This is a genomic window from Xenorhabdus aichiensis (assembly GCF_028598775.1).
GTDB classification, from domain to species: domain Bacteria; phylum Pseudomonadota; class Gammaproteobacteria; order Enterobacterales; family Enterobacteriaceae; genus Xenorhabdus; species Xenorhabdus bovienii.
The window spans coordinates 57,672-100,806 of sequence record NZ_JAQRFO010000013.1 but is presented as its reverse complement, the minus strand read 5'-3'; the positions used below and the strand labels follow the sequence as shown (position 1 = coordinate 100,806).

At 43.5% G+C, this 43,135-nt stretch carries 37 protein-coding genes (1 of these 37 running past the window's edge); 15 read left to right on the top strand and 22 right to left on the bottom strand.

The window, feature by feature from the left end; translation table 11 throughout:
- Window positions 1–31: 31 nt before the first annotated feature.
- The 4 genes from PSI22_RS08315 to PSI22_RS08300 form a co-directional block, all read right to left on the bottom strand.
- The gene (locus PSI22_RS08315; protein WP_273579343.1) at window positions 32–385 is read right to left on the bottom strand and encodes a YfiM family lipoprotein; all 354 of its coding nucleotides are present in this window, start codon (window positions 383–385) and stop codon (window positions 32–34) included.
- A gap of 119 nt (window positions 386–504) precedes the next feature.
- Window positions 505–1,860, bottom strand: a complete 1,356-nt coding sequence (gene pssA, locus PSI22_RS08310; RefSeq protein WP_273579342.1) for a CDP-diacylglycerol--serine O-phosphatidyltransferase — start codon at window positions 1,858–1,860, stop codon at window positions 505–507.
- A gap of 165 nt (window positions 1,861–2,025) precedes the next feature.
- The gene (locus PSI22_RS08305) at window positions 2,026–4,668 is read right to left on the bottom strand and encodes a bifunctional acetate--CoA ligase family protein/GNAT family N-acetyltransferase (protein WP_273579341.1); all 2,643 of its coding nucleotides are present in this window, start codon (window positions 4,666–4,668) and stop codon (window positions 2,026–2,028) included.
- Between the two features lie 90 nt (window positions 4,669–4,758).
- Window positions 4,759–5,466: a tRNA-uridine aminocarboxypropyltransferase gene (locus tag PSI22_RS08300; protein ID WP_038225786.1), complete on the bottom strand. Its 708-nt coding sequence runs from the start codon at window positions 5,464–5,466 to the stop codon at window positions 4,759–4,761.
- Window positions 5,467–5,600: 134 nt separating this feature from the next.
- Here PSI22_RS08300 and PSI22_RS08295 point away from each other — a divergent pair, with 134 nt between their 5' ends.
- From PSI22_RS08295 to PSI22_RS08245, 11 genes are all read left to right on the top strand, one after another.
- Window positions 5,601–6,623 carry a tRNA/rRNA methyltransferase gene (locus PSI22_RS08295; RefSeq protein ID WP_273579340.1) on the top strand — a complete coding sequence of 341 codons (1,023 nt, stop codon included), beginning with the start codon at window positions 5,601–5,603 and terminating at the stop codon, window positions 6,621–6,623.
- 488 nt (window positions 6,624–7,111) lie between these two features.
- The gene (locus PSI22_RS08290; protein WP_273579339.1) at window positions 7,112–8,932 is read left to right on the top strand and encodes an IucA/IucC family protein; all 1,821 of its coding nucleotides are present in this window, start codon (window positions 7,112–7,114) and stop codon (window positions 8,930–8,932) included.
- A gap of 112 nt (window positions 8,933–9,044) precedes the next feature.
- On the top strand, window positions 9,045–11,228 hold the full coding sequence (locus tag PSI22_RS08285; RefSeq protein WP_370689012.1) for a TonB-dependent siderophore receptor: 2,184 nt from the start codon (window positions 9,045–9,047) through the stop codon (window positions 11,226–11,228).
- Between the two features lie 70 nt (window positions 11,229–11,298).
- Window positions 11,299–12,327, top strand: coding sequence for an iron-siderophore ABC transporter substrate-binding protein (locus PSI22_RS08280; RefSeq protein WP_273579338.1), 1,029 nt, complete (start codon window positions 11,299–11,301; stop codon window positions 12,325–12,327).
- Complete coding sequence (locus tag PSI22_RS08275) at window positions 12,317–13,324, top strand: FecCD family ABC transporter permease (protein WP_273579337.1); 1,008 nt, start codon at window positions 12,317–12,319, stop codon at window positions 13,322–13,324. Before PSI22_RS08280 ends, PSI22_RS08275 begins: the two co-directional genes overlap by 11 nt.
- A 3-nt stretch (window positions 13,325–13,327) precedes the next feature.
- Window positions 13,328–14,374, top strand: coding sequence for a FecCD family ABC transporter permease (locus PSI22_RS08270; protein ID WP_273579336.1), 1,047 nt, complete (start codon window positions 13,328–13,330; stop codon window positions 14,372–14,374).
- Entirely contained in the window at window positions 14,374–15,189 is an 816-nt protein-coding gene (locus PSI22_RS08265) for an ABC transporter ATP-binding protein (protein ID WP_273579335.1), read from the top strand. Before PSI22_RS08270 ends, PSI22_RS08265 begins: the two co-directional genes overlap by 1 nt.
- 68 nt (window positions 15,190–15,257) lie before the next feature.
- Entirely contained in the window at window positions 15,258–16,025 is a 768-nt protein-coding gene (gene fhuF / locus PSI22_RS08260) for a siderophore-iron reductase FhuF (RefSeq protein WP_273579334.1), read from the top strand.
- A 469-nt stretch (window positions 16,026–16,494) separates the two neighbouring features.
- Entirely contained in the window at window positions 16,495–17,814 is a 1,320-nt protein-coding gene (locus tag PSI22_RS08255; RefSeq protein WP_273579333.1) for a lysine N(6)-hydroxylase/L-ornithine N(5)-oxygenase family protein, read from the top strand.
- Window positions 17,814–20,222 (top strand): GNAT family N-acetyltransferase, encoded by a 2,409-nt coding sequence (locus PSI22_RS08250; protein WP_273579332.1) that lies wholly within the window; start codon window positions 17,814–17,816, stop codon window positions 20,220–20,222. The genes PSI22_RS08255 and PSI22_RS08250 overlap by 1 nt, the downstream gene beginning before the upstream one ends.
- Window positions 20,223–20,621: 399 nt before the next feature.
- Window positions 20,622–21,269: a Qnr family pentapeptide repeat protein gene (locus PSI22_RS08245; protein ID WP_273579331.1), complete on the top strand. Its 648-nt coding sequence runs from the start codon at window positions 20,622–20,624 to the stop codon at window positions 21,267–21,269.
- A 110-nt stretch (window positions 21,270–21,379) separates the two neighbouring features.
- Here PSI22_RS08245 and emrB read toward each other — a convergent pair whose 3' ends face one another.
- From emrB to proV, 8 genes are all read right to left on the bottom strand, one after another.
- The gene (emrB, locus tag PSI22_RS08240; protein WP_273579330.1) at window positions 21,380–22,921 is read right to left on the bottom strand and encodes a multidrug efflux MFS transporter permease subunit EmrB; all 1,542 of its coding nucleotides are present in this window, start codon (window positions 22,919–22,921) and stop codon (window positions 21,380–21,382) included.
- A gap of 15 nt (window positions 22,922–22,936) precedes the next feature.
- Entirely contained in the window at window positions 22,937–24,115 is a 1,179-nt protein-coding gene (gene emrA, locus PSI22_RS08235; RefSeq protein WP_273579329.1) for a multidrug efflux MFS transporter periplasmic adaptor subunit EmrA, read from the bottom strand.
- Window positions 24,116–24,357: 242 nt separating this feature from the next.
- On the bottom strand, window positions 24,358–24,885 hold the full coding sequence (mprA, locus tag PSI22_RS08230; protein ID WP_038201261.1) for a transcriptional repressor MprA: 528 nt from the start codon (window positions 24,883–24,885) through the stop codon (window positions 24,358–24,360).
- Window positions 24,886–25,014: 129 nt separating this feature from the next.
- On the bottom strand, window positions 25,015–25,347 hold the full coding sequence (gene ygaH / locus PSI22_RS08225; protein WP_273579346.1) for an L-valine transporter subunit YgaH: 333 nt from the start codon (window positions 25,345–25,347) through the stop codon (window positions 25,015–25,017).
- Window positions 25,343–26,134 carry an AzlC family ABC transporter permease gene (locus PSI22_RS08220; protein WP_273579328.1) on the bottom strand — a complete coding sequence of 264 codons (792 nt, stop codon included), beginning with the start codon at window positions 26,132–26,134 and terminating at the stop codon, window positions 25,343–25,345. Before PSI22_RS08220 ends, ygaH begins: the two co-directional genes overlap by 5 nt.
- A 192-nt stretch (window positions 26,135–26,326) precedes the next feature.
- On the bottom strand, window positions 26,327–27,331 hold the full coding sequence (proX, locus tag PSI22_RS08215; protein ID WP_273579327.1) for a glycine betaine/L-proline ABC transporter substrate-binding protein ProX: 1,005 nt from the start codon (window positions 27,329–27,331) through the stop codon (window positions 26,327–26,329).
- 44 nt (window positions 27,332–27,375) lie between these two features.
- Window positions 27,376–28,473: a glycine betaine/L-proline ABC transporter permease ProW gene (gene proW, locus PSI22_RS08210; RefSeq protein ID WP_273579326.1), complete on the bottom strand. Its 1,098-nt coding sequence runs from the start codon at window positions 28,471–28,473 to the stop codon at window positions 27,376–27,378.
- Window positions 28,463–29,665, bottom strand: a complete 1,203-nt coding sequence (gene proV / locus PSI22_RS08205; protein ID WP_273579325.1) for a glycine betaine/L-proline ABC transporter ATP-binding protein ProV — start codon at window positions 29,663–29,665, stop codon at window positions 28,463–28,465. Before proV ends, proW begins: the two co-directional genes overlap by 11 nt.
- Window positions 29,666–30,668: 1,003 nt before the next feature.
- Here proV and PSI22_RS08200 point away from each other — a divergent pair.
- Both PSI22_RS08200 and cspE read left to right on the top strand, forming a co-directional pair.
- A complete protein-coding gene (locus tag PSI22_RS08200) occupies window positions 30,669–31,154 on the top strand; it encodes a methylated-DNA--[protein]-cysteine S-methyltransferase (protein WP_038192339.1) in 486 nt (161 codons plus the stop codon).
- 185 nt (window positions 31,155–31,339) lie between these two features.
- A complete protein-coding gene (cspE, locus tag PSI22_RS08195) occupies window positions 31,340–31,549 on the top strand; it encodes a transcription antiterminator/RNA stability regulator CspE (RefSeq protein WP_012989594.1) in 210 nt (69 codons plus the stop codon).
- Window positions 31,550–31,618: 69 nt separating this feature from the next.
- Here the strand turns inward: cspE and crcB are convergent, their stop codons facing one another.
- The 3 genes from crcB to lipB all read right to left on the bottom strand — a co-directional run bounded on the left by crcB (window position 31,619) and on the right by lipB (window position 33,739).
- Complete coding sequence (gene crcB / locus PSI22_RS08190) at window positions 31,619–31,993, bottom strand: fluoride efflux transporter CrcB (RefSeq protein WP_273579324.1); 375 nt, start codon at window positions 31,991–31,993, stop codon at window positions 31,619–31,621.
- A 15-nt stretch (window positions 31,994–32,008) separates the two neighbouring features.
- On the bottom strand, window positions 32,009–32,974 hold the full coding sequence (gene lipA / locus PSI22_RS08185; RefSeq protein WP_038180165.1) for a lipoyl synthase: 966 nt from the start codon (window positions 32,972–32,974) through the stop codon (window positions 32,009–32,011).
- Window positions 32,975–33,091: 117 nt separating this feature from the next.
- Window positions 33,092–33,739 (bottom strand): lipoyl(octanoyl) transferase LipB, encoded by a 648-nt coding sequence (lipB, locus tag PSI22_RS08180; protein ID WP_273579345.1) that lies wholly within the window; start codon window positions 33,737–33,739, stop codon window positions 33,092–33,094.
- 170 nt (window positions 33,740–33,909) lie between these two features.
- Between lipB and PSI22_RS08175 the strand changes: the two genes are divergently transcribed.
- Complete coding sequence (locus PSI22_RS08175) at window positions 33,910–35,370, top strand: TrkH family potassium uptake protein (RefSeq protein ID WP_273579323.1); 1,461 nt, start codon at window positions 33,910–33,912, stop codon at window positions 35,368–35,370.
- A gap of 154 nt (window positions 35,371–35,524) precedes the next feature.
- Window positions 35,525–36,451 (top strand): siderophore-interacting protein, encoded by a 927-nt coding sequence (locus tag PSI22_RS08170; RefSeq protein ID WP_273579322.1) that lies wholly within the window; start codon window positions 35,525–35,527, stop codon window positions 36,449–36,451.
- Between the two features lie 87 nt (window positions 36,452–36,538).
- Here PSI22_RS08170 and ybeD read toward each other — a convergent pair whose 3' ends face one another.
- From ybeD to rsfS, 7 genes are all read right to left on the bottom strand, one after another.
- A complete protein-coding gene (gene ybeD / locus PSI22_RS08165) occupies window positions 36,539–36,802 on the bottom strand; it encodes a DUF493 family protein YbeD (RefSeq protein ID WP_012989589.1) in 264 nt (87 codons plus the stop codon).
- Window positions 36,803–36,911: 109 nt separating this feature from the next.
- Window positions 36,912–38,120, bottom strand: coding sequence for a D-alanyl-D-alanine carboxypeptidase DacA (gene dacA / locus PSI22_RS08160; RefSeq protein WP_273579321.1), 1,209 nt, complete (start codon window positions 38,118–38,120; stop codon window positions 36,912–36,914).
- Window positions 38,121–38,301: 181 nt separating this feature from the next.
- Window positions 38,302–39,348 (bottom strand): endolytic peptidoglycan transglycosylase RlpA, encoded by a 1,047-nt coding sequence (gene rlpA / locus PSI22_RS08155; RefSeq protein ID WP_273579320.1) that lies wholly within the window; start codon window positions 39,346–39,348, stop codon window positions 38,302–38,304.
- A 12-nt stretch (window positions 39,349–39,360) separates the two neighbouring features.
- Window positions 39,361–40,473: a peptidoglycan glycosyltransferase MrdB gene (mrdB, locus tag PSI22_RS08150; protein ID WP_273579319.1), complete on the bottom strand. Its 1,113-nt coding sequence runs from the start codon at window positions 40,471–40,473 to the stop codon at window positions 39,361–39,363.
- 8 nt (window positions 40,474–40,481) lie between these two features.
- The gene (gene mrdA / locus PSI22_RS08145) at window positions 40,482–42,377 is read right to left on the bottom strand and encodes a peptidoglycan DD-transpeptidase MrdA (RefSeq protein ID WP_273579318.1); all 1,896 of its coding nucleotides are present in this window, start codon (window positions 42,375–42,377) and stop codon (window positions 40,482–40,484) included.
- A gap of 36 nt (window positions 42,378–42,413) precedes the next feature.
- Window positions 42,414–42,884 carry a 23S rRNA (pseudouridine(1915)-N(3))-methyltransferase RlmH gene (gene rlmH, locus PSI22_RS08140; RefSeq protein ID WP_273579317.1) on the bottom strand — a complete coding sequence of 157 codons (471 nt, stop codon included), beginning with the start codon at window positions 42,882–42,884 and terminating at the stop codon, window positions 42,414–42,416.
- Window positions 42,885–42,886: 2 nt separating this feature from the next.
- On the bottom strand, window positions 42,887–43,135 hold the 3' portion of the coding sequence (gene rsfS / locus PSI22_RS08135) for a ribosome silencing factor (RefSeq protein WP_080516005.1). Its footprint extends 78 nt past the window's final position; 249 of the gene's 327 nt are visible here — the last part of the coding sequence; the start codon falls outside the window, past its right edge — the gene reads right to left on this strand; it ends in the stop codon at window positions 42,887–42,889.

Sequence of the window (43,135 nt, the reverse complement as noted above, 5' to 3'; positions counted from 1 at the left end):
GGGTGGCTTTTTTGCGTTTGGAGTATAAAAATTACTTCAAAGACTGATACAAACTATAGCCAGCCATTGCTCCGGCGACATCATAAACAAAATCCTGCCAACTCCAGCCTGTTCCTGGTGGACGACTATCATAAAATTCTTTCGCTGCACCAAAGCTAATAGACAGGAGTAGGCCAAACTGTGCACTTTCCCGATGTGTCCAATTTTGACGTTCCCCATAAGCATTACCTGCAGCCGCCATAGCCGCAGAAAATAGAAAATGTTGAGCTTTATCTTTACCTATCCAGTTATCGTTAGCTTGATACATATTGGAACACGCGGTTGTAAATAGGAGAGGAGAGATTACCAATACATTTTTTATTATATTTATGACAGGTTTTATCATTGTGATTTACGCCATGATTTATATTTCTGTAAATCATAGCTTGTTGATAAATAAGATACAAAAAATCCCCTCTTGCGATAGCGAGAGGGGATTGATGAGCCGATAATTATTTATCTATTTTACAGTATGCGGCTAATTAATCGGTCGACTCGGATGCGGCGTAAACGGCGTATCAGTTTGCGAACCTTGACCGGATAGAGCTGTATACTTTCCAGCTCCTGATAATCATTGATAATTTTTGTATGAGTACGAATATAGTCTAGCTCTAACGTGCGTTGTTCTTGCATTTCTTGATGAGGATCGTGAATGAGGATAGCATTCTCTAGATCTAGTCCCCATGCTCGTGGATTGAGATTATTGCCGGTAATTAATTGCCATTTGTTATCAACCCAGATCCCTTTTAAGTGATAAGTATTATCTGCATCTTTCCATAGCCGAATGGTTAATTGCTGGTTATCGATAAAGTATTGCAGCCGGCTAGTAAAACGACGCAGATTAATTTCATACAGATAAGGTAATGCCCCGATGATCCTAAATGGTTCTTCCGGTGGAATGTAAAAATCATTGGCCGTTTTGTCTCCAATGATAATCTCAACTTGTTTTCCTTGTCGGAGTAATCGTGATATTGCGCGCACCAGAACCGCGGGTAAATTGAAATAAGGTGTGCAGATGACCAATTTATCTTCAGCACTGGAGATCAGATGGCATATCGTTTTATTCAGCAGGTTTTTCTTACCTAATCCGACAAGAGGTGTGACTGCCAATTCCTCATTTGAAGCCTGATTCTCAATGCTGTATTCAACACTGCGTAATGAAGCACGGAACTGTCGAATCAAATTTTTAATTTCAAGATTACGAGGGCGACTGTGGCTGGCTAAATTTTTTACGGCACCGGCGGTAAGAATATTATCATCAATAAACTGCTTCATAATAGCGGCGAGTTTTGCATTATGCAGCAAATGGTAACGGTCATAACGATATTTTTCATGGCGATGCAGATAGACATCATTAATACTGGCACCGCTATAAATTACCGTATCATCAAAGATAAAGCCTTTTAGATGCAAAACCCCCAGTGCTTCGCGGGTATTCACCGGAACGCCTAGAACAGAAATGTTGGCATCAGGGTAGCTTTCGGCCATGGAACAATACCAATCTGCATTTGTTGCCGCTGCTTCTACGCCGATACGGCCACGTTGAGCACGATGCCAGTCAACGAGAATTTTGATATCCAGCTCAGGGCGTTTTTGTTTGGCAACATACAGAGCATCCATAATATCTCGCCCTGCGTCGTCATTTTCTAAATATAAGGCGGCGATATAAATATATTTTTCAGCGTTTGCAATGTGTTCCAGTAAGGTGCTGCGGAACACTTTTGATTGATAAAGTGTCTTAATGTCAGCAACTGACTGCGGTAATTTAGGCAGTTGTGCAAGGTGTTGTTGGTGTTTTGCTCGTTTAAATTTAGACAACATCACAGTGCGTTTTTTCTCTTAGTTTGGATGGTTGGAGTCCCATCATCAGGTGTATGAATCAAAATGATCTGGCGATAATACCATTAGTTTGGCTAATTGTGAGTATGAATTAACTCTCAAGTGTTGATTGCTTTAAGTCTGTGCGATCTATCACGAAAGCGAGGATTAAAGTTTTAGTACAAGATTGACAACGCCGTCTTCTAACTGAATATCAATAGTAAATCCCAGTTTCTTCGCAAGTTGAATCATATTACGGTTTTCTGGCATGGTAATGGCGGTCAGTATCTGGATACCATGGCCTCTGGTATAATGGATCAATTTAGTCATGAGCTGATAGCCTAACGTAATACCCTTCAAATCTGATCGAACTAATACAGCAAATTCTGCTTCGATATTATCGGGATCGGCCATCGCTCGGGCGACACCAATGATTTCTGGTGTCGTTGCTGGATGACGAATTGCGACGAATGCCATTTCACGGTCATAATCAATTTGGGTCATATTGGCGAGATCATCATGGGTGAATTCGCTGATCTCACTGAAATAGCGGTAATAGAGATCTTCTTTTGTTACTTGACTAATAAATGCTTTTAATAGGGGTTCGTCTTCCGGCAGGATTGGGCGTAGTAGACATTCAAAATCTTTTTGGAGATAAATGGTTTCTTCCAATTCATTGGGATAAGGTCGAATCGCGAGTTTATTGTGGGGATCACCTGTTACTGGCGTTAATTCCATTGCGACATCCAATAAAGTGAATTCATTACCTGATGCCAGCAGTGGATGAATGTTCATACGAGAGATCTGTGGGCAGTCAATCAGAAGATTGGATACTCTGACCAATAATTGACTGAGTGCAGGGATATCCAGTGGCAGTAGCGAGCCACCGGATTTTATTTTGCCGCCCTTAATCGCTTGAATCACCAAATAACGGGCCAACGCCATATTCAGGGGAGGCAGAGCGACAGCAGTCTGCGTTTCATTAATCCAATCGATACCCCCTTCTCCAAGCATGATTAAGGGGCCGAATACCTCATCTTGCTCAATGGCTACCCTCAGTTCTTGAGCGCCAGCACGGTTAGCCATGCTCTGCACCAATAAGCCATGAATTCTGGCCTGGGGGAAGTTCTGTTTAACGCGGTCAATAATCGCTTGTGCTGAGGTTTTTACCTCATCAGAATTGCGCAGATAGAGCATTACCCCCTGAACTTCTGATTTATGGGAAATATCGGGGGAACGTAGTTTCAATGCGACCGGATAGCCAATCTTTTCGGCGATATTGACTGCATCATCGCTGGTATATGCGATCCATGTCGGTAAGGTATTTAAGCCGTAGGCTTCAAGAATAGGTTGCACTTCGTGGGTATCTAACAGCGTATTTCCGTTATCAAGGGCTTGCTGGATACACTCATGAGCGCGTGCAGTATTTGATGTAATGCCAATTGGCATAGCGGGAGTTTCTTTGAGTTGCTTTTGGTTGCGTTGATATTCCACCATATGCATGAAAGCCGTGATCGCACCTTCTGGTGTGCGGTAGGTGGGGATACCCGCTTCACTGAATAAACGCCTCGCTTCCAGAGAAGAATACTCCCCGCACCAATTGGTGAAAATTGTTAGCCACTTTCCGCGTGGATGTTCCTTAATAGCCTGAATGACTTTGATTGCAGTATTCATGCTATGGGAGATGGCGCAAGGTGAATGGATTAACAATAAAGCATCATAATCATGGCCATCCAGCAGTAGTTTAAGTGCGGCAACATATTGTTCGGACGAAGAATCATCACCAAGATCCAGAGGATTACGCAGGATAAGGGTATCGGGGAGAATAGCAGACAATTTATTGCTAGTTTCGTCTCCTAACATTGCAAGTTTGCCGGTTCTCCTGAGTAACTCATCCAGCGCCATAGCCGCAGGTGCTGAACCGTTACTGACGATCAATAGGCGTTCCCCGCGCAGTGGCCGCATAAAACTTAATGTTTCTACCGCAGAAAACATTTCATGCGTATCCTGTACCCGCAACAATCCGGCACGTTGAATCGCAGCGTCATAAGCCGCATCGAAATTCTGTTGTTCTCCCAATAATTCCTGAGCTTTGCGGGTGCGGCTGCTTTTTACAACCAGAATGGGTTTATTGCGCGAAGCGCTGCGTGAAGCTGACAGAAAACGACGGGCATCACTGATATGTTCAAGGTGTAGCAAAATCGCACTGGTTTTGCTGTCTCGCGCCAGAAAATCAAGGAGATCATCGATATCGATATCAACACTGTCTCCCAATGCAATAAAATAGGAAAAACCAATATTACGGTGGTTGGCCCAATCCAGAATGGTATTGGATATTGCTGCTGACTGTGAGATGAAAGCCAGTTTGCCCTTGAGGATAGGAATAGGGGAAAAACTGGCATTCAGCCCGATCCAGGGAGCCAGAATACCGAGGCTGTTAGGTCCCAGCATGCGGATGTGATGTTTTTGGCTGAACTGTTTCAATTCGGCAAACTGTGAAGACGGTGAGGAGAGAATAATAACCGTTTTGCATCCTCGTTGCGCCAATTGTTCCAGCAAAGATAGGTTACGGCTGTGATGAGTGCATATCACGGCTAAATCCGGCGTCAGTGGTAATTTATCAATAGAGGGATAAGCCAGTACTCCGAGAATAGCTGTTTTATTCGGCGTTACAGGAAGAATTGGGCCAGTAAAATGCCCCATTAGCAGATTCCGCATCAACATGGAGCTAGCTTTCTCTGGTTTTTCAGAAGCACCAATCACTGCGATGGATTTTGGGTGTAATAATGCTTCCAGTCCGCGCTGACTCATTTCTGGGATTCCTCATTAGTTATCACATCAATAAACAATCACCCTTGATTAAACAATTACTATGAATAACTTTAGCCACCATCAGACACTTTAGCGGGGATTGTCAAGAATTACTGTGATTGACTCCTCTTGACGATGAGGTTTCCCAGCCAGATATTGTTCACGAAAATGATTGAAATGGCTGAGTAGTGTTTGTGATGCCTCAAGGTCATTAGCCAGCTCAAGTGCAGCTGCTGCGACTTCGGCAGTACAATGCTGTTCTTTTCTGGATGGTATCCGCAGTAAATAATCCATTTTGGCGCAATTATTGATAGATAATAGGGGGATATCGTCCAAATATGGGCTTTTTCGAAACATTTTCCTTGCTTCTGGCCAAGTGCCATCCAATATAATGAATAGCGGCGCTTTCTGGTTATCAGGGAGTTGCTGATATACAGTACGGGGAGGTGTGGCATAACTCTCAGGGAAGATCAAATAGGGCTGTCGAGTTGGGTCGCGCAGCGCTTCAAGCATTCGTTGATCAGGCTCGGTTCTTGACCAGAGAAAAGCGTGTGTATCGGGCAGAATATCGGCAATCAACTTTCCCGTATTGCTGGGCTTCATTGGCTCAGTATCAAACATGATGAGACAGAAGCGGCTAGTTGCGTTTACTGGTGAAATTGTTTCACACAGGCAGCTTTTTTGGGGTAATAAACAATGCAGGCAACGCTGCACTCGGCAGCCCCTTGCCTGAAAGGGACGGGTAGAGCGGGCTAGACGCTGTTGGCGAAGTTGATAAACGGTGTTGTTATTTCTCATTTAGGAACTCAAACATGTTTGTGAATAAAGCCGATAAAAAATTAGCGGGTATTTTAATGGATTGTCGTTGCCAGAGGTAGCTTCGGGCGCGTACATCGGGTAATCTGCGCGCCATAACGCAGTTGGAGAAATGAATGAACGATTCCTATAGTGGTAAAAATGGCAAAGTCAAAGTGATGTATGTCCGTAGTGAGGACAACAATGACCGCCGCAGCAACAATGACAGTCGTAATAACAATAAACGCCCGTCGTCTGGTAAGGGACGCGATCAGGGGGGGCGCCGTCGTGATAATGAACGTCCAGCGTATTCAGGTGATCGTTCTCCTTGGAAAACAGTCTCCCGCCCGGTAGAAGAATCCTTGACGCCTGATCATGGCGGTATCAGCGGTAAAAGCCAGATTGATCCTGAACAGCTTCGCCGTCAGCGTCTGGAAGAGACACGGATCTATGGTGAAAATGCCTGTCAGGCGATGTTCCAGAACCGTCCAGAAGCCATTGTCCGAGCTTGGTTTGTCCAATCAGTGACACCTCGTTTTCGTGATGCCTTGAAATGGATGGCGGCAAATCGCAAGGCTTACCATGTGGTTGATGATGAAGAGTTAGTCAAGGCATCAGGCACAGAGCATCATGGCGGCGTATGCTTCCTGATTAAAAAGCGTAATGGGCTGGATGTAGAAACTTATTTGCAGCAAGCACCAGCAAAAGACTGTGTTCTGGCATTGGAAAATGTGGGCAATCCGCACAACCTTGGGGCAATTATGCGCAGTTGCGCTCATTTTGGCGTGCAGGGCGTGATATTACAGGATGTGGCGATGCTGGAATCGGGTGCGGCCGTTCGTACTGCTGAAGGTGGAGCGGAGCACATCAAAGGCATTGATGCTGATGGTTTCACAACGACGTTGAACCAATTCCGCTGTGCAGGTTATACCATTGTGACCACCTCAAGCCATAAGGGAAGCACAACGCTGGCCAAAGCGGATCTTCCAGAAAAAATGGTTTTGGTATTGGGTCAGGAAAGTGATGGTTTGAGTGACAGTACCTGGGAAGATGGTGATATCCGACTTTCGATTGGTGGCACGGGTCGAGTAGAAAGCCTGAACGTTTCTGTCGCAACAGGTATTATGCTGGCGGAATGGTGGCGCCAGAATAAAGCCTGATACAGAGATTAAAGTACATTAATAAGGCTCTGGTTGAATAACCAGAGCCTTTATTTTATCACTAATTCATTAAAATTATTTCTATTAAAAATTTTATTAAATATTTTATTAATGTTATTAAAAATAAAATTTATAATATCATTCTTTAATTATAAAGATATTGCGTTTTATAACTGCAAAATTTTAAACAATATATCTAAAAAACCATGCTATTTACGTGGCTAATCCGGTCATTACTTACTCTTCTGCTCCATTCTTTAGTAAAATTTCATTTAAAGTCTTTACATTTTATGGTTGTTAATAGTAATGATTTTAATTATCATCCATGCAAGAAAAAATAGGAAGATCGTAATTTTAGTGAGCTAGAATTAATCCCCCCAGAGCTGGATAGCAATATCCAAAGTTTATATATAGGTGTATCTACCCTGTCAGTCATGTTTATGCATGGAAACGGGATGATGTTGGATATGAATGAAGGGTTTTATTAAATGAGTCCGTTGTACACTAAATTGAGTCCTCAAACCTCGCATTTAACTAGAGAAAGCTGGTTACATGCCAATAAGCATCTTGTAGCAAAAATATTGCGTGAGCTTTTGCATGAGAAATTAATTTTTCCGGTAAATCAGAGCGAGGAGAAATCTTATTCCATCGAAATTGATAAATTTCAATACCATTTCAAGGCACAATCCTACCAACTTGACCATCTGGATATTGATGTTGCGTCAATAACGAAATTCAGTCATAACCAACCGCAGCCTCTTGATGCCATCCAACTGATTATTGAGTTGCACCCACTGTTGGATATTTCCGAGAAGATGCTGCCTATTTATCTTGATGAAATATCCAGCACGCTTTATGGCTACGCTTTTAAATATCAAAATAATCGGTTGACCGCACAGGACTTGGCTCAAGCTGATTATCAGGCTGTGGAAACAGCGATGACTGAAGGGCATCCTGTTTTTATTGCTAATAACGGTCGTATTGGTTTTGATGCTGATGATTATTTACACTATGCACCAGAAAGCGCAAATCCAGTGACATTAATTTGGATTGCCGTACATCGGAATAAAACCGTTTTTTCTGCATTATCTTCGCTCTCTTATTCACAGCTGGTGGCAGAAGAACTGGAAAAATATTTGCCAGCCCGCTTTGAACAACACATGCAGACATTGGGATTAAATCTGTCAGATTATTACCTGATGCCTGTGCATCCTTGGCAATGGCTGCACCGTATTGCCATCAGTTTTGCGGCAGATATTGCCAACCAAGAAATTGTTTATCTTGGTGAAGGCCATGATCGCTACCTTGCCCAGCAATCTATTCGCACATTTTTCAATATCAGCCAGCCCAAGAAAAATTATGTGAAAACGGCACTGTCAGTCCTCAATATGGGGTTTATGCGTGGGTTAGACCCGCATAGCATGGTGACGACACCGCAAGTTAATGAATGGCTCAATCATTTAGTAGAATCCGATGTTTTCTTTCAGGAAAAAGGGTTCACCATATTGCGGGAACGTGCAGCAATAGGCTATTTCAATCATTACTTTGAAGCAGCAATTAAAAAAGATAATCCGCATAAAAAAATGTTGTCAGCGTTATGGCGTGAAAGCCCAATGACGATTCTGAAAGAAACTCAGCGTCTGATGACTATGGCTTCATTGTTACATGTTGATAGAGAAGGTGATGCGGTCGTTGCTGCCTTGGTTAAGGATTCGGGTTTATCGGCGGAAGCGTGGGTAACTCGTTATCTTGATGCCTATTTTTCTCCACTGCTACATTCTTTCTTCACTTATGATCTGGTCTTTATGCCACATGGCGAAAACCTGATGCTGGTATTGGAAAATAATGTACCGGTAAAAATGTTAATGAAAGATATTGGTGAAGAAATTGCAATTTTGAATGGGGATATCCAACTCCCTGAAGAGATTGATTTCCTGCATGTCACCATCAAAGATGAAATGAAAATTAACTATATCTTCCTTGATATCTTTGACTGTTTCTTCCGCTATCTGACCCCTCTGTTGCAAAAACATCTTGCATTGCCAGAAGCGCGTTTTTGGGAGTTAGTGGCTGAGTGTGTTTACAACTACCAGTCACAACATCTGAATCAGATAGAAAAATTCCGCAAATTTGATTTGTTTAAGCATGATTTTGTGCGTACTTGCTTGAATCGCCTGCAAATGGCGAATAACCAGCAGATGATTGATCTCGATGATCGTGAAAAGAACCTGAAATTTGCCGGAACTTTAGTTAATCCACTTCACGCCCTACGCGAAAAATACGCTGTCACTGTTGAGACAGATAACTGATGGGTACGTCAAAGTAAAAATAATAACAAATCAATTTGGTAATGGGATGAGTAGAGTGATAAATCCAATTTTGCAACCGAATCATTTGACCAAGAAAAAAGTGCTTTCTCTCATGATCCCGCTGATTTTGGCGGGAAATAGCACGGCTATGGCAGAAGAAGCACAGAGTAAAAACGATAAAATTATCGTAACGGCAGGAGCGCCAGGGCATGAAGGTGTAACGGAAGACACTGGAATGTACAACACCTCCTCAATGGTGACAGCGACAGGTTTGAATATGTCTGCCCGTGAAACACCGCAAAGTGTTAGCGTGATGACCAAGCAGCGGATGGTGGATGAAAATCTGAACAGCGTTGAGAGCGCTATTGGTAGTATTACGGGTATGACTGTCCGCCAGGCTGACAGTGATCGTTTCACTTTCACTTCAAGAGGTATGACGGTCAAAAACATGCTACGTGATGGCGTGCCGACTTTTTATGATATCCGTTTTAATTATGGTGATAATCTGATGGATACCACCATTTTTGATCGCCTCGAAGTGGTGCGTGGAGCGGCTGGCCTAATGGTGGGGCCAGGCACACCTTCAGCAGCGGTTAACGTGATCCGTAAACGTCCAACCCAAGATTTCCGAGGTGAAATGACGCTGGGCGGTGGTTCTTGGGATAAATGGCGGACTGGCCTTGATCTGTCTGGTCCATTAAATGAAGACGGGACAGTCAGAGGGCGTTTTGTCACCGCTTATCAACGTTCCAATTCTTTTATTGATCGTGACAAACATGAGAAGTATCCCTTCTATGGCATTCTTGAAGCGGATCTGACAGAAAATACTTTGCTGACTGTCGGGGCGGATTATCAGATTAACCATACCCGTGGCGGTATGTTTGGTGGTTTGCCTATTTATTTTAAAGATGGCAGTAAAACCGATTACAAACGCAGTGACAGTTATGCGCCTGATTGGGCATTTTCTAAAGTCCGCTCATTCTCTACCTTTACCAGTTTGCAACACCAATTTGATAATGGCTGGAGTGTGAAAGGAACCTTTACTTATGATCACGGTACTCTTGACCAAAAAGTATTGTGGGCAACGGGTTTTCCTGATCGGGTGACTAATGAGGGAATGTATCCGGGCAACATGACGTTGATTGATGGAACTCGTCGCCAGCGTAATTTCGATTTGCAGGTAAACGGTGACTATAGATTGCTTGGGCGTACCCATCATGCCAGTTTTGGTCTGAATTATCAGAAACAGAATTTCCAGAATGATTATTATTACGCCACCTGTATGCGTGAGGAAAATTCTGATAAAAAAGATCAAGAAAGAACAGGAAAAAGAAATAATTGTAATTACCTAGGGGATTTTACTCAATCTTCATGGGGTTATGCTGAACCAACGTGGGGTAAAAACAGAACAACTGGCTCTGATGGTTATAACGAACAAACTGCGGGCTATGCCGTCACTCAAATCTCACTCGCTGATCCTGTAACATTGATTCTTGGTGGGCGAGTCACCAGTTGGAATACTCGTGGTGATAATTTCGGTATGCCACAAAACGCCAGCTACAGTGATGAATTTGTACCGTATGGTGGGTTGGTTTATAACATTACGCCAGACTTCTCCGTTTATGGCAGTTATACCAAAATCTTTGATCCAGAAAGTCGAATTAACCGTAATGGCCAACTCCTTAAGCCAGTCACAGGTGAAAACTATGAACTGGGTCTGAAGGGTGTTGCTCTGGATAACGGTCTTGATTACTCATTGGCAATTTTTGATATCCGTCAGGATAATTTTACGGAATGGGATAGTACTGCTCCACGACGTCCAGATAACATCAGAACTTATTATGTGATCAATGGGGTAAAAACCCGTGGTTTCGAAGCTGAAGTTAGTGGTCAAATTACCGATGATTGGCGGATTTATGCGGGTTACACCCAATTCCGAGCGACTGATCCAAAGGGTAAACGTATCAATACGGATAACCCAAGTCGGTTATTCAAACTGTTCACAACTTATACTTTACCGGGTGTTATGAGCGATTTAACGCTTGGTGGTGGTGTCAACTGGCAGGACAAAACGTGGTTGGAGCTTGATACACCTACTGGTAAACGCCAAGATGAGCAAGGTAGCTTTGCCACGGTTAACCTGATGGGACGTTATCAATTTACACCGGATCTCTCCCTGAGCGTGAACTTGAAGAACCTTTTTGACAAGAAGTACTACACCTCGTTCGGTGGCTATACACAGTACTACTACGGCGCACCACGTAATGTCGAAGCAACATTGAGTTATAAATTTTAAGAAAATCACGGACGGCGACGATGTATTTTTATTCATCTGAACAACAACGGGCTGTAAAGGGTTACTGGTAATGGTATTAACACGTTGCAAAATGCTGGTCGTCGTGCCGTTGATATTGCTGGTAAGTTTGCTGGTAGGCTGTGATAAGCCAGCGGTCTCAAAAAATTTACCGACGGATGCCGTTGGCTATCCTAAAACGATCGCCACCGCGCTGGGAACGGCGGTAATAAACCAACCGCCGCAAAGGATTGTGGCGTTGGGAACTGGCAGCGAAGATATCTTGCTGGATCTGGGAATCATTCCGATTGGGATTGAATCTCATCGCTGGGGCGGGGACGCTGAAGGCTATTTGCCATGGTTTAGGGACGAGATAGAACGGCGTGGCGAAAAACTGCCAGCCATTATTGAGATGTACCCTGAACTGGATATCGAAAAAATTATCAGTCTGAAGCCGGATTTAATTTTGGCAACGCAATCGGGCATCACGCAGGAACAGTACGATCATCTGTCCCACTTCGTCCCCGTGATTGCTTATCCGGAAAAACCGTGGCAGACGACACCACAGCAGCAGATGGCGCTGGTAGCTCATGCATTGGATAAAATGCAACTGGGAGAAAAACTCAGTGCCGAACTGGATACAATGCTGTCACAGGCAGGCAGCACTGTTCCCAATGTAGGGCGTTATCGCTTTGCTTATATTAAGGCGGGAACGACAGGGAACATTTTGTCGATCTATGTCAAAAATGATCCACGCGTTGATACGATGGTACATCTTGGCCTGTCTTTGCTCCCATTAGCTGACACCTTAACTGCGCCTTTTGGTAGTTTTTCAGCCGATATCGGTTTGGAAAATGCCGACTTGCTCAATGGTGCGGATATTCTGGTGACTTGGTATTCCAGTGAAAAAGAGCGCCAGGATACGGAAGCACAGCCTCTGTTTAGCTCTATCCGCGCTGTTCGCCAAGGGGGATATATTCCGTTGACCGATCAGTCAATTGTAATGTCCATGTCCTATGGCTCACCACTCAGTCTGCGTTGGGGGTTGTCAAGGTTTATGCCGTTGCTGAAGCAGGAGATAGCAAAACATAATGAACGCTAAACGGCGAACTGCCCTCATATTGGGTTTGGTATTAATGGCATTGCTAACCTGTCTTTGCATTGCTGCCAGCTTGAGTTTGGGTTCAAAATCATTGCCGCTGTCAGCGATCTGGCAGCATTATTGGTTGGGAGATCAAGGCAGTTATTACGATTTGGTCATTAATGCCCGTGAACCTCGCACACTGATTGGTTTAATGGCGGGAGCGGCACTGGCGCTTGCGGGAACAGTAACCCAAGGGCTGCTACGCAATCCGCTGGGTGATCCCGGTCTGCTCGGTATCAATGCAGGTGCGGCAGCTGCCGTAGTCTGCTTCTCTTTTATTCCTGCTCTGGACATACTGCCGCGTTTTTGGACCGCTTTTATTGGCGCAAGTCTGTCAACATTGTTGTTCTATTTGTTGAGTGGAGGGCCTCGCAATACAAACCCTGTACGTTTGGTTTTGACGGGAGCGTCTATCAATATCTGCCTGTTTGCGTTGGTGCAAGGTATCGTTCTGATAAATGCACAGGCCATGGACAACTATCGTTTCTGGACAATTGGTTCTTTAAGTGCAATGTCGTTGAACGAAGCCAGTTTGTTGATCCCTTATTTGCTGGTGGCTGTGGTCGTGACACTTTCGCTCAGTGCTTCTCTGAATGTGATGGTCTTTGGTGAAGGGATTGCCAGTTCCCTGGGGGCGAATGTTGCCCGTACCCGCATATTATCGCTGGTGATGGTTACCATGCTGGCAGCCACAGCGACGGCAATGGCCGGCCCCATCGCATTTATTGGTCTGGCCGCACCGCACTTAATGCGTGCACTGGTAGGCAGTGATTTTCGTTGGTTGTTACCTTACTGCCTGTTCGCTGGCCCCTGTCTGCTGCTTATCTCAGATGTCGTGGCCCGGTTGCTGATTGCGCCACAAGAGATCATGGTGGGTATTATTACGGCTGGCATGGGTGCTCCGTTGCTTTATCTGGTCGCTAAAAATCGTTCACAGAAAATAATGGCAGAGTAGAGCATGGCGCAGATAAATTTCACGGCAGGGCAGCCAAAAATCAAAACCTTCACGTTGGGCAATGCCGTCTTTATTGCACCTTCATCGCATACGAGCAGAGTGACTCTGTCAATACTGCTGCTGCTTGTGGCGCTCTTTTATCTGGCTTTGTCGTTAGGCCGAGAAGGCATGGATAATCCTTTTCTGGCGATGGAGACGCCTTATCAGGAATTTATCCTGTTGCAGATCCGCTTACCCAGAGCGCTGGTGGCAATAGGTGCAGGTATGACGCTGGCACTGTCCGGTTCCCTTTTTCAGTTGACGACTCGCAATGTACTTGGCAGCCCGGATATCATTGGCATTAATGCAGGAGCGGCTGTCGGTATCATGGTTGCATTGCTTTTCTGGCCAAGTATATTGCCGGTTCCCTTGGGGGCGTTATTGGGTGCCTGTCTTGCTGTATTGCTGGTTTATATCGGCAATGGTTCGGGTGTTGGCAACATGCAGGCTAACAAAATAGTGATTTCGGGGATTGCCGTTGCCGCATTTTGCATGGCATTTGTCGATTTTGCTATCTCGAATATTCGTATTGAGCAGGCTCAACAGATCAGCTCGCTATTGAGAGGCAGCCTTGCCAGCCGACGCTGGCAGGATGTCGGGCTTATTAGTGGCATGGTGATTTTCATTCCCTTTTTGTGTTGGCTGGGCAGGCAATTGAACTATACCCATTTTGGTGATGATATTGCTAATACCCTTGGTGTACCTGTCCGTTTCATCCGGATTGTCAGCATACTACTGGCCGTAACCTTTGCCACAATGTCGGTATTAGTCGTAGGGCCTGTCGCTTTTATTGCGCTGTCTGCACCACAAATTGCCCGACGGTTGGTACGGGCGAAAGGAGCAGCATTGTTTTGCTCTGCCTTGGTGGGGGCTTTGTTGATGCTGGCTTCTGATTTAATTACCCTGATATTACCAACGGTAGCTCGCTTGCCTGTAGGAGTGATTACTGCGGTGGTTGGTGGTATCTATTTGATGTATTTACTGTATGCCGAATTAAGGAGAACGCGATAATGTCATCGGATGCTAATTCCCCAGTGGTTACTTCACGGCTGAAAGCCCATGATCTTTCACTGGCATACGGTAAAAGAACCATTATTGAAGGTGTGAATCTCGCGATTCACGATAGTGAATTCAGTGTCATTATTGGCTCTAACGGATGTGGAAAATCAACACTGTTGCGCGCTATCAGTCGAAATATGCAGCCACAGCGAGGTGAAGTTCAGCTTGATGGAATCAATATCCATCGTTATAAGCCAAAGGCGGCGGCGCGCGAGCTATCACTGCTGACGCAGGGCGCCACCGTGGCAGAAGCATTGACAATCTATGATTTAGTTTCCCGTGGGCGTTATGCCTATCAATCTTTCCTGCGGCAATGGTCAGCAGAAGATGAGCGCGTGGTTAATGAAGCATTGCAGGCGGTGGATTTAGATGAGATGTCGCAGAAATTGGTCAGTGAACTTTCAGGCGGTCAGCGCCAGCGAGCTTGGTTTGCCATGACACTGGCACAGCAAACTCCGATCATTCTGTTGGATGAGCCGACCACTTATCTGGATATTACGCACCAAATTGAGTTACTCGATTTATGTCAGCGTCTGCACAGACAAGGAAAAACGCTGGTGTTGGTATTGCATGATATCAATTTGGCGCTGCGTTATGCGTCACGTTTGATTATGATGAAAAATGGTCAAATTTATGCCGAAGGCGTACCTGAAGAGATTGTCACTGCACAAAGTATTGCAGATGTTTTTGGTTTGGAATGCAGAATTATCCGTGATCCTGAATCTGACAAGCCATTGATTATTCCTAAATACAAAATGAATAAATAATCAACAATACTATTTTTATATAGCGCGTGTTTTGGTTAGGATATAAATATATAATAGGAGAATTTTTAATGATAAATAAAAATAATGAAATCTCCAATGAATGGGCATCTAAAATAGAGATTGAAGATATTATTAGACTATTTGATGGCGCATTCAGTCACTTTAATTCATCAATGAAAGTGAATGCGGAGAATATTCCTTCAGATAGTATGGGATTTCATCAATGGTCGAGTGAAAAAGAATTCTCATTATTGATGCAACGCTATCAAGATGCATATTATGGTAATAATGAACAAAAACCAAATCAGAAAGGGCTTTATTCTTTATGGGCACAATGGTATTTTGGTTTAACTATTCCTCCTATGATGTTAATGTTGTTGGAATATCCCCAACCTATAGATACAGATTACACTCTTTTTCAGATTGAATTTCATGAAAGTGGCAGGCCTGATATTGTGTATTATCAGTTAACGTGGTTGAACGAATCTTTATCACTATTGGAACGTTATCATTCTTTGCTTGATCGCCATATTATTCCTGTGTGTGAGAAAATTGAATCTTATCGGGGAATAAATGGGCGCTTATTATGGAACAATATTGGTTATGTGATTCACTGGTACTTGGATAATTTCAAGGGAAGAATGAGCACTGAACAATATGAATCGTTGATACAGAATCTTTTCTTCGAACAGACGCTGCCAGATGGCAGGGATAATCCGCTTTATCGTACGATGATCTTGAAAAATAATATCATACAGCGTCGCAGTTGCTGCCAAAGAAACAAATTACCGGGTGTGGGGAATTGTCACGATTGTCCTCTTGAATCTACAGCATAAATAGAATCAGCTAAATTCATTTTTTTACAAAAATAAAAAATTATCATTTATTGATAATTACGTACTTTATTAATTTTTTGGTTGATGAAGGTATTTATTTTTATTAAAAATAATGTCGAGAAATTATCTAAGATAATTTATATAAACAATAAGGATATATAATGTCTTAAGAGGCTCAAATAACCACCAATTCGTTGGTGAAAAATGCCTCATTAATGGGATTTTAATTATTTTAAAGATGGTTATTTTTATCAATTTTTATTGAATATAGATAATCAATAGCGTTATTTTGAAAACACCAGTGATGTTATTGTCAAGATAAAAAGAATATTAAATAAGATAAATTTTCCTTTTATTTTTAGCATCATAAATATGTTAACTACATTAATTTTCCGCTTATATTGCCAGCGGTGATTGCTGAAATGGTAATCGAAATTATAAATTCATCTTATATTTATTAGGAGTGGTTATGACAACTAAAACTTATGATTTTATCGCGATTGGAATCGGCCCATTTAATCTGGGATTGGCTTGTCTGGTGCAACCGATAAAAGAGATTACCAGCCTGTTTATTGATCAGAAAGCCGGTTTTAACTGGCATCCCGGCATGATGCTTGAGAGTTCCACCATGCAAACGCCGTTCATGGCGGATTTAGTGACATTGGCATCTCCTACCCATCCTTTGAGCTTTCTCAATTATATTAAACAGAAAGGCCGTATTTATTCGTTCTATATTCGGGAAAGTTTTTTCCTGATGCGCAAAGAGTATAACCAATATTGTCAGTGGGCGGCGGAACAACTATCTAATCTGCGTTTTAATACGCGGGTTGAGAATATCAGTTATGACGCTTCTACTTCACTTTATACCTTGCATTGCGCTGATACTCTGACTGGGCAAAAACACCAATTTTCCTGCAAAAAATTGGTATTGGGAACCGGGCCTTCTTCCTATATTCCAAAATGTTGCAGGCCGTTTGCTGATCATATGGTGACATCGGGAGATTATTTAGAAAATAAGGCCGCCTTACAGCAGAAGAAATCGATTACTGTTCTGGGGAGCGGCCAAAGTGCAGCGGAGATTTTCTACGATCTGCTTGAGGATATTGATGTCCATGGTTATCAACTTAATTGGGTAACTCGTTCCCCACGTTTTTTCCCTCTCGAATATACCAAGCTAACGTTGGAAATGACTTCCCCAGAATATGTGGATTACTTCTATAGCTTGCCAGAGAACAAACGTGAAGCATTGAATCGTTCACAACAGTCACTTTATAAAGGAATTAACAGTTCGCTTATCAATGAAATTTTCGATTTGATGTATACCAAGCGATTGAGTGGGGAATTAGATATCTCGTTGTATACTAACAGCGAATTGCGACAAGTACATTTCATAGCGGAAAGACAAGGCGTCGTTGAAGAACAGAAACTGATACTGGATTTATTCCAGCATGAACAGGAAGCGGCATTTTCTTTGGAAACAGAAGGGTTGGTGCTCGCCACGGGTTATCAATATCAGATCCCAAGTTTTATGGAGGGTATCCAGCATCTGATCCGTTGGGATAAACAGGGGCGTTATGATGTTCAGCGCAATTACAGCATCGATTGCAGAAACGAAATTTTTGTACAGAACGTCGAGCTTCATACGCATGGTTTTGTGACGCCGGATTTGGGCATGGCCAGTTACCGTAACTCCTGCCTGATTCAGGAAATTACTGGAACGGCACATTATGAGATAGAGAAAAGTATTGCGTTTCAACAGTTTGGTGTTGCTAGTGAAGGAGTATTCTGATGTCTGCCGTTGCTGCTGTTTCATTTGAAAAAACGTTGCCTGATTTGGGCACCTTTTCATTGCGTCCACTGGATCTGACAGAAGATATTGCTGCTATTACCGATTGGGTTAATCAGGATTATGCCTATTATTGGGGCATGCAAAGTCATACCGAACAACAGGTAAAAACCTTTTATCAAGATTTGTTGAATCGCCAGCCTGATTCTGTCTTTATCGGGATTTACCAAGAGCAGCCAGTATTTTTGCTGGAGTGTTATTGGGCGCAGGATGATCAAATAGGAAAATACTACCCAGCCCGTCCGGGTGACATGGGAATGCATATTCTGGTTGCGCCATCTGAAAAGAAAATCAGTCAATTTACATGGGGAATTTTCCAGACAATTATCGCGTTTATTTTTAAAAATCCTGCTGTGAACAGAATTGTCGTCGAGCCGGATATACGAAATGAAAAAATCCATCGGCTCAACTTGCGGGCTGGCTTTGTTTACGACAAAACTGTGCAGCTATCCCACAAAACCGCAGGGTTGGCATTTTGTACTCGGGAGCAACATCAAATGGCATTACAATCAGCAAAATTAACAGTACCTTCTAACCAGACTCATTCTCTTGTCAGCCATTTACATCCTGCCATTTGGCAGAAGGTTAATCGGCTGCATTTGAGGAAAGCCATTTCTGAATTTTCCCATGAATGTTTACTGTTCCCTGAACAATTGACAGAAAAAGCAGATCAAGACGGTTATCACCACTATCGTTTGGATAATCCTGAATACTCAGTTCATTATCATTTCAGAGCGCGCCGATTGGCTTTAGATCACTGGTTGATTGATGCTGATTCGTTGCGAAAAATGCAGGCAGGTGACTGGTGCGAGCTGGACTTTATCAGCTTTATCATTGAATTCAAACAACAGCTTGGTATCAGTGATACCGTGATGCCGACTTACCTGGAAGAACTGACGAGCACACTACATAGCAGTGCATTCAAATATCACCGAAACGGTATCGATGTAGAAGAGCTGGTCAATGCCGATTTTCAGACAATCGAAGCTGAAATGATGGAAGGGCATCCGATCTTCGTCGCTAACAATGGGCGTATCGGCTTTGATGCGGAAGATTTCCAGAAATTTAGTCCTGAGTCAGCTTCTGACATGCGTTTGGTATGGTTGGCGGCGCATAAAAGTAAAGCTCACTTTGCCTGCATTGAACAACTCAGTTACCAACAATTGATGGAGCAGGAACTGGGGGAAGCGGAAATAGCCAAGTTCAACCATCAACTGATCCTTCTTGGGCTTAATCCAGAAGAATATCTGCTGATGCCATTCCATCCGTGGCAGTGGCAAAATAAACTGCCATCCGTATTTGCGCACGATCTTGCTAACCGAAAACTGGTCTATTTGGGGCAAGGAACGGACGTATATCAGGCTCAGCAATCGATACGAACTTTGTTCAATCGCAGCCATCCACAGCGGTATTACGTAAAAGTAGCATTATCCATCCTCAACATGGGATTTATGCGTGGGTTGTCACCTTATTATATGGCAACAACGCCAGGCATTAATGACTGGCTGTTTGATTTGGTACAAAAGGACGCTGTTTTACAGGGCTACGGTTTTCGGTTGTTGAGGGAAGTTGCGAGCATCGGTTTTAGAAACAGTTATTATGAGCAGGCCATTCATGGTGATACGCCTTATAAGAAAATGATGGCGATGCTGTGGAGGGAAAATCCTCTGCCATTGATTGAACCAAATCAGAAGTTGATGACGATGGCTGCATTATTACATCATGATCAGCAGGGGAAAGCTTTCCTGCCAGCCTTGATATCTGCATCAGGTCTGCCGACTCAGGAATGGATACGTCGTTATCTGGATTGCTATCTGTCACCATTACTGCACTGTTTGTATGCTTACGATTTGATGTTTATGCCACATGGTGAAAATATCATTATGGTGCTGGAGAATCATATTCCGCAATACATCTTCATGAAAGATCTGGCAGAAGAAATTCTGGTCGTAAACCCCGATGCGGATTTGCCAGAAAAAGCTAGCCGAGTGAAAGTCAGTATGCCGGAAGAGATGAAAACATTGACCATTTTATCTGATGTGTTCGATGGTGTGTTCCGCTATTTATCGGCAATTCTTGATGAGCAGGGCGGATATTCGCAAGAACGATTCTGGCAGGCTGTGGCGGATTGTATTCTGGATTACCAATCTCATCATCCAGAATTTAGTGAACAATTTGTGCGTTATGAACTGTTTACACCAGAAATAAAACGCTGCTGCTTGAACAGATTGCAAATTGCCAATAATCGACAAATGCTGGATTTATCTGATCCCGCACTGAGTTTTAAATTTGCTGATAATCTGACTAATCCAATTGCCTCGTTTGTTAAGAACATTACAAATATTGTTTAATTATCAACTTATCTGTATCTGAAACGATGTAAACCTCATCAGCCACGACTGTCTCTTGATTATAAGTTTGATTCAAGAGACAGATAATTATGATGAGATTTTATTACATGGTTATATCTCTGAATTGTATTTAATTAAATAATCTATACTGAAAAGCTATGATATAATTTACTTTAAATAGAGTGGCTAGGTTTAATAATAGATTTATTATATTAAAATATACGCTAATTTATTTAATGTATAATGAGATAATTTTATAAAAATACTATTTTATTATGATGTCATTTTATGATAAATAGTTAAATGAACAGAATTTTTATAACCATCGGGTGGACACATCAGTAAGAATGCTTCAAGATCTCTGCTAAGAACAGTTCTGCCCCAACAGTTGGAGTTATTATGCAAGGGCTTGAATTACATGAAGAGAAAATCGGACGTGACCAATTTCGTGGAGAGATTATTAAAAACAGTCAGTTTTTAAATTGCGACTTTTCGAGTAGCGATTTGAGAGATACCCAGTTTATCGATTGCCAGTTTTATGAGCCAACAAATTATCTGGGCTGTAATTTCAAACACGCTATGCTGAAAGAGGCCAGTTTCAAAAATTGTGATTTGTCCATGGCAGACTTTAGGTATATTAATGCCCTTGGTATAGAGATTCGCGGGTGTAGACTTCAAGGTGCCGATTTTCGGGGCGCCAGTTTTATGAATAGGGTGAGTGCCAATATCCAGTTCTGCTCTGCTTATATCACCAAAAGTAACTTAAGTTACACAAACTTTGCTGATGTTATTCTTGAAAAATGTGAATTATGGGAAAACCGCTGGCATGAAACCCATATTTTGGGAGCGAGGTTCAGTGGTTCCGATCTTTCCGGTGGTGAATTTATATCTCTTGACTGGAATGCGGCCGACTTTACTTATTGTGATCTGACCAATTCTACGCTGGGTGAGCTTGATATTCGGAAAGTTGATTTGAAAGGCGTTAAATTAGAGTCTTATCAAGTCGCAGAACTGTTAGAACGTATAGGCATTGTGGTGATGGATTAAGGGATAATAAATTAAATTCTGAGCTTAATCTAACGGGAGCATTCACTCCCGTTGATAAGCAGTCGATTTAAACAGGTAGACTTAAACAGATAGGTTAAAGATAAATAACCCTAATGTGAGCCTCCGCTATCTTTACTTCCTGCGCTAAATGGGGGTTTTGCCATCCATACCAGTAGTATTAAAACCAAAAATACTCCCGCCGCAAGCCAAAAAATTTCATTGGCAGAGATAATTAACCCTTGATGAGTGATCTGCTTTGCCAGATAAGCTGAAATTTGCTGGTCATTCATGCCCAACTGCGTTAACTGCTGATATGTTTGCTGATAATTCGGATCATACGGATTGATATGCTCTGTAAAGTAGGAGTGATGCATAGCTTCACGTTGTGTCCATATCGTAGTTGTAATGGAGGCTCCGATTGAACCTGACAATATACGGATAAAGTTGGACAGGCTGGAAGCTGACGCCATGCGTTCCGGTGGTAAACCTGACAAAGTGATCGTGGTCAGAGGCATGAAGAAGCAAGCCATGGCAAATCCTTGAAAAAATTGAGGCCATGCAACAGCGGCAAAATTCATGCCTGGCTCAAATGTATATGCCCGCCAATAGAAACAAACAGTGTAAATAATGAAACTGACTGTCACGATATAACGCATGTCGATCTTATGGCCATACTTTCCGATGAGCGGTGAGAGCAGTAAAGGCATCAATCCGATTGGTGCGGCAGCTAAACCTGCCCATGTCGCGGTATAACCGAAGACTTCCTGTAATAGCTGTGGCAGCAAGACTATCGTGCCAAAGTAAAACATGAAGGCAAGGCTGAGGCATAGTGTACCAATGGTGAAATTACGCTCTTTAAACAGTGATAGATCGATAATGGGATGATCGTCAGTGAGTTCCCAGACAATTAGAATGGTTAATGAGACAACGGCGATCACGGTAAGGACAATAATTTCAGTGGAGTTGAACCAATCAAGTTCTTTTCCTTGGTCAAGCATGACTTGCAGACAACCAATCCCAAGGACCAACAGCACTAACCCGACAGTATCTATGGCGTGGATTTCTGTTTTAGTTTCCCTATTCCGCAATGTTTGTCTTGCGACAAAGATAATGGCGATGCCAAGGGGAATGTTAATAAAGAAAATCCATCCCCAGTGGTAGTTATCACTGATATATCCCCCCAGAATCGGGCCACAAATCGGCGCAACAACGATCACCACAGACCAGAGTGCCAGTGCCATGTTTCGTTTGGCAGGAGGGTAATTATTCAATAACAGGCTTTGACAAAGCGGAATTATCGGCCCTGCAACCACGCCTTGGATAACGCGAAATAAAATCAATACTTCCAGGCTGTTGGAGATACCACATAGCCATGAGGAGAAAGTAAAGAGTGCTGTAGACCAAATGAACAGCTTGACCTCGCCAATGCGCTTTGCCAACCAGCCAGTAATAGGAATGGAAATTGCATTTGCGACACCAAAGGAGGTAATGACCCATGTTCCCTGTGAGTTTGATGCTCCCAGATTGCCCGCAATCGTCGGTATGGCGACATTGGCAATAGTGGAGTCCAGAACCAACATGAAAGTAGCCATTGCAAGGGAAATGGTCAGTAGCGCCAGTTTAGCGCCTGTAAGTGGTTCTCGTGTCACCATAACGTCCCCTTAAGACTAATTTCCTGAATGACTATTAATGACGTCATTAACTATTTTATTGGCAGGAGCCATATCGATCGTCAGTGCATTCGTGTGATAAGCGGGGTGATGGCGTTCAGAGGTTGCCAGTGTCATTTCACGGGTATCTGCTGTATCTACCGTGACTTTTGTCGATAACCCAATACGCAGGGGATACTGCTTCAATTGCTCAGGATCAAGTTCAATACGGACAGGTAAGCGTTGAACAACTTTAATCCAGTTACCACTGGCGTTTTGGGCGGGTAATAGAGAAAACGCACTACCGGTTCCCATATCAAGGCCTGCCACTTTGCCAGTATATACGACACCATCACTGTAAAAATCGCTGATGATTTTTACTGTCTGCCCGATACGCATGTTGGCGAGTTGGGTTTCCTTGAAATTGGCCTCAATCCACATATTGCTGGCAGGGACGATGACCATCAAAGGTGTCCCTGAATTAATGCGGGAGCCTACCTGAACATTACGACGAGAAACATATCCATCAACAGGACTGACAATTTTAGTCCTCTGCAAGGCTAGCCAGGCATCACGAACCCCTGAAGCGGCTTTTTCTACCGCAGGTTGTTTATCCAGTGGAGTATCCAGAATGGTGGCTTGATTACTGTTGTACTGCGCGATTGCTACATCCAGATCAGCTTTGGCAATCGCGACACTCTCACGCGTATGTTGCAGCTCTTCTTTACCAATGACTTCCTTAATACCGAGTATTTCTCTGCGGTTTAGATCATTTTGTGCCTTGCTGAGAGCAATCTTTTTCAGGTTGATAACGGCTTGATATTGTTGATTATCGAGTATGCGCTGGTGGGTGGTTCGAACGGCTGTAGCTAACTCATTTTCGGCTTTTTTCAGTACCAGTTCAGCATCAAGGGGATTGAGTTGCACTAGAACACTACCGCTTTTTACAAAATCGGTATTGTCAAAATAGACGGTAGTCACGCTGCCAGTGACCTGAGACATGACCTGTACCTGATTTCCTGTCACATAGGCATTGTCGGTTTCCTGATGATGACGTAAGACGAGGAACCAATAAACAGTATAAACGGCACCAAGGATAAGAAAGAGTAAGGTCAGTAGTATGATGATACTTCGGCGCTGTCTTTTCTTATTGCGGCTCGTAGCTGTCGGGGATTTTATTTCCTCTTTAATATTCATGGTGAATCTCCGTGTTTTTCTTGTTTAACTTGCTGTTTTTTAAAACCACTGTAGACAAAACACACCTCCAGTAGTGTGCATTTACACTACTGGAAAGGGTGAATTACATGGATTCAAATATTATCTGAGGATAATAGTTAGCCACATGAGGTATCAGATGATACAGGCTAGCAGAAAAGATTTTTTAGGTCATGTTGCCATAACACGTTTTTCTTGATGCGAACTGTTCGGTACAAATAGAATCACTTTTTAAAACAATCCCCGATATTATCCAATCGAGCCAATAATTTTCTCATCAATTTCTCTAACTGTTTTTGTTCCTCCTGTTCAAGCGCAGACCAAAGTTTAATCAGGCAGTCATGTTGAGGTGGAAGTAAACTATTCAAGAAATTTGTACCTTTCTCTGTTAGATGAAGATGGAGGCAACGACGATCGTTATGGCTCTCTTTTCTTTCTATCCAGCCTTGCTTTTCTAATTCATCAGCAATCCGAGTTGCGTTTGTGCGGGAAGAACCCAATGCAGCACTAAGTTCTGATGGCTGAATGCTACGACTTTCTTTGGTATCCAGGATCATCAGTGCCATAAACAAGGTTTCATTGATTCCTTGCGCTCTCAGCATGTTATTACGATTTTCCAGTATCTTACCCTGGACATGCATCGATAAGCGAGTGAGTAATATCTCTTGATAGGGCAAACTTTTGTTCAACTCTTTTTGCTGTGTAACACGGCAATTAAGCAACTCTTCAGTGGGAGTGAATGAACTTTCCATTGTTTAGATACCTTATTAGTTTCAACCGGTAAAGTAACTTCTGTTAAAAACCCTACAAATACTATATTAAAAGTTAAATTTAGCAATTGTAGTTATTTATTATCATCATATTTCTCTTAATATTGATACCTAATTCATAAATACCTTGAATGTTAATCCAAAAACAGTGGCTCCAGACAGTGTGGCAATGCTGATACTTCGTGTTTTATAGAACAGTAAACAGATAGTCAGGCAGCCGATCAAAGTCGGAAAAAATTTATTATGTTCGCGTATGACTTCAGGAATACCTGAAACAATAAGGAGCGAACAAATTGATGCAATACCAATACTGTCCAGTACAACCCCAGTATTTCCCGCTTTGGTCATAGGCAAGCGATTGACACCAAAGCGCAAGGGTAGATAACGGAATAAAAAATTGGCTACCCCTACAACAATACCGATTAGAAGTATTCTATTATCAATCATCAGTTCTATTCTTATTCAACTGTGTGGTATGAAACTGAAGAAGTGCTGCTAGGCAACCACCCAAAATTCCCGCAAGAATGGCAATCGGGATGGAAAAGCATGTGACACCTATCAACGCACCCGCCAGAGACGCAGTAACGCAGTAGCTATTTTGTTTTTTGACAGATGCCAATAAAAAACTTAAAAACAGGGCTGGGAGCATAAAGGTCATGGCGGCTTCAACGGCTGGATATGAGTCCAGATAACCATTCCCCAGCAGGGAGCCTGCTACGGTTCCCAGTACCCAGGATAGCCATGAACACATAGCGATCGCGACCATCCAGTTTTCACTCCAGCTACGCTGGTCTTTAATCAATTTAGCGGTCGCTGCGGCAAAAACCTCATCAGTAAGACCAAAAGCCCAGATCGCAGTTTTCTTTTCTGATAATTTTTGTTTGATGCGATAACGCAGAGCTGGGCCATATAGAATATGGCGGATATCCATCGCCAGGACGGTCAAAGCAGAAACCCACAGAGACATACCTGCACTAAGCAGAGCGGTGATGACAAATTGGCTTGCCCCTGCATAGATGACACATGAAAAAAATATGGCTTCGAGGGGAGTAAAGCCCAGCTTTACGGCACTCAGGCCAAATGCGAAGGCGATGGGAATATAGCCAATGGCAATGGGTAAGCTATCAATAATGCCTTCTGAGAACGAAGAAATTTTGTTCGGAATGGGGAGCTCAGGTATGGATGTCCCAGATTTTGGGGTATCGGGCGCAGGTTTATCAGGTATTGGCATGGAGCTGATTGGTTTTTTTGTTAATAGGTGAAACAACATTAACAAAATATGGTGAAAGTGAAAATATGAAATGTATAAATTATTTAATTAATATTATTAAGACCCGTGTTTTTTATAGGTTTTTAGCAGTGTGGAGATAAAAGTCATAAATTTTTGTTAATGAATTTACAACTTTTTTTGAGGAGTACAGGGCTAGCCTGTTTTTTGTCCAGTCGCCTTTCTGGCAGCCTCAAGCCATTCATCAACGATTGTCTGGTGTGCTCTGAGCCAACCTTCAGCATGATGTTCAATATCGATATCAGAAACTTTGTTACTGTGCATGCGCAAATTCTGTGCGTTGATATCAGCAACTGGCAATTTCATGACAGCAAAAAGTGTTGCAGCAGCCGGGTTTTTCTCTGCCCAGGTCTTGTTTGCCACAATATGCATAGTACTGGGAGGAAAACCATAGTTGCGGCCATTTGGCAATTGGGTATCAACCACACCGTCATCATTGAGCGCAGAGAAGGGAACCTGTAGCCATATCACATCCGTACCTGGTTTCAGTACATCGCTGACCCAGTAAGATGTCCACGTGTAATAAAAAATAGGTTTGCCTTCTCGATAGCGAGCGATCGTATCAGCCATCATAGCAGCATAGTTTCCTTGATTATGTTCGACGGTATTCTCCAATCCATAGGCTTTTAGTTGGCTGTTAATTGCCTTTTCGCATCCCCAACCGGGGTTACAACCGGTTAAATCTGCCTTACCGTCTCCATTGCTGTCAAACAACTTAGCAAGTTGGGGATCTTGCAGTTGTGCGATATTGGTGATGCGATATTTTTCTGCCGTTTTTTTATCAATCAAATAACCTTGGACAGCATTTTCAACATATGTTCCTTTGCGATAGAATTTTTTATCACCACCTGCGGCTTGGTATTGCGCGTTATGGAGGGGAACCCAATTAACGGCCATGAATGTGGCGTCACCAGCGGCAATGGAAGAATAAGCGACATTATAATCGACTTCTTTGATGGGTTTGATGTCATAGCCGAGTTTTTCCAATGCCTTGCAGACAATCAGTGTCTGGAAAGTTTCTTCGCTGATGGTGCTTTGCAGCGGTTGTACACTGATGCCTTTGCCGGGCAGTTCAGCGGCAAATAGCGGCATGTTCATTAATGATGACAGGGCTAATCCCAATATCGTATTCTTAATCATGATCCTTTTGCACCGAGTTATGACACGCATAGTTTTTCCCTCCGTTATTTGTCGGTTTGAGCGTTATTGTCACAAGAGGATTTTCGTGCCCATTTTCGGGTAAAAGGTGTGATGAACAGCCCTATCGGCCCCGAGTGATACCAAAGTCCTCCTCTTCTGGCACGGCTGTTTTTCCCCAGAGATTGGGTCAGGCGATCAAGGATAATGGCAAGAATGACAATTCCTGCGCCCCCAACGGCTGCCAGCCCTATATCAAGACGGCCAATCCCGCGCAGTACCATCTGTCCCAAACCACCAACGGCTATCATGGAGGCAATGACGACCATGGAGAGTGCCAGCATCAATGTTTGATTCACGCCTGCCATAATTGTAGGCATAGCAAGGGGAAGCTGAACTTTGAACAACATTTGGCGTGGGCTTGCACCAAAGGATCGGGCTGCCTCAATGAGATCTGCCGGAACTTGTTTGATCCCTAAAATTGTCAGGCGAACAATGGGCGGCAAGGCAAAAATGATCGTGACCATGACCCCAGGCACATTACCGATGCCGAACAACATCACGATAGGAACGAGGTAGACAAAAGCTGGTGTTGTCTGCATTGCATCCAGCAAGGGGCGGACAATTCGGGCAACCCGTTCACTGTGTGCTAGCCAGATAGCGAGCGGTAATCCAATGAGAATGCAGAACAGCAGAGCTGTGAGCACCAGTGCCAGTGTTATCATGGCTTCAGGCCATGCGCCAATAGCACCGATCAAGATCAGTGAAATGAAGGAAGTGACCCCCATACCAGCTCCTGCAAGTTGCCACGCCAGCAGTGCGAAAATCAGAATGGCCATGGGAGCAGGCATGGAAATCAGAAACTGTTCAAACCCGTTTAAGATAAAATCCACCGGAACACGTACACCCTGAAAAATAGGCCGGAAATGCAGGACGAGCCAGTCAATAGCGTGGGTTACCCATGAATCAAACGGAATCAGTTTATGCTGAAAAGGCGCCATGATATTGAAGTGTTCTGATGAAATCTCAGTTGCGGAAGTATCCAGCCAATCATTATTTGATGATGGATCGACTGTGGCGCTATTGATCCAAGGATCACTGAAGGTTGCCTGATCAGATACTGTCTGCGGGGTTTTACTGCTCATTCGGTGTTTCCTTATCTAAAGCCTGTAACAGGATCCCTTTGGAAATGACACCTAAATAACGGTCATTATCACCCACAACAGGAACAGCACAGGGGGATTGCGCTACGATAGATATCAATTCATGCAGCGGCATATCAGCCGAGACGGCGGCGGGTTCTTTCAAAATGGCATATTCAATCGATTGCTTTTCTGTCAGCGCTTTTTGTAAGGAGCAGACCGAAACTACGCCAATAAATTTCTGGCCTTTTTCGATCAGATATCCATAACTCCTGTCTTCATCATCCAGAACTTTCAGAGCCGAGCGAGGGCCAAAACCTGTGGCTATATGGAGCAGAGCTTCTTGCCGACGACGAGCAACATCTTTTGCTGAGAATACATGGCTAATATCTACACCTCGGAAGAACGTTTTGACGTAATCATTGACAGGATTATTCAGGATCTCATCAGGTGTACCCACTTGTACAATGATGCCCCCCTGCATGATCGCAATGCGATCACCAATGCGCATTGCTTCATCCAAGTCATGGGAAATAAATATAATCGTGCGCTGGTGCTCGCCCTGCAGACGTAGTACTTCGTCCTGCATTTCGGTACGGATCAGGGGATCGAGAGCAGAGAAGGCTTCATCCATCAACAGAATATCGGGATTATTGGCTAATGCTCTAGCCAACCCGATACGCTGTTGCATACCGCCGGAAAGCTCATCAGGATATGACAGAGCGTAGTTTTCCAGATTCACTTGTTTCAAGGTTTCAAGTGCCTTGTTGTGACGCTCTTTTTTGGGAATGCCGGCAAGTTCCATCCCAAACGCGGTATTTTCCAGAACATTTAAATGGGGCATGAGTGCAAATGACTGGAAAACCATACTGATTTTACTGCGGCGAACCTCCCTCAGTTGGATGTCTGAAATAGCAGCAATATCTTTTCCATCAATGAGAACCTGACCTCTGGTGGGTTCTATCAGACGATTGAGAAGGCGTACCAGCGTGGATTTACCTGAACCGGATAACCCCATGATGACAAACACTTCGCCTTCTTCAATAGCCAGATTGGCATTTTGCACTCCAATTGCTAGGCCGGTTTTTTCAAAAATCTGTTCCTTGTTGAGACCGGATTCTAATAACTTAAATGCGGGTTCTGGATGATCGCCGAAAATTTTATATAAATTTTTAACTTCGAGTTTAATTGTCATGCAATAAATATTTTCCGTTTGTTAATGATATATTTTCTTTATTACTCCGAATCATTTTTTTCACATATCTACCCTAGCACACTGAAATATGCTGACAACCCCTTGTTCAGAATTATTAATAAAAATGGATATTTATTATGGCGTAATGTTTGTGACTATAATTTGATTTTTAATCTTTTTTAAGAAAGTAAATGCTTAATCCTAAAAGCGTATTTTAGGTGGTATTAATGATATATCTTACTGTTATATAGTTATTTTTTATTTATTGGGGTGTTGTTTTTTGATATGTTTCAGAAAATTTCAATTAATCTGTATTTTGGTTTTACATACAATAAAAATATTGTAATCAATAAGGTATTTTAATTTATTTTAACGATTTTATATCAGGGTATGTAGAAAAAAAGCTAAATTTTGGTGAAAGCAATACATTTATTCCCTTCATTTTTCAAGTCGCAGTCTTGTTGACTGCTTTCACTTACTCTAGCCAGATCGTTATCTATATCTATGCCTTGGGAATTCGTTTTACTTGCTACCGTACTGCAACTTGAAATTTATTAGACACAGTATAGTAATTACTTATATATCTCATCAGACAGATCTTGCGTTGTAGAGAAGGCAGGCAAAATTGTACCAAACACAACTGTGTTTGCCATAAATGATAACGCTTCTGGTAAAATTACTTTCTGAGTACCGCTGTAGCCAATAATAAAAACTAACATTTTTGTATTATATTCGGATAATCTATTTATGAAATAAATACAATATACGTTGTATTTTTTTATAAAAGCCACTATATATAGTGGCTTTATCTTTTTTGAATGAACCCCATCAAAAATAGGGTGTTCAATCAGATTGGCAATCCTCTGATTTTTATTGTCAGAGGGCGGGATGGTTTCTTTATCAAATTGTCAGATGTGTAACTGAATTCATCATTGCAAATTGATGAAGGAGAGATTTAGGCTAGTATAGAAATTATTAACAATAAATTAAATGGAGGTAGTTTATGTATCATCATTACCTGAATACTCCAGAAGGTTTTCCGAAACCTTATGTACATATCACTGCAGATGATGAAGGAGTCACTAGCATCTACTTTGTTAATGAAAAGAAAGAATTAGAATCTAAAAACACGATTACTAAGCAGTGTGTAAAAGAGTTACAGGAATATTTCAAAGGAAAACGACATACATTCACGGTTCCTTTGAGCATGAAGGGAACAGAATTCCAGAAGCGAGTCTGGCAGCAGCTCTGCAACATCCCTTTTGGCGACATGTGGAGTTATAAACAATTGGCATTGACTCTGGGGTCCGTTAATTATTGCCGTGCTGTAGGAATGGCAAACTCACGTAATCCCATTTCCCTGATTGTACCCTGCCATCGAGTGATTGGGCATGATGGTAAGTTAGTCGGCTATACTGGTGGACTAGATATCAAAGTGTGGTTGCTGGAACATGAAAAGAATAAAAAAATTAAAGCTAAACAGAGTTGAACAAAATACTAGTTTATTTATGAAATTACTACTAAAGTATAAAATAACTTTATGAAATAAAACAAAACGTGCGTTTTTCACATTTTGTTATATATTTCGTGATCTACGTTACAGACAGTAGACTATATTATTGTTGTACTGTATGTGACACAGAGTTTGTGTCTTATTTATTAAAGGTAAGTTTGATGTCAAAAATTAAAGGTAACGTTAAGTGGTTTAATGAATCCAAAGGATTCGGTTTTATCACTCCAGAAGATGGTAGCAAAGATGTTTTCGTACACTTTTCCGCCATTCAGTCTAACGGTTTCAAAACTTTGGCTGAAGGTCAAAGAGTCGAGTTTGAAATCACTGAGGGTGCGAAAGGTCCATCTGCTGCAAACGTTGTCCCAATCTAATTTCTATCCCCGTATTTTGAAAACCCGTTTACTACAACGGGTTTTTTATGTTTTTGAGCGCAACTTGATTTAGAACCTATTCATCACAGCAAAAGCAAACGTTGTCATCAATAATGAGCCCACTAGGTTTGCCAGAATACTGCTCAATGCCCAGCCGATTTTTCCAGCCTGTAACAAATAAACAACTTCAACAGAAAAGGTGGAAAAGGTTGTCAACCCACCACAGAAACCTGTGGTCAGCATCAATTTCCAAACTGGATCAAGGTGTGTGGCCTTATTAAAATAAGCCAATCCCAACCCAATGATAAATGCCCCAACGCAGTTAGCCGTCAGCGTACCAACGGCAAGAGGAGTAGAGGCATTATTCAGGCGGGAGCTAATTAACCAGCGTAATACACTGCCCAAGCCACCACCTATAAATACAGCAAAAATAATATTTATCATGATGGTGGCGGCAGGTTATTTGACTTCCATACCTTTGGCCTGCATATCAGCATGATAAGAAGAGCGGACAAATGGACCACAGGCAGCATGGGTAAAGCCCATTTCCAGTGCGGCTTCTTTCATCTCGTCAAATTCAGCCGGGCTGACATAACGCTGGACTGGCAGGTGATGGCGACTTGGCTGTAAATATTGGCCTAATGTCAGCATGGTGACACCATGACGACGCAAATCGCGCATCACTTCTAAAATTTCTTCGTTGGTCTCGCCCAATCCCACCATCAAACCTGACTTGGTTGGGATATTTGGATGAGTTTCCTTGAATTTTTCCAGTAGCTTCAACGACCACTCGTAGTTAGCACCTGGGCGAACCTGACGATATACCCGTGGTACGTTTTCCAGATTGTGGTTAAATACATCAGGTGGTGTCGCTGTCAAAATTTCCAGCGCACGATCCATGCGGCCACGGAAATCAGGTACTAGTGTTTCGATTTTAATTGATGGGTTTTTTTCGCGAATGGCAGAGATACAGTCGGCAAAATGCTGTGCGCCGCCATCACGCAGATCATCACGGTCAACAGAGGTGATCACGACATAACGCAGAGCCATATCTTGAATGGTTTGCGCGAGCTTGGTGGGCTCATTGGTATCTGGTGCAGTCGGGCGACCATGTGCCACGTCGCAGAATGGGCAGCGACGGGTACAAATCGCACCAAGGATCATAAAGGTAGCTGTTCCGTGGTTAAAGCACTCGGCTAGGTTAGGGCAGGAGGCTTCTTCACAGACGGAATGCAAACCATTTTTGCGCATTGCCGCTTTGATGCCCTGAATGCGGCTGGAATCCGCAGGAAGTTTGATTTTCATCCACTCAGGTTTACGCAAGAGTGCTTCACGTTCTGTGGCCACTGTTTTTACAGGGATCAGAGCCATTTTATCTGCGTCGCGATATTTGACACCGCGTTCCATCTGAATTGGTTTACTCATAATCGTGCCGGTTCCAGTTATATTCTTCAGATTTTGATTTATTGTCTAATCCCTATATCAGAGCCATCAGATCAATAAATCCATTCAATTTTTTTTGAAAAATGTTAAAAAATTATATCATCTTTCATCGATTAGTTGAAATCCCAAGATCCGGCAGAATTTTTCCACCAGAACAGGTTGTACATCTTCAACCGTTACCTCTGCTACGAGGTGACTGAGTTGAGTCATCTGCATTCCCGCATAACCACATGGATTAATGCGTAAAAATGGCTGTAAGTCCATTGCAATATTCAGTGCCAGACCGTGGAAAGAGCACCCTTTACGGATACGCAGCCCAAGTGAACATATTTTGTTGTTTTGGACATAAACACCCGGCGCATCTGGACGGGCATGCGCTTCTACACCAAAATAAGCCAAGGTTTCGATTACGGTATTCTCGATTGCGGTCACCAACTGGCGCACACCAATTTTCGCCCGTTTCAAATCGACTAAGACATACATGACTTGTTGCCCAGGGCCATGATAGGTTACTTGGCCGCCCCTGTCGGATTGAATAACGGGAATCTCACCTGGTGTAAGCACATGCTCGGCTTTACCTGCCTGACCTTGCGTAAACACTTTTTCGTGCTGGACGAGCCAAATTTCATCGGATGTTTCCGCAGTACGCTGCTCAGTAAACTGGTGCATAGCATCAGAAACTGGTTCGTAAGGCTGGATACCCAGCTGGCGTAAAATAACGGTGTTATGTTGCAATGGGAACTTCATCATTCGTTAACAAAAATTACCCGCCAGTATAACGTCCTAAAAGGATTCCCACCAGTTTGAGAATGCTTTAATGCAATAATATTGTTAATTAGACGAATATATTTAAATTTTATATTATGATGGTTATATATTTCGATGATTTCTCCTTTAATCTCTGTTTGAGCTAACAGATGGTCAGAAAAAACCAACTCCTGATTGTGGGGCATCTTTGTAGTTTTCTGGTGCTTCTTTACAGCCTCTCTATGTTGCTGCCTATTTTTGTTGCACTATTTTATAAAGAAAAAAGTGTGTTTGCCTTTTTTGAGACGTTGCTTATTGGATTGAGTGCCGGAAGCGTTGGTTGGTATTTTACCCGCAAAACTAAGGCACAACCCAGTACCCAAGATGGATTTCTTATCATCGTGTTGTTCTGGCTGCTCTTTTCACTGCTCAGTGCTTTGCCTTTTGTCCTTGATAAAAGCCTGAATATCAACCTTGTGGATGCGGTGTTTGAAGGTGTGTCGGGTATCACAACGACGGGGGCAACGGTACTGAATGATGTGTCTGCATTACCCAAGTCTATTCTCTATTATCGTGCACAGCTTAATTTTATTGGTGGATTGGGAGTTATCGTGCTGGCTGTTGCGATTCTGCCTTTGCTCGGTATTGGTGGGGTAAAACTCTATCAATCAGAAATGCCTGGTCCTTTTAAAGAAGAGCGCCTGACCCCTCGCCTTGCCGACAGTGCTAAAAGTTTATGGCTGGTTTATCTGCTGTTGGGTGCTCTATGTTCGGTGAGTTTTAAAGTAGCGGGAATGTCGTGGTTTGATGCCGTTTGTCATGGAATTTCGACCGTTTCTTTAGGTGGATTTTCGACCCGCAATGAAGGCCTTGGTTATTATGACAGTGCAGCTATTGAAATGGTGGGGGGCATTTTCTCGGTATTGGCGGCAGTCAACTTTACGCTCTATTTTGTTGCACTGACACGCAGAAGCCTAAAACCACTGTTGAAAAATGCCGAACTGAAATTTTTTCTGCTGGTGCTGGCGGCGGTAGTTTGCATTATCTGGCTGGAGTTATATCGCTCGGGTATGTATGGTATGAAGGAAGCCTTCGTTCATGGTTTTTTCATGACCAGTTCCATGATGACCGATAATGGCCTGGCGACTTCAGATTATGCCCAATGGCCTTCCCACACGATATTGATGCTGTTAGCAGTCAGTTTCTTTGGGGGCTGTGTGGGATCGACGTGTGGCGGTATTAAGGCACTCCGTTTCCTGATCCTGGCAAAGCAGAGTATCAGCGAAATTAATCAGCTTGTTCATCCGAATGCCATTTCAACGATTAAAGTTGGCCAGTCTTCGGTTCATGAAAGGGTACTGCGCTCGGTCTGGGGTTTTTTCTTTTTGTATGTCTTTTTCAGCTGTTTCTTTATCTGGGCATTGAATCTGTTGGGTTATGATTTAGTGACCTCGTTTGCTACCGTTGCTGCCTGTATCAATAATATGGGAGTCGGTTATGGCGCAACCGCGCAAGGTTTCGGTGATCTTGATGCTGTCGCGAAATGGATGATGTGTGCGGCCATGTTATTGGGGCGTCTTGAAATTTATCCGATCCTGATCCTCTGTTCGAAGGCATTCTGGCGTTTTTGAGGTGGCAGTGAACACGAGCTGGTTGTGTTCGTTACATCATTAATGATATTGATAATTATTATCAAAATGATATTGATTTAAGATATTGCTTAAAGTATGTTGACTCATATTTTATCAATAAAGAGATAACAAGCCTTTTTGTTAATATAATATTATGTCTTCAACCTACTCTATTTTTACTCTGTTCTTAAAAGAACGAATCTTGGTATCACCATCCATATTACGCTGTGTTTTCCAAGGGCCTGACGTACACAGGATGCGGAGATATGCACCTGATCAACGTATTAAATTACTGTTTCCTGTTCAAAATAACCCTGCACTAAAGTTAGAGGGTGGGGAAGAATGGCGTCGTGATTACATGGCGATACCTAAAGAGCAGCGTCCATTGATGCGAACTTACACATTGAGAGCGTTACGAATTGAAAAGCACGAAATGGATGTTGAGTTTGTTCTGCATGGAAAAAACAGTCCGGTATCCAATTGGTTATCCCATGCAAACCTGGGGGATACACTCCAAATTGTTGCTCCGATGGCAGGTTTGGATGGCTGTATGGAAAATAGCGTGGGAGGGTGTGAATGGGATCCTCCTGAGCACATGTGTCAAACACTCCTGATCGCCGATGAGACTGCCTTGCCAGCCGCTTTGGGTATCCTCGAACAATTAGCTCAGCGTGATAACCCACCTTATGTTCAGGCATTCTTTGAAGTTCCTGAGCAAGGGGATTGTGTCAATGTAGAGCATTTCACATTTGCTGATGTGTTCTGGTTGCCCCGAGAGACTGAAGGAAAGTATCAGTATGGTAAACGGCTGATAGAGGAAGTTTCCCGGCACGTCACTATTCCAGAATCAGCGTTTATCAAAGAACAAGCTCTGGATGAGAAGACCACATCAGAGGGTGAGTTATGGGAAAGGGCGACAAGTGAAAATAATGAGGCTCGTTTTTACGGTTGGATTGCAGCAGAATCCTCTGTGGTAAAGAAACTGCGTCAGTATTTGCTTCAGGAACGTCATTTAGATCGTTCATTAATCAATTTCATGGCGTATTGGTCGAAATCTTCATCTAAGGATGATCACGCATGATTTGATGAATTTCATCATGAATTGTAGCTTTTAAAATGCCCCGACTGGGGCATTAAATACTTAATCAATCACGTTGTGGCTGTTTAATCACAGAACCACTCGCACCAGCTCCAGATTACCTAACTCTTCATACAGCGTTTCAACCTGCTCAATATGTGTGGCATTGATAGTGATGGAAACCGAGTGGTAATTACCTTTGCTGCTTGGTTTCACAACTGGGGAGTAATCGCCCGGCGCATGGCGCTGAACCACTTCAATAACTTGATCCACCAGCTCAGGTTGAGCTAAGCCCATCACTTTGTAAGTGAATGAGCAGGGGAACTCAAGCAGTTCATTTAATTTTGTTTTCATGGGCACTCCTAGTTTACTTGCCACGGCAACGTGGTAGTTTTTGCCGTGGCGTGATTATTTTCTAACAATTAGTGACTAATATAAGGTTCAATGCTTACCTTTCAAGGGATCAACCAAACCAATGATGGAACATCAATTTGATGTAATCGATCATACGGCTGAAGAAACCTCCTTCTTTGATTTCCTGCATCACGACCAATGGACGTTGTTCAATGGTTTTACCATCAAGTTGGAAGTTGATAGTACCGACGACTTGATCTTTGGCAAGTGGGGCATGTAGTTCGGTATTGTTCAATACGTAGCTGGCTTTCAGATCTTTCAGGCGGCCACGGGGAATAGTCAGGTAAACATTTTTATCGACGCCCAGTTGTACCTTATCAGCATCACCAAACCAGACTGGTTCTGAGGCAAATTCTTTACCCACCTGCAATGGCGAGACCGTTTCGAAGAAGCGGAAACCCCAAGTCAGCAGTTTTTTGCTGTCGGTTTCACGGCCTTTGAATGTTGGGCTGCCCATGACGACAGAAATTAGGCGCATATTACTTTCGGTGGCGGAAGAAACAAGGTTATAACCGGCGCCACTGGTGTGGCCAGTTTTGATGCCATCCACATTCAGGCTTTTATCCCATAGCAGCCCGTTACGGTTAGGCTGATGGATATTGTTGTAAGTAAATTCTTTCTCTTTGTAGATTGCATACTCATCCGGTACATCACGGATCAGAGCCTGACCAATCAGTGCCATATCATGGGCAGAACTGTACTGACCTGCTGCATCTAGGCCATGGACAGTCTCAAAGTGTGTGTTTTGCAACTCTAGATTCTGCACATACTTATTCATCAGGTTGACGAATGCATCTTGACTGCCTGCCACATAGTCAGCCATTGCGACACAGGCATCATTACCGGATTGCAGGTTGATACCACGGGAAAGCATGGCAACAGAGACTTGATCGCCGGGTTTCAAAAACATCAGTGAGGAGCCTTTAAACACCGGATTGCCCGTTGCCCAAGCATCCTTACCGACGGTAACAGTGTCATTCGGACCGATTTTCCCTGATTTGATGGCTTGACCAATCACATAGCTGGTCATCATCTTCGTCAAACTGGCGGGATCACGTCGGATATCCGAATTTTTTTCTGCCAATATCTTGCCTGAATTGTAATCAATCAGAATATAGGCTTCTGCATCGGTTTGAGGAACGCCGGGGATCATGGTTTTGAAATTATCATCCGTGTTGGCGAATGCAGAAGCGCTGGCAGCCAGAGCGATGCCTAAGGTGGCATTTTTAATAAAACGGGAAGTAGCTATGTATTTCATGATTGATTAGGTAGCATCCGTGAGAAAGGGATTGATAATAAGCGACATAATAACAAATGACAAAAAAGCTGACATTAAACAAAATTGAGTGAGTTGAAGGTTTACACTTTTTTACCCGGTTGTTTTTTACCCATCTGCTGATATTGACGGAATTGTCGAATATCAGCAGATGATTGGCTAGTCAGGGGGCAACAATAAAGGAGGATTGATGCATCTGGTCAGTCAATTTCTTTTGCAGTTCCGTTGCTTGCTGGCGGCTGCTGAGAGGCCCCAGTTGAACGCGATGGACATTGCCAAATTGCATAATACGGCCTTGTACATTAAAGCGCTGGCTTAATGATTGTTGCCACTCTTTGGCTTTCTGTTCAGAACTAATGGCACCAACTTGTACCATGAAACCGCCCGTTGATGTGGCGGCAGGTTCAGGTGTCACGGGGGGAGTCGCAACAGGTTCAGTCTGTGGCTGCAATATCCATTTTGTCTCTGATTGCTTTGGTGCAGATGGTGTTCCCACGGGCGGTGACGTGAGAAACGGATTTTCTGTATTCCCAGACAGATTCTGCTCAGCAGCAGGTTGGCCCACAGTATTTTGCTCTGCGATATTCTGTTCAGATGGGCTGCTCATCATGGCTGGTGCGCCAATATTGGGCCTGTCAGGTAAAGCATAACTTTGTTTGACGATAGTCGCGCCTTCTGTCCCCAAGCCAGAAACTGATCCATCAGGTGCAACTTGAATTCCATCCAGTTTGACTCTGCTTTGTGGCATCAGATTCAGGCGTTCCGCCGCCGCCCGCGATAATTCAATGATTTTTCCCGGCTTATTATCAGGGCCACGGTCATTAATTCTGACAATTATCATGCGCCCGTTGCTCAAATTAGTGACCCGCACATAGCTTGGAATAGGCAATGTGGGGTGTGCCGCCGTTAAAGCATAAGGACTGGCTCGTTCACCGATTGCTGTCAGTTTTCCATTCGCTTCTTCACCGAACCCACTGGCATAACCCGTCTGGGTGAAGTTAGCTGAGTCCTGCACGATGCGATAGGATTGCCCATCCCTTTGATAGTCTTGGTTGGCACTTGGGTGATAAGGCTCATATTGAGGTTCTGCACCCAATACCTCACGGGTTGGAACAGGAGGAATGGAGGAGTCCTCCCTTTCATTACCTGTTGTTGTACAGCCTGATATCAGTACAGCCACGATGCCGAGTATAAGCCATTGTTGACGCATGAAACCTCTTCCTTATAAACTTTTGGACAATAACTTGCGATGCGTATGTATTGACATGATAATGCCGAATCCCGCCATTAAGACAATTAATGCCGAACCGCCATAGCTAATCAGCGGCAGGGGAACACCGACTACAGGCAGGATACCGCTCACCATGCCGATATTTACGAAGACATAGACAAATAGAATTAGTATTAAACCACCCACCATCACCCGACCAAAAGTATTTTGTGCTCTGGCGGCAATAATCAAACCCCGTATGATGAGCAGTAGATAGAGAGCCAGCAAGACAAGAACACCCACCAGCCCCAGTTCTTCAGAGAGAACAGCGAAAATGAAATCTGTATGGCGTTCAGGTAGAAATTCCAATTGCGACTGTGTTCCTTGTAGCCAGCCTTTGCCAAATTCCCCTCCTGAGCCAATAGCGATTTTAGACTGGATGATGTGATAGCCCTTACCCAGAGGATCACTTTCAGGATCCAGCAGCATCATGACTCTGGCACGTTGGTAGTCATGCATTAAAAAGAACCACAATATCGGAAGAAAACAGGCAATCAATAAAATGGCAATGGTGATTAACCGCCAGTTCATTCCTGCCAGAAACAAAATGAATACACCAGAGGCGGCAATCAGGATAGAGGTTCCCAAGTCTGGCTGTGCGGCGACCAGTAGGGTAGGCAAGAATGTCAGAATCAGTGCAATCCCCGTATTTTTCAATGAGGGAGGGCAGAGATCACGGTTCATGAAACGGGCAACCATCAAAGGAACGGCAATTTTAGCAATTTCCGATGGCTGAAAGCGCACAATGCCCAGATCCAGCCAGCGTTGTGCACCCTTACTTATGTGCCCAAAAACATCAACAAGGACTAGTAGGAACACGCATCCAATATAAAGATAAGGTGCCCAGTTCTCGTATATGCGTGGCGGGACTTGAGCCAAGACGATCATGACTATCAGCCCCATGATAACCTGACCGACTTTACGCTCCATCATGTCAACGTCTTGCCCACTGGCACTCCACATAATGAAAAGACTGTAGACTAACAATGCCAGAATGCACAGCAGCAGTGGGATATCGATATGTACTCTGGTCCAGAAAGGAACCTTTTTCTGAGAGTCTGTCATGGCGTTACTCAATTAGCTTGTGTTCCGGTTACGGCCGGAGCCGCAACGGGAGTGATGCGCTCGCTATCCTTGATTAAAATATGATCCAGAATTTGACGAATTATCGTTCCAACCGCGGGTCCTGAGCCGCCGTTTTCCAGAATAATAGAAATGGCAACCGTTGGGCTGTCATAGGGCGCGAAGGCTATCATTAGTTTGTGGTCACGCAGATGTTCTGCCAGTTTGCTTGCATTATAGGTTTCATAGCTGAATACCTGTGCGGTGCCCGATTTTACGGCTGCTTTGTATGGTGCACCGGCAAAGAACCTGCGTGCGGTGCCGTTTGGGGCATTGGCGACACCGTACATGCCATCTTTGGCAATTTCCCAGTAGCCGGAATGGATATCACCAATCGAATGATTTACAGGAGGTTGGTAAGGATGCATTTCGCCATTCACGCGAGTACCCAGCAAGAAATGTGGCGTTTTTACTTCGCCATCATTGATTAATATCATCAGAGCCTTCACCATCTGCATAGGGGTGGCTGTCCAGTATCCTTGACCGATGCCGACAGAAATGGTGTCACCTTGATACCACGGTTTTTTATAGCGTTTCACTTTCCATTCTCGGGTTGGCATGTTGCCGGGAGTTTCCTCCCTCAAATCAATACCTGTAAATTGACCATAACCAAACCTTGACATCCATTCGGAAAGCCTATCGATGCCCATATCATAGGCTAGTTGATAGAAAAAAGTATCTGCCGATTCAACGATAGATTTATGCACATTCAGCTTACCGTGTCCCCAGCGTTTCCAGTCACGATAACGTTTTTCTGAACCGGGTAGCTGCCACCAGCCGGGATCGAATATCGTGGTGTTCTTTGTGATGATATCGCTACTCAGTGCCGCAGAGGCAATAAAAGGCTTAACCGTTGATGCCGGTGGGTAAGCCCCTTGGGTTGCGCGGTTAATTAGCGGACGGTTAGGGTCGTTGAGCAGATTTTTATAATCCTTACTGGAAATCCCATCCACAAACAGGTTGGGGTCATAGCTTGGGTTCGATACCATTGCCAACACTTCCCCAGTACGAGGATCAGTGACCACGACAGCAGCACGGCTGGTCGTCAGGATTTGTTCAATATAGTTTTGCAGATTCAAATCTATCGACAGGTAGATATCTTTACCAGCCTGTGGGGGTTGTTCATGTAACTGGCGGATCACCCTGCCCCGGTTGTTGACTTCAACTTCTTCATAGCCGGGTTTGCCATGCAGAGTTGATTCATAATAACGCTCAATGCCCAGCTTACCGATATCATGGGTAGCTGCATAGTCAGCGAGAATACCCTCTTTCTCAAGCCGTTCTACGTCCTTGTCATTGATTTTGGCGACATAACCAATCACGTGGGTGAGAGCGGAACCAAAAGGGTACTCGCGACGCTGATAGCCCTTGATTTCCAGTCCTGGAAAACGATATTGGTTGACGTAAAACCGAGCAACCTGTACTTGGTTCAGAGATGTTTTCAAAGGAACGGAAGTAAAACGACGTGCGCGTTGACGTTCTTTCTTGAAGTTTTCTATATCTTCATCGGTCAGGTCAACTATGGAGCGCAACTCATCCAGAGTTTTGTCAAGATTATCGATTTTCTGTGGAATGATTTCTAATTGGTAAATAGTGCGGTTAGTCGCTAATGGTGTTCCATTACGGTCATAAATGATACCCCGACTTGGGGCAATGGGAACGAGCTTAATGCGGTTCCCATTTGAGCGGGTCTGGTAATCTTCGTGGCGAATGATCTGGAGATTATAAAGATTGGCAATCAGAATCCCCGTTAAAATGATAATGCCAATGAACGCCACGAGTGCACGGCGCATAAAAAGGGCTGATTCAGCCGTATGATCGCGAAAAGGGGTTCGTTTATTCTTCATCCCATTGCCAGAATTCACGGTGATAGATTACCCAATTTATTCCCGATGGTAAGGGTGATTAGTCGTGATACTCCACGCCCGATAAAGGCTTTCAGCAACCAGAACCCGTACCAGAGGGTGTGGCAGCGTCAGTGGAGAAAGTGACCAACTTTGCTCTGCGGCAGCTTTGCAGGCCGGAGCCAGACCTTCTGGGCCACCAATAAGCAAACTGACATTTCTGCCGTCCTGTTTCCAGCGTTCGAGCTGTTGTGCTAACTGCGGGGTATCCCAACGAGATCCGGGAATATCCAGTGTCACAATGCGGTTGCCTTTGCCGACAGCCGTCAGCATTTGTTCGCCTTCTTTTTCAAGAATACGTTTGATGTCAGCATTTTTACCTCGTTTCCCTGCTGGGACTTCAATCAGCTCAAAAGGCATGTCCTTGGGAAAACGGTGCAAATAATCGATAAAGCCGGTCTGAACCCAGTCCGGCATTTTTGTTCCTACAGCGACCAATTGTAACTTCAAACTCAACTCCAGAGTTTTTCCAGTTCGTACATGCGACGGCTGTCTTCCTGCATGACATGTATCATTATTTCGCCGAGGTCAACGACTATCCAGTCTGAGATGCCTTGCCCTTCAACACCCAGCGGCATAATTCCGGCTTCGCGGCAGTCATCAACCAGATTGTCTGCCACGGACATCAGGTGACGGGTTGATGTGCCAGTGCAGATCACCATGCAGTCGGTAATACTGGATTTTCCACGAACATCTATAGA

Bases quoted from the DNA above. Each gene is read 5' to 3' on its own strand.
- PSI22_RS08315 (WP_273579343.1), bottom strand. From the start codon at position 385: ATGATAAAACCTGTCATAAATATAATAAAAAATGTATTGGTAATCTCT.
- pssA (WP_273579342.1), bottom strand. From the start codon at position 1,860: ATGTTGTCTAAATTTAAACGAGCAAAACACCAACAACACCTTGCACAA.
- PSI22_RS08305 (WP_273579341.1), bottom strand. From the start codon at position 4,668: ATGAGTCAGCGCGGACTGGAAGCATTATTACACCCAAAATCCATCGCA.
- PSI22_RS08300 (WP_038225786.1), bottom strand. From the start codon at position 5,466: ATGAGAAATAACAACACCGTTTATCAACTTCGCCAACAGCGTCTAGCC.
- PSI22_RS08295 (WP_273579340.1), top strand. From the start codon at position 5,601: ATGAACGATTCCTATAGTGGTAAAAATGGCAAAGTCAAAGTGATGTAT.
- PSI22_RS08290 (WP_273579339.1), top strand. From the start codon at position 7,112: ATGAGTCCGTTGTACACTAAATTGAGTCCTCAAACCTCGCATTTAACT.
- PSI22_RS08285 (WP_370689012.1), top strand. From the start codon at position 9,045: ATGATCCCGCTGATTTTGGCGGGAAATAGCACGGCTATGGCAGAAGAA.
- PSI22_RS08280 (WP_273579338.1), top strand. From the start codon at position 11,299: ATGGTATTAACACGTTGCAAAATGCTGGTCGTCGTGCCGTTGATATTG.
- PSI22_RS08275 (WP_273579337.1), top strand. From the start codon at position 12,317: ATGAACGCTAAACGGCGAACTGCCCTCATATTGGGTTTGGTATTAATG.
- PSI22_RS08270 (WP_273579336.1), top strand. From the start codon at position 13,328: ATGGCGCAGATAAATTTCACGGCAGGGCAGCCAAAAATCAAAACCTTC.
- PSI22_RS08265 (WP_273579335.1), top strand. From the start codon at position 14,374: ATGTCATCGGATGCTAATTCCCCAGTGGTTACTTCACGGCTGAAAGCC.
- fhuF (WP_273579334.1), top strand. From the start codon at position 15,258: ATGATAAATAAAAATAATGAAATCTCCAATGAATGGGCATCTAAAATA.
- PSI22_RS08255 (WP_273579333.1), top strand. From the start codon at position 16,495: ATGACAACTAAAACTTATGATTTTATCGCGATTGGAATCGGCCCATTT.
- PSI22_RS08250 (WP_273579332.1), top strand. From the start codon at position 17,814: ATGTCTGCCGTTGCTGCTGTTTCATTTGAAAAAACGTTGCCTGATTTG.
- PSI22_RS08245 (WP_273579331.1), top strand. From the start codon at position 20,622: ATGCAAGGGCTTGAATTACATGAAGAGAAAATCGGACGTGACCAATTT.
- emrB (WP_273579330.1), bottom strand. From the start codon at position 22,921: ATGGTGACACGAGAACCACTTACAGGCGCTAAACTGGCGCTACTGACC.
- emrA (WP_273579329.1), bottom strand. From the start codon at position 24,115: ATGAATATTAAAGAGGAAATAAAATCCCCGACAGCTACGAGCCGCAAT.
- mprA (WP_038201261.1), bottom strand. From the start codon at position 24,885: ATGGAAAGTTCATTCACTCCCACTGAAGAGTTGCTTAATTGCCGTGTT.
- PSI22_RS08220 (WP_273579328.1), bottom strand. From the start codon at position 26,134: ATGCCAATACCTGATAAACCTGCGCCCGATACCCCAAAATCTGGGACA.
- proX (WP_273579327.1), bottom strand. From the start codon at position 27,331: ATGATTAAGAATACGATATTGGGATTAGCCCTGTCATCATTAATGAAC.
- proW (WP_273579326.1), bottom strand. From the start codon at position 28,473: ATGAGCAGTAAAACCCCGCAGACAGTATCTGATCAGGCAACCTTCAGT.
- proV (WP_273579325.1), bottom strand. From the start codon at position 29,665: ATGACAATTAAACTCGAAGTTAAAAATTTATATAAAATTTTCGGCGAT.
- PSI22_RS08200 (WP_038192339.1), top strand. From the start codon at position 30,669: ATGTATCATCATTACCTGAATACTCCAGAAGGTTTTCCGAAACCTTAT.
- cspE (WP_012989594.1), top strand. From the start codon at position 31,340: ATGTCAAAAATTAAAGGTAACGTTAAGTGGTTTAATGAATCCAAAGGA.
- crcB (WP_273579324.1), bottom strand. From the start codon at position 31,993: ATGATAAATATTATTTTTGCTGTATTTATAGGTGGTGGCTTGGGCAGT.
- lipA (WP_038180165.1), bottom strand. From the start codon at position 32,974: ATGAGTAAACCAATTCAGATGGAACGCGGTGTCAAATATCGCGACGCA.
- lipB (WP_273579345.1), bottom strand. From the start codon at position 33,739: ATGAAGTTCCCATTGCAACATAACACCGTTATTTTACGCCAGCTGGGT.
- PSI22_RS08175 (WP_273579323.1), top strand. From the start codon at position 33,910: ATGGTCAGAAAAAACCAACTCCTGATTGTGGGGCATCTTTGTAGTTTT.
- PSI22_RS08170 (WP_273579322.1), top strand. From the start codon at position 35,525: ATGTCTTCAACCTACTCTATTTTTACTCTGTTCTTAAAAGAACGAATC.
- ybeD (WP_012989589.1), bottom strand. From the start codon at position 36,802: ATGAAAACAAAATTAAATGAACTGCTTGAGTTCCCCTGCTCATTCACT.
- dacA (WP_273579321.1), bottom strand. From the start codon at position 38,120: ATGAAATACATAGCTACTTCCCGTTTTATTAAAAATGCCACCTTAGGC.
- rlpA (WP_273579320.1), bottom strand. From the start codon at position 39,348: ATGCGTCAACAATGGCTTATACTCGGCATCGTGGCTGTACTGATATCA.
- mrdB (WP_273579319.1), bottom strand. From the start codon at position 40,473: ATGACAGACTCTCAGAAAAAGGTTCCTTTCTGGACCAGAGTACATATC.
- mrdA (WP_273579318.1), bottom strand. From the start codon at position 42,377: ATGAAGAATAAACGAACCCCTTTTCGCGATCATACGGCTGAATCAGCC.